The sequence below is a fragment of the Enterococcus devriesei genome, assembly GCF_001885905.1.
Lineage (GTDB): Bacteria > Bacillota > Bacilli > Lactobacillales > Enterococcaceae > Enterococcus_A > Enterococcus_A devriesei.
Map to the genome: position 1 here is coordinate 1 of NZ_JXKM01000002.1, position 57,671 is coordinate 57,671.

The 57,671-nt window shown below is 40.5% G+C and carries 61 protein-coding genes and 1 other annotated feature (1 of these 62 running past the window's edge); of the genes, 51 read left to right on the top strand and 10 right to left on the bottom strand.

The genetic code is table 11. The features are described 5' to 3' along the window. Positions 1 to 243 precede the first annotated feature (243 nt). A complete protein-coding gene (locus RV00_RS02545; protein WP_071861046.1) occupies positions 244 to 588 on the top strand; it encodes a DUF1648 domain-containing protein in 345 nt (114 codons plus the stop codon). Between the two features lie 21 nt (positions 589 to 609). On the opposite strand, the gene RV00_RS02550 is transcribed toward RV00_RS02545, so the two are convergent. After that, on the bottom strand, positions 610 to 1,302 hold the full coding sequence (locus RV00_RS02550; RefSeq protein ID WP_071861047.1) for a CPBP family intramembrane glutamic endopeptidase: 693 nt from the start codon (positions 1,300 to 1,302) through the stop codon (positions 610 to 612). Positions 1,303 to 1,457: 155 nt separating this feature from the next. On the opposite strand from RV00_RS02550, the gene RV00_RS02555 reads away from it, so the two are divergent. The 4 genes from RV00_RS02555 (at position 1,458) to RV00_RS02570 (ending at position 3,990) form a co-directional block, all read left to right on the top strand. Further along, entirely contained in the window at positions 1,458 to 1,688 is a 231-nt protein-coding gene (locus tag RV00_RS02555) for a hypothetical protein (RefSeq protein ID WP_249024048.1), read from the top strand. Further along, a complete protein-coding gene (locus tag RV00_RS02560; protein ID WP_071861439.1) occupies positions 1,675 to 2,619 on the top strand; it encodes an SPFH domain-containing protein in 945 nt (314 codons plus the stop codon). The genes RV00_RS02555 and RV00_RS02560 overlap by 14 nt, the downstream gene beginning before the upstream one ends. Before the next feature lie 134 nt (positions 2,620 to 2,753). Further along, a complete protein-coding gene (locus RV00_RS02565) occupies positions 2,754 to 3,410 on the top strand; it encodes a DNA/RNA non-specific endonuclease (RefSeq protein WP_211272364.1) in 657 nt (218 codons plus the stop codon). Then, the gene (locus RV00_RS02570; protein ID WP_249024049.1) at positions 3,376 to 3,990 is read left to right on the top strand and encodes a DUF3788 domain-containing protein; all 615 of its coding nucleotides are present in this window, start codon (positions 3,376 to 3,378) and stop codon (positions 3,988 to 3,990) included. Before RV00_RS02565 ends, RV00_RS02570 begins: the two co-directional genes overlap by 35 nt. A 58-nt stretch (positions 3,991 to 4,048) precedes the next feature. Here RV00_RS02570 and clpP read toward each other — a convergent pair whose 3' ends face one another. After that, positions 4,049 to 4,642, bottom strand: a complete 594-nt coding sequence (gene clpP / locus RV00_RS02575) for an ATP-dependent Clp endopeptidase proteolytic subunit ClpP (RefSeq protein ID WP_071861049.1) — start codon at positions 4,640 to 4,642, stop codon at positions 4,049 to 4,051. 307 nt (positions 4,643 to 4,949) lie between these two features. Here clpP and RV00_RS02580 point away from each other — a divergent pair, with 307 nt between their 5' ends. The 5 genes from RV00_RS02580 (at position 4,950) to RV00_RS02600 (ending at position 9,672) form a co-directional block, all read left to right on the top strand. After that, a complete protein-coding gene (locus RV00_RS02580) occupies positions 4,950 to 5,465 on the top strand; it encodes a hypothetical protein (protein WP_071861050.1) in 516 nt (171 codons plus the stop codon). Between the two features lie 74 nt (positions 5,466 to 5,539). Further along, on the top strand, positions 5,540 to 6,274 hold the full coding sequence (locus RV00_RS02585; RefSeq protein ID WP_071861051.1) for a glycerophosphodiester phosphodiesterase: 735 nt from the start codon (positions 5,540 to 5,542) through the stop codon (positions 6,272 to 6,274). Continuing rightward, a complete protein-coding gene (miaA, locus tag RV00_RS02590) occupies positions 6,271 to 7,194 on the top strand; it encodes a tRNA (adenosine(37)-N6)-dimethylallyltransferase MiaA (protein ID WP_071861052.1) in 924 nt (307 codons plus the stop codon). Before RV00_RS02585 ends, miaA begins: the two co-directional genes overlap by 4 nt. Then, the gene (gene hflX / locus RV00_RS02595; RefSeq protein ID WP_084133212.1) at positions 7,191 to 8,447 is read left to right on the top strand and encodes a GTPase HflX; all 1,257 of its coding nucleotides are present in this window, start codon (positions 7,191 to 7,193) and stop codon (positions 8,445 to 8,447) included. The genes miaA and hflX overlap by 4 nt, the downstream gene beginning before the upstream one ends. After that, positions 8,419 to 9,672 carry a methionine gamma-lyase family protein gene (locus RV00_RS02600; RefSeq protein WP_071861054.1) on the top strand — a complete coding sequence of 418 codons (1,254 nt, stop codon included), beginning with the start codon at positions 8,419 to 8,421 and terminating at the stop codon, positions 9,670 to 9,672. Before hflX ends, RV00_RS02600 begins: the two co-directional genes overlap by 29 nt. Before the next feature lie 122 nt (positions 9,673 to 9,794). On the opposite strand, the gene RV00_RS16350 is transcribed toward RV00_RS02600, so the two are convergent. Continuing rightward, on the bottom strand, positions 9,795 to 9,968 hold the full coding sequence (locus tag RV00_RS16350) for a hypothetical protein (RefSeq protein ID WP_169818924.1): 174 nt from the start codon (positions 9,966 to 9,968) through the stop codon (positions 9,795 to 9,797). Between the two features lie 192 nt (positions 9,969 to 10,160). Between RV00_RS16350 and RV00_RS02605 the strand changes: the two genes are divergently transcribed. Together RV00_RS02605 and glnA are read left to right on the top strand one after the other, a co-directional pair. Then, positions 10,161 to 10,541, top strand: coding sequence for a MerR family transcriptional regulator (locus RV00_RS02605; RefSeq protein ID WP_071861055.1), 381 nt, complete (start codon positions 10,161 to 10,163; stop codon positions 10,539 to 10,541). A gap of 47 nt (positions 10,542 to 10,588) precedes the next feature. Continuing rightward, the gene (glnA, locus tag RV00_RS02610) at positions 10,589 to 11,929 is read left to right on the top strand and encodes a type I glutamate--ammonia ligase (RefSeq protein ID WP_071861056.1); all 1,341 of its coding nucleotides are present in this window, start codon (positions 10,589 to 10,591) and stop codon (positions 11,927 to 11,929) included. Between the two features lie 51 nt (positions 11,930 to 11,980). Here glnA and RV00_RS02615 read toward each other — a convergent pair whose 3' ends face one another. Further along, positions 11,981 to 12,448 (bottom strand): TspO/MBR family protein, encoded by a 468-nt coding sequence (locus RV00_RS02615; RefSeq protein ID WP_071861057.1) that lies wholly within the window; start codon positions 12,446 to 12,448, stop codon positions 11,981 to 11,983. Between the two features lie 213 nt (positions 12,449 to 12,661). On the opposite strand from RV00_RS02615, the gene RV00_RS02620 reads away from it, so the two are divergent. The 6 genes from RV00_RS02620 to RV00_RS02645 all read left to right on the top strand — a co-directional run bounded on the left by RV00_RS02620 (position 12,662) and on the right by RV00_RS02645 (position 16,666). Further along, positions 12,662 to 12,931 (top strand): IreB family regulatory phosphoprotein, encoded by a 270-nt coding sequence (locus RV00_RS02620; RefSeq protein ID WP_010739601.1) that lies wholly within the window; start codon positions 12,662 to 12,664, stop codon positions 12,929 to 12,931. Then, on the top strand, positions 12,928 to 13,356 hold the full coding sequence (ruvX, locus tag RV00_RS02625) for a Holliday junction resolvase RuvX (RefSeq protein WP_071861058.1): 429 nt from the start codon (positions 12,928 to 12,930) through the stop codon (positions 13,354 to 13,356). Before RV00_RS02620 ends, ruvX begins: the two co-directional genes overlap by 4 nt. Positions 13,357 to 13,371: 15 nt before the next feature. After that, the gene (locus RV00_RS02630) at positions 13,372 to 13,686 is read left to right on the top strand and encodes a DUF1292 domain-containing protein (protein ID WP_071861059.1); all 315 of its coding nucleotides are present in this window, start codon (positions 13,372 to 13,374) and stop codon (positions 13,684 to 13,686) included. Positions 13,687 to 13,851: 165 nt separating this feature from the next. Next, positions 13,852 to 14,955 (top strand): lactate oxidase, encoded by a 1,104-nt coding sequence (locus tag RV00_RS02635; RefSeq protein WP_071861060.1) that lies wholly within the window; start codon positions 13,852 to 13,854, stop codon positions 14,953 to 14,955. 215 nt (positions 14,956 to 15,170) lie between these two features. After that, a complete protein-coding gene (locus RV00_RS02640; protein ID WP_071861061.1) occupies positions 15,171 to 16,007 on the top strand; it encodes a transporter substrate-binding domain-containing protein in 837 nt (278 codons plus the stop codon). Continuing rightward, the gene (locus RV00_RS02645) at positions 16,007 to 16,666 is read left to right on the top strand and encodes an amino acid ABC transporter permease (RefSeq protein WP_071861062.1); all 660 of its coding nucleotides are present in this window, start codon (positions 16,007 to 16,009) and stop codon (positions 16,664 to 16,666) included. The genes RV00_RS02640 and RV00_RS02645 overlap by 1 nt, the downstream gene beginning before the upstream one ends. 14 nt (positions 16,667 to 16,680) lie before the next feature. Here RV00_RS02645 and RV00_RS02650 read toward each other — a convergent pair whose 3' ends face one another. After that, positions 16,681 to 17,259, bottom strand: coding sequence for a TetR/AcrR family transcriptional regulator (locus tag RV00_RS02650; RefSeq protein WP_071861063.1), 579 nt, complete (start codon positions 17,257 to 17,259; stop codon positions 16,681 to 16,683). 116 nt (positions 17,260 to 17,375) lie between these two features. Here RV00_RS02650 and RV00_RS02655 point away from each other — a divergent pair, with 116 nt between their 5' ends. The 4 genes from RV00_RS02655 to RV00_RS02670 all read left to right on the top strand — a co-directional run bounded on the left by RV00_RS02655 (position 17,376) and on the right by RV00_RS02670 (position 21,488). After that, a complete protein-coding gene (locus RV00_RS02655) occupies positions 17,376 to 18,296 on the top strand; it encodes an SDR family oxidoreductase (RefSeq protein ID WP_071861064.1) in 921 nt (306 codons plus the stop codon). Between the two features lie 112 nt (positions 18,297 to 18,408). Further along, complete coding sequence (locus RV00_RS02660) at positions 18,409 to 18,612, top strand: hypothetical protein (RefSeq protein ID WP_071861065.1); 204 nt, start codon at positions 18,409 to 18,411, stop codon at positions 18,610 to 18,612. A gap of 118 nt (positions 18,613 to 18,730) precedes the next feature. Next, positions 18,731 to 20,194 (top strand): amidase, encoded by a 1,464-nt coding sequence (locus RV00_RS02665; RefSeq protein ID WP_071861066.1) that lies wholly within the window; start codon positions 18,731 to 18,733, stop codon positions 20,192 to 20,194. Positions 20,195 to 20,345: 151 nt separating this feature from the next. Further along, on the top strand, positions 20,346 to 21,488 hold the full coding sequence (locus tag RV00_RS02670) for a metal-dependent hydrolase family protein (RefSeq protein WP_071861442.1): 1,143 nt from the start codon (positions 20,346 to 20,348) through the stop codon (positions 21,486 to 21,488). A 41-nt stretch (positions 21,489 to 21,529) separates the two neighbouring features. Here the strand turns inward: RV00_RS02670 and rnhC are convergent, their stop codons facing one another. Next, complete coding sequence (gene rnhC / locus RV00_RS02675; protein WP_071861067.1) at positions 21,530 to 22,432, bottom strand: ribonuclease HIII; 903 nt, start codon at positions 22,430 to 22,432, stop codon at positions 21,530 to 21,532. 138 nt (positions 22,433 to 22,570) lie between these two features. On the opposite strand from rnhC, the gene zapA reads away from it, so the two are divergent. The 11 genes from zapA to RV00_RS02730 all read left to right on the top strand — a co-directional run bounded on the left by zapA (position 22,571) and on the right by RV00_RS02730 (position 33,991). Then, positions 22,571 to 23,005, top strand: a complete 435-nt coding sequence (gene zapA / locus RV00_RS02680; protein WP_071861068.1) for a cell division protein ZapA — start codon at positions 22,571 to 22,573, stop codon at positions 23,003 to 23,005. 12 nt (positions 23,006 to 23,017) lie between these two features. Beyond that, positions 23,018 to 23,566 carry a CvpA family protein gene (locus RV00_RS02685; protein WP_071861069.1) on the top strand — a complete coding sequence of 183 codons (549 nt, stop codon included), beginning with the start codon at positions 23,018 to 23,020 and terminating at the stop codon, positions 23,564 to 23,566. 169 nt (positions 23,567 to 23,735) lie between these two features. Further along, positions 23,736 to 26,096 carry an endonuclease MutS2 gene (locus tag RV00_RS02690; protein WP_071861070.1) on the top strand — a complete coding sequence of 787 codons (2,361 nt, stop codon included), beginning with the start codon at positions 23,736 to 23,738 and terminating at the stop codon, positions 26,094 to 26,096. Positions 26,097 to 26,207: 111 nt separating this feature from the next. Further along, positions 26,208 to 26,522: a thioredoxin gene (trxA, locus tag RV00_RS02695; protein ID WP_071861071.1), complete on the top strand. Its 315-nt coding sequence runs from the start codon at positions 26,208 to 26,210 to the stop codon at positions 26,520 to 26,522. Between the two features lie 206 nt (positions 26,523 to 26,728). After that, the gene (gene uvrC / locus RV00_RS02700) at positions 26,729 to 28,504 is read left to right on the top strand and encodes an excinuclease ABC subunit UvrC (RefSeq protein WP_071861072.1); all 1,776 of its coding nucleotides are present in this window, start codon (positions 26,729 to 26,731) and stop codon (positions 28,502 to 28,504) included. 86 nt (positions 28,505 to 28,590) lie between these two features. Further along, positions 28,591 to 28,797 carry a helix-turn-helix transcriptional regulator gene (locus RV00_RS02705; RefSeq protein WP_071861073.1) on the top strand — a complete coding sequence of 69 codons (207 nt, stop codon included), beginning with the start codon at positions 28,591 to 28,593 and terminating at the stop codon, positions 28,795 to 28,797. Next, on the top strand, positions 28,797 to 29,261 hold the full coding sequence (locus RV00_RS02710; protein WP_071861443.1) for a DUF2178 domain-containing protein: 465 nt from the start codon (positions 28,797 to 28,799) through the stop codon (positions 29,259 to 29,261). The genes RV00_RS02705 and RV00_RS02710 overlap by 1 nt, the downstream gene beginning before the upstream one ends. Before the next feature lie 11 nt (positions 29,262 to 29,272). Further along, entirely contained in the window at positions 29,273 to 30,172 is a 900-nt protein-coding gene (locus tag RV00_RS02715) for an ABC transporter ATP-binding protein (RefSeq protein WP_071861074.1), read from the top strand. Further along, complete coding sequence (locus RV00_RS02720; RefSeq protein WP_071861075.1) at positions 30,165 to 31,424, top strand: ABC transporter permease; 1,260 nt, start codon at positions 30,165 to 30,167, stop codon at positions 31,422 to 31,424. Before RV00_RS02715 ends, RV00_RS02720 begins: the two co-directional genes overlap by 8 nt. A gap of 83 nt (positions 31,425 to 31,507) precedes the next feature. Further along, positions 31,508 to 32,323, top strand: a complete 816-nt coding sequence (locus tag RV00_RS02725; RefSeq protein ID WP_071861076.1) for an aldo/keto reductase — start codon at positions 31,508 to 31,510, stop codon at positions 32,321 to 32,323. A 219-nt stretch (positions 32,324 to 32,542) separates the two neighbouring features. Next, entirely contained in the window at positions 32,543 to 33,991 is a 1,449-nt protein-coding gene (locus RV00_RS02730; RefSeq protein ID WP_071861077.1) for an alanine/glycine:cation symporter family protein, read from the top strand. Positions 33,992 to 34,134: 143 nt separating this feature from the next. Here the strand turns inward: RV00_RS02730 and RV00_RS02735 are convergent, their stop codons facing one another. Continuing rightward, positions 34,135 to 34,860 (bottom strand): gamma-glutamyl-gamma-aminobutyrate hydrolase family protein, encoded by a 726-nt coding sequence (locus tag RV00_RS02735; protein WP_071861078.1) that lies wholly within the window; start codon positions 34,858 to 34,860, stop codon positions 34,135 to 34,137. Positions 34,861 to 35,212: 352 nt separating this feature from the next. Next, positions 35,213 to 35,260, top strand: a sequence feature (sodium ion sensor (DUF1646 type); this cis-regulatory element may regulate processes involved in with the transportation of sodium ions). A gap of 47 nt (positions 35,261 to 35,307) precedes the next feature. On the opposite strand from RV00_RS02735, the gene RV00_RS02740 reads away from it, so the two are divergent. The 10 genes from RV00_RS02740 (at position 35,308) to RV00_RS02785 (ending at position 46,030) form a co-directional block, all read left to right on the top strand. Then, the gene (locus RV00_RS02740) at positions 35,308 to 35,631 is read left to right on the top strand and encodes a hypothetical protein (RefSeq protein ID WP_071861079.1); all 324 of its coding nucleotides are present in this window, start codon (positions 35,308 to 35,310) and stop codon (positions 35,629 to 35,631) included. Continuing rightward, entirely contained in the window at positions 35,618 to 37,579 is a 1,962-nt protein-coding gene (locus tag RV00_RS02745) for a V-type ATP synthase subunit I (protein WP_071861080.1), read from the top strand. Before RV00_RS02740 ends, RV00_RS02745 begins: the two co-directional genes overlap by 14 nt. Positions 37,580 to 37,597: 18 nt before the next feature. After that, the gene (locus RV00_RS02750) at positions 37,598 to 38,068 is read left to right on the top strand and encodes a V-type ATP synthase subunit K (protein WP_071861081.1); all 471 of its coding nucleotides are present in this window, start codon (positions 37,598 to 37,600) and stop codon (positions 38,066 to 38,068) included. 320 nt (positions 38,069 to 38,388) lie between these two features. Beyond that, entirely contained in the window at positions 38,389 to 38,973 is a 585-nt protein-coding gene (locus tag RV00_RS02755; RefSeq protein ID WP_071861082.1) for a hypothetical protein, read from the top strand. A gap of 263 nt (positions 38,974 to 39,236) precedes the next feature. After that, complete coding sequence (locus RV00_RS02760) at positions 39,237 to 40,232, top strand: V-type ATPase subunit (protein WP_071861083.1); 996 nt, start codon at positions 39,237 to 39,239, stop codon at positions 40,230 to 40,232. After that, entirely contained in the window at positions 40,222 to 40,533 is a 312-nt protein-coding gene (locus tag RV00_RS02765; RefSeq protein ID WP_071861084.1) for a V-type ATP synthase subunit F, read from the top strand. Before RV00_RS02760 ends, RV00_RS02765 begins: the two co-directional genes overlap by 11 nt. 318 nt (positions 40,534 to 40,851) lie before the next feature. Next, entirely contained in the window at positions 40,852 to 42,633 is a 1,782-nt protein-coding gene (locus RV00_RS02770) for a V-type ATP synthase subunit A (RefSeq protein WP_071861085.1), read from the top strand. Further along, the gene (locus tag RV00_RS02775) at positions 42,626 to 44,002 is read left to right on the top strand and encodes a V-type ATP synthase subunit B (RefSeq protein ID WP_071861086.1); all 1,377 of its coding nucleotides are present in this window, start codon (positions 42,626 to 42,628) and stop codon (positions 44,000 to 44,002) included. Before RV00_RS02770 ends, RV00_RS02775 begins: the two co-directional genes overlap by 8 nt. A 4-nt stretch (positions 44,003 to 44,006) precedes the next feature. Next, positions 44,007 to 44,639: a V-type ATP synthase subunit D gene (locus RV00_RS02780; protein ID WP_071861087.1), complete on the top strand. Its 633-nt coding sequence runs from the start codon at positions 44,007 to 44,009 to the stop codon at positions 44,637 to 44,639. Positions 44,640 to 44,671: 32 nt separating this feature from the next. Further along, positions 44,672 to 46,030: a TrkH family potassium uptake protein gene (locus RV00_RS02785; protein ID WP_071861088.1), complete on the top strand. Its 1,359-nt coding sequence runs from the start codon at positions 44,672 to 44,674 to the stop codon at positions 46,028 to 46,030. Between the two features lie 107 nt (positions 46,031 to 46,137). Here the strand turns inward: RV00_RS02785 and gloA are convergent, their stop codons facing one another. Further along, positions 46,138 to 46,506, bottom strand: coding sequence for a lactoylglutathione lyase (gloA, locus tag RV00_RS02790; RefSeq protein ID WP_071861089.1), 369 nt, complete (start codon positions 46,504 to 46,506; stop codon positions 46,138 to 46,140). Between the two features lie 136 nt (positions 46,507 to 46,642). On the opposite strand from gloA, the gene RV00_RS02795 reads away from it, so the two are divergent. Beyond that, a complete protein-coding gene (locus RV00_RS02795) occupies positions 46,643 to 47,086 on the top strand; it encodes an NUDIX hydrolase (RefSeq protein ID WP_071861090.1) in 444 nt (147 codons plus the stop codon). Positions 47,087 to 47,119: 33 nt separating this feature from the next. On the opposite strand, the gene RV00_RS02800 is transcribed toward RV00_RS02795, so the two are convergent. Next, on the bottom strand, positions 47,120 to 48,469 hold the full coding sequence (locus tag RV00_RS02800; RefSeq protein WP_071861091.1) for an HD domain-containing protein: 1,350 nt from the start codon (positions 48,467 to 48,469) through the stop codon (positions 47,120 to 47,122). Beyond that, a complete protein-coding gene (locus RV00_RS02805; RefSeq protein ID WP_071861444.1) occupies positions 48,459 to 49,265 on the bottom strand; it encodes a lipoate--protein ligase family protein in 807 nt (268 codons plus the stop codon). The genes RV00_RS02800 and RV00_RS02805 overlap by 11 nt, the downstream gene beginning before the upstream one ends. A 229-nt stretch (positions 49,266 to 49,494) precedes the next feature. Between RV00_RS02805 and RV00_RS02810 the strand changes: the two genes are divergently transcribed. The 7 genes from RV00_RS02810 to RV00_RS02840 form a co-directional block, all read left to right on the top strand. Beyond that, complete coding sequence (locus RV00_RS02810) at positions 49,495 to 49,929, top strand: YwiB family protein (RefSeq protein ID WP_071861092.1); 435 nt, start codon at positions 49,495 to 49,497, stop codon at positions 49,927 to 49,929. 73 nt (positions 49,930 to 50,002) lie between these two features. After that, positions 50,003 to 50,611 (top strand): DNA-directed RNA polymerase subunit delta, encoded by a 609-nt coding sequence (gene rpoE, locus RV00_RS02815; protein ID WP_071861093.1) that lies wholly within the window; start codon positions 50,003 to 50,005, stop codon positions 50,609 to 50,611. A 262-nt stretch (positions 50,612 to 50,873) separates the two neighbouring features. Continuing rightward, complete coding sequence (locus RV00_RS02820) at positions 50,874 to 52,133, top strand: cytochrome P450 (protein ID WP_071861094.1); 1,260 nt, start codon at positions 50,874 to 50,876, stop codon at positions 52,131 to 52,133. A 385-nt stretch (positions 52,134 to 52,518) separates the two neighbouring features. Then, positions 52,519 to 54,219, top strand: coding sequence for a sensor histidine kinase (locus RV00_RS02825; protein WP_084133213.1), 1,701 nt, complete (start codon positions 52,519 to 52,521; stop codon positions 54,217 to 54,219). A gap of 172 nt (positions 54,220 to 54,391) precedes the next feature. After that, positions 54,392 to 55,339, top strand: a complete 948-nt coding sequence (locus tag RV00_RS02830; protein WP_071861096.1) for an ABC transporter permease — start codon at positions 54,392 to 54,394, stop codon at positions 55,337 to 55,339. Between the two features lie 13 nt (positions 55,340 to 55,352). Further along, positions 55,353 to 56,312: a carbohydrate ABC transporter permease gene (locus tag RV00_RS02835; protein WP_084133214.1), complete on the top strand. Its 960-nt coding sequence runs from the start codon at positions 55,353 to 55,355 to the stop codon at positions 56,310 to 56,312. A gap of 42 nt (positions 56,313 to 56,354) precedes the next feature. Next, positions 56,355 to 57,671, top strand: the 5' portion of a protein-coding gene (locus RV00_RS02840) for an extracellular solute-binding protein (RefSeq protein ID WP_071861097.1). It continues 396 nt past the right edge of the window; the window shows 1,317 of its 1,713 coding nt (coding positions 1-1,317); the start codon lies at positions 56,355 to 56,357; the stop codon falls past the right edge of the window.

Consider the following 57,671-nt stretch of genomic DNA (forward strand, 5'->3'; position numbering starts at 1 on the left):
CGTCACCCGCTTAGGTTATAAAACCTGATCAAACCAACGTTTGTGGCTGAGCGTTGGTTTTTTTGTGTCCAAAAAAGAAATTATGCGAAAAAGAATATTTTAAAATCAGAGATAAAGAAAAAGTATGTTTACTTTAATGAAGGAACTTATCCTATAAACTATTTTGACTTTAGGGACTTGAAATCTTCTGGAGTTCTATTTGTGTGAGGAATATACTATGGGCTAAATACAGGAGGTGAGAAAGTGTTAGGAAGAACATATCAGTGGTCGATTCGCTTGGGCTTCGGGGTTGCGTTAACTTTTTTTGCTTTGGCAAGTCTTTTTTATACTCGTTTGCCTGAACGAATTCCGATACAATTCGCGTTTGACTGGACCGTGAGTAATTGGGGAAATAAAATCATGATTTTTACCTTGCCTGCGATCGCGCTGATACTTGCAGGAGCTGGGTACGGCAAGAATAAGGAGTGGGAAGTGTCCGCAACTGCTGGGCAAAAACGAATTAATCAAGTGGCGTTGATCGCTTGTCAGCTATTCGTTTGGTGCATGGGCGCCTACATTTTTTTCTTGTATGCTCGTTTGTTGGAATAAAAAAATCCTCACAATGGAGGATTAAGTTTGAATGCCGAATAGACTAAGAATAAATAGAAGTAGTGCTGGTAGCATAGAATTCATCGTATTCAGCATCCAGTGGACCATAATGGAGCCCCAAATATTTTTGAAGAACCAGTAAATCAAGCCTAAATAAATTCCAAGTACCATGTAAGGAATCATGGCATAAATGTTACCGTTAAAATTGTTCCAATGGACCAAGCCAAATAGAATTCCTTGACCAAACAGCATCACAAAACGCAAAGCCTTATTGGCAATCTTGCCGAAAAGCAAATAACGGAAGGTCAGTTCTTCAGCAAAAGGCGCAATAAATGGCATTACGGCGGCTAAAACAGCCCAACTAGCATTTAACGATGGGGCTGCATCAGTAGCGGAAGTATTTCGTTGCTGCAATAGATTGCTAGGAATTAAGCCGCGAACGATGCTGAGAATCAAAAAAGCACCTACGACTAGGACAATGCTGATTAATAAATGCCGGAAAAGTTTTTGCCGATAGACTTGCCATTGGGCTTTTAGAAAATCGTGAAATAAATAAAGCATGACAAGAAAGCCTATAACAAATAACATTGTTGAAGCAATTAGACTTACTTTAGGATTTTGATCGATCTTAAGAAGTGGAAAGAGCAGATCACCGATCATTAATTCAAGTGGGACGACCAAAAGTCCCCACCATTGTTTTTTGGTTGTTTCCATAAAAAGGCCTCCAGTCTATTGTTATCTTAAAAAAAATCTATAAAACTGTAAAGTAATAAGAAATTTGAAAAAAGCCAAATCTCTCGTGGAGGGTTTGCTATACTAAACTGTATAGACTATTTAAGTATTTTTGACTAGGACAAGGAGTTGAGTGGGTGGCAGATTATCAAATGCAGAAAACGATGGGAAAATGTTTTCGCAGCAAAAGTTCAGCAATTACTGGACTGGTTCGGATTTTTGGCAGTTGGTATGATTATAAAGTGTTAAACGGGCCTCCCGAGCCTGAAGACATGCTGGAAGTGGTTGATTTTACTAGCCGGGAACTGTTAGTCGTTATTAATAATAATCGAGATGAAAGTGATGTGAATTATGTTGGTAGTATTTAATATTATTTTATTAGTGATTGTGATTATCGTTGCGCTGTTTATTTTAAGTCAATTAGTGGTGATCGTACAGCAAGGGGAAGTCAAGGTTGTAGAAAGTTTTGGTAAATATGTCAAAACGATCGATCCAGGGCTGCATTTTCTGATTCCGATTCTTTACGTCGTGCGTCGTCGGGTATCGCTAAAACAAACGCCGATCCAAATCGAGCCGCAAAGTGTGATTACTCGGGACAACGTAATCGTTGAGATCGATGAAGCCATCAAGTACCACGTAACCGATGCTCGTGCTTTTGTATATGACAATGAAAATTCTGTTACTTCGATGATCCAAGATTGTCAATCCAATCTACGAGGCATCATTGGTAAGATGGAATTGAATGAAGTGTTAAATGGAACAGAGGAAATCAATGTCAACCTGTATGAAAGTGTGAAAGATATTACAGCCGGTTATGGTTTATCGATTGACCGGATCAATATCGGGGAGATTTCGGTCTCAGATGAAATCGTCAACTCAATGAATAAGCTGATTACTGCTAGTCGTGACAAAGAATCACTGATCACGATTTCTGAAGGGAAGAAACAATCCGTTATTTTAGAATCGGAAGCCAAATCTTCTGAAATGCAAATCGACGCAGAAGCGCGGGCAAGACAAACCAAGATCGATGCCGATGCTCGAGCTGAAAGAACGCGGATCGACGCTGCCGCCGAAGCTGAGAAAATTAGAAAGTTGACGGAGGCGGAAACGGCGCGGATCAAAGAAATCAACCAAGCGATTGCCGAAAGTAATTTGACCGATGAAATGATCGCTTATCTAGGGATCGAAGCCTTCAAGCATGTCGTTGAAAACAATGGTAACACCGTCATTATGCCAAGTAATTTGACGGAGCTGGGCAATGTGCCAGCAATCAAAGAAATTTGGCAACAAACGAAATAAGATTATCCGCAGTAAAAGTTGTGGTAAAATACCAAGACGGATAAATGGACCAACTATTTTTACGAGCTAGGAGTTGAAGCAACATCGCAGCAAAGAAACAAACCCCGAAAATTATTTCAGCAATTGTTGTGCTATTGGCGGGGATTTATGGCGTTTACTCGCAAGTAAAGCCTAATAACGAAACAAATCAGGCGGCTAAAGAAGTAGCTGTTAGTCAGCTGTCAGAAATACCGGATTATGATGGAACCCACCAAACGATTGAGTTGAATCGTAATCAACCGGCATTTTCCAAAAGTGATCTTTCGTTGGATAATGGAACGTGGACGCGTTTTTCCGATCTGGATCACTTGAACCGCGTAGGTACTGCTAATGGTATGTTAGGCAAAGACCTGATGCCGCACCAAGAGCGGGAGCGTTTGTATGTGAAGCCTACGGGTTGGCGTCAGAAGTTTTACAATGACGAGCCTTTGTATAATCGGGCGCATTTGATCGCTTATCAGTTTTCTGGTGAGAACAATAATCTCAAGAATCTAATGACCGGCACGGCCTCGCTGAATGATCCCGGGATGAATGATCACGAAATCGAGATTGGAAATTATATTCGAAAAACCAATCATCATGTCCGTTATCGTGTGACACCTTATTTTAAAGGGGATGAATTAGTCGCTCGCGGCGTACAGATGGAAGCCCAAAGCATTGAAGACGACCAGATTTCGTTTAACCTCTTCATTTACAATGTGCAGGATGGCATTAAGAATGATTATCAAAATGGCTATTCGCAAAAAGAATAGAACAAAAGCTGGAGTAAATAATGCTTCAGCTTTTTTTGACTTTAGTAAAAAAGCACTGGGAGACAAGCGGAAAAATGATTTATCAAGTAAAATAATACCTATAGAAATTGTCGAGAAAGTTGGTGTTAAGATGGAATGGGATCAAAGATTTAACGAGGACCAACAACCTTTGGATCAAGAAGTCAGCACATTTATTGCGAATCCTTTATGGGAAAAGCTGATTAATAGCCTTCAAACCACCTATCAGGTTGAGCCTAAACTAGCTTATAGTAGTTGTTCGATGGGAAATGGGTATTGGAAGGGCTGGAATCTCAAGTTTAAGAAAGGCGGGAAATCATTGTGTACGGTATATCCAAAAGCGGGTTATTTTACAGTATTGATTTCATTAAACTCGCAGGAATTGGCTGATGCGGAAGTTTTACTTCAATTCTGTGACGACTATACCAAAAGACTTTATCAAACTGTTGCAGCTAGTAAGTTGGGAAAAGCATTATCCTTTGAAGTAACAAATGAAAAAATTCTACAGGACGTCTTAGCTTTTGCAGATTTAAGGGCGGGAATGGCTAAGAAAAAGAATTAAATAATTGAAAAAGAATCAAAAAAAAGAAGCCGAAGAAAATTTTCTTCGGCTTTTTAAATTAGCTTAATGAGCTACTGTTTTCCATTACTTCATCAATCAAGCCGTAAGCTTTTGCTTCTTCGGCGGTCATGAAGTTATCACGTTCGGTATCTCTTTCGATGATTTCAAGAGGTTGACCAGTACGTTCAGCTAAAATGTTGTTCAAGCGCTCGCGCGTCTTCAAAATATGACGTGCTGCGATTTCAATTTCAGTTGCTTGTCCTTGGGCGCCACCAAGAGGTTGATGGATCATGATTTCAGCATTCGGCAAAGCAAAGCGTTTGCCTTTGGTACCAGCTGTTAATAGGAAGCTGCCCATTGAAGCAGCCATTCCAAGAACGATTGTTTGTACATCTGCTTTTACAAAGTTCATTGTATCAAAAATCGCCATACCAGCAGTAACGCTACCACCAGGAGAGTTAACGTAAAGATAGATATCTTTTTCAGAGTCTTGGGCATCCAAGAAGAGTAATTGAGCGATGATGGTATTGGCCATATCGTCGTTTACTTCACCGCTTAACATAATGATGCGGTCTTTCAATAGACGTGAATAAATGTCGTAAGCTCGTTCACCACGAGATGATTGTTCAATGACTGTAGGAACTAAGTTCATAGTGAGTCCTCCTTAAAAATATTGATCATATTTATTTTAGCACAAACAGGGTTTGATTGCTAAAACCTAAAAAAAGTATACAACTTTGGTCAGTCTTGGTCAAATAGAATGATTCGTGTTTTTTGCTTGGCTCGAACTATCCTAGAAACGGGAAAATATGGTACTATTAATAACGCAGAGATAAGAATTATCGTTCCTTTTTTTGCTGTGATGCAGACCCAAATGACTTGGCGAAATGAACAGTGTGTTGAATCGCAGTCTTATTTTTGAAAAAAATATTTTTATCAACGAATTAGGAGGGGAAAATGTGGAAATCGCACTTATTGGACTTATTGGTGTATTAATCGGCGCGTGTATTACCGGTATCGCAGTCTTTTCAATTTTAAAGTATATTGATTTACAGCATCATCGTGAAAGAGAACTGGAGCATAAGGTCAAAGAAATCGAAACAATTAATTTATTGAACAAGAAAATTAATGAGATTTTATCAAAGCGTAACGTTTTGATGCAAGATTATGTATCTTTTAACTCCTTTGATGATTGCTATATTACTATTGATGATTTCATTTATTTGAACTCATTCACGGCACAAAATAATTTTTATTTACCTAATTACATGATTGAAGAATTTTTTAAAAATATTTCTCATCGAAAAGTTATTTTATCACCTGAAGAGACAGTTAAAATCGGCGGCTACACATACAAAGGCGGCCGGGTGGTCATGGAGACCTTCTCAGAACAGTTATTAGAAATTTTAGACGAAAAAAGACAGCAGTTGGCTCGTTCAACGAAGCAGCCTTTGCATTATTTCAAGGCGTCTTAATAAAAATAAGCGGTCACCGCTTTTCAACCAAGGATTCATAAGTTAATTTTGTGATTACAACGAGGTGAGGATAGATGACAGTAATTATAGCCCATCGCGGTAGTGCAGGAACGCATCCTGAAAATACATTACCGGCGTTTATGGAAGCTGTTAGAAGCGGAGCAGATGGCATCGAGCTGGATGTTCATTTGACGGCCGATCAACAGCTGGTAGTCATTCATGATGAAAGCGTCGATCGAACGACTGACGGTAAAGGGTTGGTTCGTGAATTGACATTAGAAGAAATTAAAGAACTAGATGCCGGCAGCTGGTTTGATAAAAAATATCAAGCGACAAAAATTTCGACGTTGCAGGAAGTCTTGAATTTATTGCTGCAAATGCGTTTTCGTGGCTTTTTATGTATTGAAATCAAAACGAATAAATTTCATTATCCGGGAATTGAAGAAAAAATATCAGCGGTAATGACTAGCAAAGAATGGCCTTTTACTTATTGGTACGCGAGTTTTAATCTTGATTCCTTAGAAATCATGCATGAATACGAACCAGACGCACAATATGATTTGATTCAAAAAAATGCTCTTGATAAGTATCAGCTAGTTTTGGATTCGCCTTTTATTGAAGGTCTGCATCCAAGCTACGATTGGATCAAACAAAACCCTGAAATCGTTAAAACTTTTGAAAAGTCGCTTCGTCCGTGGACGCCTAATTTGTACGAAACGATGATGAGTTGTTTTGAAAAAAAATTTGCCGGGATCATTACCGATTTTCCAGAAAAAGCGATTCGTGCTAGAAGTAGGTTCAAGCAATGAAGATCATCGCAATCGTCGGTCCAACCGCTGTCGGAAAAACGAGTTTGAGTATCGATTTAGCCCAGCACTTCAATGGCGAGATCATCAGTGGTGATTCCTTGCAAGTTTATCGCGGTTTGGATATTGGGACAGCGAAAGTTACCACAGAAGAAATGGCCGGGATTCCTCATCATCTAATTGATGTCCGTGGGATTCATGACAGTTATTCGGCCGCGGATTTTCAGCACGAAGCCCGTCTTGCGATTGAAGATATCAGTCGACGTGGGAAATTACCGATTGTAGTTGGCGGCACCGGACTTTATATCCAATCGTTATTGTGGGATTACAAGTTGGGACGTGAAGGAGAAGTAGAAAATACTGGGCTGCGAGAAAAGCATGAAGCCTTCGCAGAAAAAAATGGCAATCTAGCGTTGTGGCAGCAATTGCAAGCAATCGACCCATTAGCCGCAGAAAAAATTCATTTCAATAATCGTAAAAAAGTGATTCGTGCTATGGAAGTCTTTGAATTGACGGGACACTCCATCTTAGCACCGAAAGAGCAGCCACAAAAGCTTTATGATAGCTTCTTGATTGGTCTAAATACGGATCGAAAAATACTTTATCAACGAATTAATCAACGTGTGGACATTATGGTGGAGCAAGGCTTACTAGCTGAAGCGGAAAAATTAGCCGATACGCCAGAGGTTCAAGCCGCTCAAGGGATTGGCTATAAGGAATTATTTCCTTATTTTGCGGGTAACGTTACCCTAGAGTCTGCTCTTGAAGAAATAAAATTACATTCCAGACGCTATGCTAAGCGGCAATTAACATGGTTTCGCAATCGGATGTCGGTAAATTGGTATGATCTGGTCCAACAGCCGGAAAGACTTCATGAAATTGAAGACACGATTGAAAAATGGTTAGAGGAGGAAACGAATTGACAGAAAGAGTCATCCTAGTCGGCGTTGAGACAGATGAAAGTAAACACAATTATTTAGAATCGATGCATGAGCTGGCTGGACTAACCAAAACAGCCCATGGTGAAATCGTTCATTCATTAACGCAAAAACGTCCAAAAATTGATCGACAAACGATTATCGGAAAGGGCAAAGTGCAGGAATTAGCGGAGTTGGTAGACGCTCATGAAGCGGAGCTGGTCATTTTTAACCATGCCTTATCACCGCGGCAAAGCCAAACGATCGAAGCAATGATCGGCGTACCGGTTATTGACCGGATTCAATTGATCTTAGATATTTTCGCGCAACGAGCTCGTTCAAAAGAGGGCAAGTTGCAAGTTGAGTTGGCCCAATTAGACTATTTATTGCCTCGTCTGATGGGACAGGGTCAGAGTCTTTCTCGTTTAGGCGGGGGAATCGGCACGCGTGGCCCTGGTGAGACAAAACTAGAGACGGATCGTCGCCACATTCGTCGCCGTGTTTCAGCCATCAAAAAAGAGTTGAAAGAAGTCGAGGCTCATCGTGAAAGAAGTCGACAGAAGCGCCAGCAATCAAGTGTCTTTCAAATGGGGCTGATTGGATATACAAATGCTGGGAAATCCACGATCTTAAATCTATTAACCAATGCGGATACGTATTCAGAAGATCAGCTATTTGCCACATTAGATCCTTTGACCAAGCGTTGGCACTTGCCTCAAGGAATGGAGACGACGATCACTGATACGGTGGGATTTATTCAAGATCTGCCGACGCAATTAGTTGATGCTTTTCATTCGACTTTAGAAGAAAGTAAAGGGATGGATCTGCTATTGCACATTGTTGATGCCAGCTCAGAAGATCGACAACAACAAGAAAAGACAGTCATAGAGCTTTTGAAAGAGCTTGAAATGGACGATATTCCAATCTTGACGATTTATAATAAAGCTGATCGGATCGACGAGTTTTCATTTGCGCCGACTTTGTTTCCTAGTGTTTTGATCTCAGCTAAATCCCTTAAAGGAAAAGATCTGCTGGCTGACGCTATCAAACAGGAGATTATGAATTTGCTTGAGCCTTATTTGATTACATTAGGGGCCGATGAAGGGCAAGCGTTAAGTGAAATGAAACGAGAGACCCTCGTTTTAAGCGAGGACTTTGACGAAGAGCAGGAAAAATATATCGTGCGGGGCTTCGCTAAGAAAAAGTCTCTTTGGATTAGGAGAATGGAAGATGAATTGGACAACGAAACTGGCGCCTGAGCTAGTAGTAAAGATCGATCAAGTCGATCAACAAATCGGAGAACGACTGCAAGAGGTTCGTGAGGTCGCATTATCAAATCAAGCGAAGGTCTTAACGGCTTTCCGAGAAAATCATGTTTCAGAAACACATTTTTTACCGTCAACCGGGTATGGCAATGATGATCAAGGTCGGGATGTTTTAGAAGCCGTTTACGCCCAAACTTTTGGCGCAGAAGCGGCGCTGGTCCGTCCGCAAATCGTTTCGGGGACCCATGCGATTGCAACCTCACTTTTTGGGGTGCTGCGTCCGGGTGATGACCTCCTGTATATTACAGGTACCCCTTATGATACCTTGTTAGAAGTGATCGGTGTTCAGGGAAACGGAATCGGTTCTTTTAAGGAATACCAAATTGGTTACGATGAAGTCGATTTATTAGCCGATGGGAACGTCGATTTTACTGGAATTAAGGAAAAAATTACCACTAAGACGAAGGTCGTAGCGATCCAGCGTTCACGAGGCTATGCTTCAAGACCCTCATTTACGATCGAAAAGATCAAAGAGATGTGTGACTATGTCAAAAGTATCGCACCCAATGTTGTAATCTTTGTCGATAATTGTTACGGCGAATTCGCCGAATTAATGGAGCCAACCCAAGTAGGCGCGGATCTAATGGCCGGCTCATTGATCAAAAACCCCGGCGGCGGCATTGCCAAAACCGGCGGCTATATTGTCGGCAAGCAAGCATTGATCGAACGTTGTGCTTATCGCTTAACAACCCCGGGTGTCGGTGCGGAAGGCGGCGCAATGCTAGGTAGCGTCTTTGACATGCTACAAGGCTTTTTCTTAGCGCCTCATGTGGTCAGCCAAGCGATTCAAGGCGCGATTTTTTCAGCGGCGCTATTAGCTAAATATGATTTAGAATCCACACCAAAATGGGATCAGCCGCGAACGGATTTGATCCAGCTGATTGATTTTGGCGATCGTGAGAAAATGATTCAATTTTGCCAAGCGATTCAAAAATATTCGCCGATCGATGCGTATGTTGCGCCTGTGCCTTCTTACATGGCTGGCTATGAAGATGATATCATCATGGCAGCTGGAACCTTTATTCAAGGTGCAAGTATTGAATTAAGCGCAGATGGCCCACTTAGAGAGCCGTATTCGTTGTACTTGCAAGGCGGATTGACTTTTGAACATGTTAAGGTTGCGGTAGCGAATGCCGTCAATGAAGTGTATCACCAATAGATAAAGACCTTGCGACGATGTTTTTGGCTTAAGAAAATTAACGATCTTTTCAAAAGAAGCGACAATTGAGATACTGATTGCCTAAAAAAGACCTGTGCCATTTTACTGTCACAGATCCTTTTTTAGGCCTTTTTTGATTCCAATTCTGATTCGGTGAAATAGCTTTTTTGATCGGGGCTAAATTGGACTAAATATTTTTGTGTGTCTGCTTGATAGTGAATGATTTGACCAATAAACCCAGCCAAAGGATTTTTTTTATTTTTTAATTCCACGAGTTCGCCACGTTCAAAAAACATCTTTTTCTCCTCTTTTCATTTATTCTTAGTATAGCAAGTTTGCGATCATTAACGAAATGTTGATCTGACACGGGTGAACACTAAAAAACGAACATTAAAAGCCTTATGTAAGAAAATCTGACATTAACCCTTGACAATTGGTCTAACGCTTGGTATCCTTTTTTCAACATCAAAAAACAAGGAGGAAATGTTATGCGGGAAAAAGAATTGCGTCGTTCGCTTGCTGTTTTTCCAATTGGTACAGTTATGAAGTTGACAGATTTAACTGCGCGACAAATCCGGTACTATGAGGAACAGGAATTGATTCATCCAGAGCGCAGTGAAGGAAACCGTAGGATGTATTCTCTTAATGATATTGATGTACTGTTAGAAATTAAAGATTATTTATCCGATGGTTTGAACATGGCGGGCATCAAGCACGTTTATCAAATGCGTCAAGAAGAAGTGAAAGCCGCTAAAGAAAAGCCACCGTTAACGGATAAAGATGTTCGACGTATTTTTTATGACGAAATGCTAACACAAGGCGGGTTACATCAACAAAATCCATACCAAGCGCAAGGGCCGAAACTCTAGCGATTGTGGAATATAAAAAATGAAGAGCGAAGAAGGGATTAGATATTATGCCGAAAAAAGATCTAAGTAAAGAGGATATTAAGCGAATTGTCGAAGAAGAGAACGTCCGTTTTCTACGTCTAATGTTTACCGATATTATGGGAACAATCAAGAACGTTGAAGTACCCGTTAGTCAAATGGACAAAGTTTTAGATGACAAAATGATGTTTGATGGTTCATCAATCGAAGGTTTCGTCCGGATTGAAGAAAGTGATATGTATTTGTACCCTGATTTGTCTACTTGGATGATCTTCCCGTGGGAAAGTGATCATGGCAAAGTAGGACGTTTAATCTGTGACATCTACAGCCCAGACGGAACACCATTTCCTGGAGACCCCCGTGGAAACTTAAAACGTGTGTTAAAAGGGATGGACGAATTTGGCTTCACTTCATTTAACTTAGGGCCTGAACCAGAATTCTTCTTATTCAAAATGGATGAAAATGGCGATCCAACCTTAGATTTAAATGACAAAGGTGGCTATTTCGATTTCGCTCCAACTGATTTAGGAGAAAATTGTCGTCGTGACATCGTATTGGAACTTGAAAGCTTAGGCTTTGAAGTAGAGGCTTCACACCATGAAGTGGCCCCTGGTCAACACGAGATCGACTTCAAATACGCAGACGCGATTGAAGCTTGCGATAATATCCAAACGTTCAAATTGGTTGTTAAAACAATTGCTCGCAAACATGGTCTACACGCTACTTTCATGCCAAAACCGCTTTATGGAATCAACGGTTCTGGTATGCATTGCAACATGTCTTTATTTAATGAAGAAGGCAATGTTTTCTACGATGAAGATGGTCCAATGAAATTAAGTAAAACAGCATACCAATTCTTAGCGGGTCTTTTGAAGCACGCGCGTGCATATACGGCAGTATGTAACCCCATCGTTAACTCTTATAAACGCTTAGTTCCTGGTTTTGAAGCGCCTGTTTATGTGGCTTGGAGCGGACGCAACCGTTCACCATTGATTCGGATTCCAGAATCTCGTGGCTTATCCACTCGTTTAGAATTACGTTCAGTCGATCCAGCAGCAAATCCATATCTAACAATGGCTGTTTTATTAGAAGCCGGTTTAGATGGTATCCGCAATGAATTGACACCGCCAGCAGCAGTCGATCGCAACATTTACGTGATGACTGAAGAAGAACGAAAAGAAGCAGAAATCTATGACTTGCCTTCTACGATCCATAATGCCATTAAAGCATTACGTAAAGACCAAATCATGGTTGACGCATTAGGCAATCATATCTATTCCAACTTCAATGAAGCGAAGCGGATGGAGTGGGCAGCCTTCCGTCAAACTGTTTCAGAGTGGGAACGCGATCAATACTTAGAGCTTTACTAATCCAAACACAAAAAGCGCTTGAGGAGCTCCTCAAGCGCTTTTTTAATCCAATTAATTTAAGATAGCTAATCCAAAAGATAAATAGGTCGCAAAGATGATCCACAACAGATAAGGAATAAAACAAATCACTGCTGTATTAGAAAAGAAGCGAAATTCACGAATACTAAGAACGATAGAGATCAGAAGGAATAAACTAATAAACGAGGCAATCCAAAAATAGGTGCCGCCGAAAAAGATAATACTCCAAATGAAGTTTAAGACTAATTGAATTCCGAAGAGACTATAGGCGATTGTTTTTTTCCGTCTTTCTTTGCTGTCGATAATTAAAAATAAGGCTAAACCAATTAATGCATATAGAACCGTCCAAACGATTCCTACAATACTGCCAGGAGGAGCGAAGGGCGGCTTATTTAATTGAGCATAGACTGCTGGAATATCACCTGCGAAAAAGCCGGAAAGCGAGCCGACCAATTCAACTCCAATAATACAGGCCAATAACTTGAAAAATCTATTTAACATATTTTTTTCCTCCTTTTTAACTAGTATACCGAGCCTTTAGTCCAAAAGAAAAAAAGATGCTTAAGAAAAAAGCACCTGTTCAAGTTTAAACCGTGTTATAATAATTCGGAAGATTTTCTAAAGCCAAGAGATTGGCAGCTTGCAAAATTTGTAAGTTTTGTCTTCTTTTAGTAAAATATAGTTGTTGATAATACCAAGGAGAGGTGTGAGAAAATGGGATACACAGATGAAACAGTCCGTTTTGATTTTGATGATAATCGTAAGAAAGAAATTAGCGAGACATTGACGATTGTTTACAATGCTTTAGCTGAAAAAGGCTACAACCCGATTAACCAAATCGTCGGCTATTTACTATCAGGCGATCCTGCGTATATTCCTCGTTATCAAGATGCACGGAACTTGATTCGTCGTCATGAACGCGATGAAGTCATGGAAGTGTTAGTTAAATATTACTTGAAAGATCACGGTATAGATATTCGATGAGAGTAATGGGCCTAGATGTTGGCTCAAAGACTGTTGGAATCGCGGTAAGCGATCCATTTGGTTGGACGGCTCAAGGTGTCGAGATTATTCGGATCGACGAAGAAAAAGGGAAGTTTGGCTTTGAACGTTTAAGTGAATTAGTCAAAGAATACAAAGTCACGAAATTTGTTGTCGGGCTTCCTAAAAATATGAACAATACAATCGGACCGCGTGCAGAAGCTTCGATGGCTTATGCGGACAAGATCAAAGAGCTCTTTGATTTACCGGTAGAGTTTCAAGATGAACGACTAACGACCGTTCAAGCGGAACGGATGTTAGTTGAACAAGCGGACGTCTCACGTTCGAAACGAAAAAAAGTTATTGATAAACTTGCAGCTGTCATGATCTTACAGAATTATCTGGATCGGGCGGGCAACAAACTTTAGAAAAGAGGAATGACAATGGCACACGAACACACACACGATCACAATCACGATCATGATCACGAACATGAAATGATTACTTTAGTGGATGATGAAGGAAATGAAACCTTATACGAAATTCTTTTGACGATCGATGGTCAAGAAGAATTCAATCGCAATTATGTCTTATTATATCCAGCTGGGGCACCTGAGGATGAAGACGTTGAATTACAAGCGTACGCTTACGTTGAAAACGAAGACGGCAGCGAAGGCGAATTGGAACAAATCGAAACAGACGCTGAATGGGATATGATTGAAGAAGTCTTCAATACATTCATGGCTGAAGAAGAATAAGTAAATTAGAAAGCTGAACCTTTTATAGGTTCGGTTTTTTTATTTTACTGAATTATTTTTACGCGTACTAACAAAAAAATGACTGTAAACAAATCATTTGTCACTACTTCGTAGGTAGCGTAACATCAACAATGTAAACGTTATTATTTTGAAGGTGGGATTCAGATGGAAAAAATTTATCAAGCAAGTACAGCAGAGGGAGCAATTGATTTTATTAATATGACTGATCTAGAAGAGGGTGCTAAAGAGGTCATTCCTAAAGGTGGTTACGGCTACATTAGCAGCGGGGCCGGAGATGTTTTTACTTATCAAGAAAATGAAAGGGCTTTTAATCATAAGCTGATTATTCCCCATGTACTAGAAGATATTGAATTACCAGATACGAAAATAGAATTTGCGGGAGAAAAATTGTCAGTGCCGATTATCATGGCACCTGTTGCGGCTCATGGGTTAGCCAATGTAGCGGCTGAAAAGGCTTCGGCTAAAGGCGTTTCACGTTTTGGAACAATTTATACAGCAAGTTCCTATGCGTCTTGTACGTTGGAAGAAATTCGTGAAGCTGGTGGGGCAGATGCGCCCCAATGGTTCCAGTTCTATATGAGTAAAGATGATAGCATCAATCGCGATATTTTAGCGATGGCAAAGCGAAATGGTGCGAAGGCGATCGTGTTGACTGCCGATGCGACAGTTGGCGGTAATCGTGAAACGGATCGCCGGAATGGTTTTACCTTTCCGTTAGCAATGCCAATTGTGCAAGCTTATCAATCTGGGATCGGTCAGACGATGGATGCGGTCTATGGCTCCTCAAAGCAAAAGTTGAGTCCGAAAGATGTTGAATTTATCGCTAGCAACTCTGATCTTCCAGTTTATGTTAAAGGTGTTCAATCAGAGGAAGATGTAGAACGGGCAATTGGTTCAGGTGCATCAGGAGTTTGGGTTTCAAATCACGGCGGGCGTCAATTAGATGGGGGACCCGCTTCTTTTGATTCTTTGCAATATGTCGCCGAAGCTGTTGCTGGGAGAGTGCCGATCGTTTTTGACAGCGGCATACGTCGCGGGCAGCATGTTTTTAAGGCATTGGCTTCGGGAGCGGATTTAGTGGCGATTGGCCGGCCGGTTATTTATGGGCTGGCGCTTGGAGGAGTAACTGGCGTCCAACAAGTCTTTGAGTTTTTCAAAAAGGAATTAGAGATGGTGATGCAACTGGCTGGGACTCAGACGGTGGCGGATATCAAAAAAACAGTTTTAAGAGAGAATCGCTATTTATAATCAAATATCAAAACAGGAGCATCGGCTTAGCGGATGCTCTTTTTATCTGCGCAAAATAATTGTAGTTATTAAATAATTGTATTATCACACAAAGAAGTAATTGGAATACTGTGTTAGCGCTGTTTTTCATAGGCAACTTTCTATAGCTGATTTTTTTTATGTGTTATAACTATAGCAAGATTTAAAGTCTCAATAATTGAATGGAGTCGATAGCGATGAAAAAATGGTGGATAGGTTTAACGTTGTTAATGGCAAGTTTGATTTTTACCGCTTGTGGTAGTAGTCAAGCTAGCAAGGATGAGAGTTGGAAAAAGGTTGCGGATAAAGAAACGTTGACAGTTGCTACATCAGGGACATTATTTCCGTCTTCTTACTATAATGATGAGAATAAATTAGTGGGCTATGATGTAGATGTCGCTAAAGCAGTCGCCAAAAAGTTGAAGCTAAAAATCAACTTTAAAGAATACAATGTAGATGGTCAAGTGACGGCCGTCAATCGCGGAGAAGCTGATTTTGCTGCCAATGATTTTGGGATGTCAAAAGGGCGGGAGAAGAAATTTTCATTGTCTTCGCCAATCAAGTATTCCTTTGATAGCATGATCGTCAGAAAAAGTGACGATTCAGGGATCCATTCCTTAAAGGACTTAAAGGATAAAAAAGCAGCCGGGGAACCGAATACGAGTTATATGAAGATTGCAGAAAAATATGGGGCTAAAGCGGTAACGTACGACAATGCCACCAACGATCAATATTTGACCGATGTAGCGAATGGACGTACCGATGTGATCTTGAATGACTATTATTTACAAAAAATGTCGGTAGCTGCTTTACCAGACATTCCAGTAAAAATTTTAGAAGATGTCTATTTTAATGCCAATTCTTCCGGCTTTCTGTTCGATAAAAAACAAAAAGCTTTAAAAGAAAAAATCGATGAAGCACTGGCAGACTTAAAAGCCGATGGGACCTTAGCAAAAATTTCCCAGCAGTATTTCGGGACCGATGTCTCCGTTAAACCGAAACAGACAGTGACTGAGCAGGTTTCAGCAGACTAATGTATATCCCAACAATTGATTTTAAGCTGATGGTTGATTCATTGCCCTTTCTTTTAAGCGGGATTGGATACACTTTAGGAATCAGTCTCGCTGCTTTTTTCTTTGGCAATGTATTAGGGCTTGTGATGACCGTGCTGAACTTTGTTTCGTTTCAACCAGCAAAAGTATTTGTCCGTTTCTATTTATCCTTTTTGCGTGGGACGCCGGCACTGGTTCTATTATTCTTGCTGTATTTTGGTTTGCCTTATCAGTTAAATGCGGTGGTAGCGGCGATTATTTGTTTTAGTTTGACTAGCAGCGCCTTTATCGGTGAAATCTATCGTGGTTCGATCGCGGGGATTAATGAAGGACAGTGGGATGCGGCCTATGCATTAGGCAATCGGTTTTTGCCAACGATGCGTTATATTGTTTTGCCTCAAGCGCTCCGTATTTCAATTCCAGCTTTGAGTAATGTGGCGATGGATTTGGTTAAGGGCACTTCTTTAGCGGCGATGATCACAGTGCCAGATATTTTCCAAAAGGCTAAGATCGTTGGTGGACGAACGTTTGATTATTTATCAATGTATCTTTTAGTTGCATTGATTTATTGGATCTTGTGTATTGGGATTGGTCATCTGCAACGTCGCTTGGAGTTTTATTTTCAAAAGAAATATACGTAAAAGCCACGAAACGATTATCGTTTCGTGGCTTTTATCGCATCTAAGACCATTTGCGAAATCTCTTTGTAGGAATACTGATCCTTGCTATAGAGGTTTTCTTTTAGGTTTAAGGCATGCCGATGCATAATATTAAAAACCGTTACCATGTGTAAATTAACCGGTAAGTTTTTCAAATAGCCTTGTTGGATCGCTTCCGTTATTAAGTCGATAACGACAGTATCCGTGTTAAAGAGATCCATTTCAGAAAGATTAAGCATTTTGATTTGCTCGATCAGCGTCAAACTGTCGGGATGCTCAATCGCATAGTCATAAATAGAATGGACGTAGCTTTCCACTCGTTGTTCAATCGGTAAAGCAGCATCGTTAAAGTACTGAAAGGTATCTCCGGCTGACCGAATGCGACTCAGTTCTCGCTGATAGGTGTTTAACAGCAAGTCATTTTTATTTTTAAAATAGAGATAGACGTTGGACTGAGCGACGCCCACTGCTTTTGCGACTTTAATTGTTGAAATCGCCGCCGCACCTTCCTGTAAAATAATTTCCGCTGCAGCATCTAACATTTTTGTGCGTTTCGTATCATCTTTTCTTTTCATAAAATCAGTATAAAACGAATGTCTTAAGATTTCAAGATTGACAAAGATAACTCTATCTTTTATAATCGTTTTTGAAAGATAAAGCTATCTTTTAAGAAAAGGGAGAAGGTTTTTTTATGAAAATTGCACTGCTTGGATCGCTTGGGAATATCAATCGTTTCGTCGTACCAGAATTGGTCAAGCAAGGTCATGAGGTCACTGTTGTCACCTCAAGTGAAGCACGCGTACCGCAAATTGAGGCCCTAGGAGCGAAGGCGGCTGTCGGAACGATGACGGATGTATCGTTTTTAACAAAGACATTTACAAATAAGGAAGTCGTCTACTTGATGGTCTCAGGAGCCAGCCAAGGTGGTGACCTGAATCAAGAATTATTGGAACAAGGAAAAATTTTCCGTCAAGCCATCAGCGAAGCGAATGTTCATAAACTCGTTCAATTAAGCAGTGTTGGTGCAGATGCCGGACCCGAAGCAGGTTCAGTTCACGCATATCACTATTTAGAAGCAGAGTTGAAAAAAATGACTGATGTTGACATCGCAATTGTTCGTCCAGTGGGCTTTTATAATAATTTATACGGCGATTTGTCGACGATCAAAGAACAGCACGCAATCTATTCCAACATACCAGCAAATGTGGTCAGAAAATACGTAGCACCGCAAGACATTGCCGCGGTAGTATTGCCATTGATTCTGGCAGTACCAAAGGGGGTTACGGTTCGTTACGTCGTTAGCGATACGTTTACGATCGATGAATTTATCGAATCGTTAGCCAAAGAAGCAAACTTGCCGGATTTGCATTTTGTCCCAATCAGCGATGAAGCATTTGCCCAAAGCTTGTTAGAAAGAAAAGTACCTAAAGCAATCGTGAAAGCTTTTGTTACCAGCAGCCAATACCAAAAAGATCCTAAGCAGATCTATGGTGATCTAACGGAGCGCAATACAAAAATAGGTACCTTTAAATTAACAGATTTTGTCGCGCAATATGCGCAAGCAATCAAAGCTCCAAAGACACACCATCGTTCTTCAACGATTGTTGATTAGCCCGTGCTAATAATTCTTTTTTCTTGCTTTCATGTCAAATTTCGGTAAAATATAAAATTAACTCAAAAAGTTGTTAGACTAAAAGAAAGAAAAAAGATTGGATGTGTGAGCCATGGGACAGATACCGCCTTCGAAGTATGCGCTGAAGGATATTGTACAATTTAGAGTCGCAAACGATATTTTAACTGGTGTCATTGAGCTTGCTGATTTTCCACGATCTTCCCGAATAAACTACCGTTCCTATGATATTTTCGTTGAAGAACGTGGATGTTCCTTTAAACATGTCCCAGAGTCTGATGTTTTGAAAAAATTTTAGTCGAGATAGTGTAAAAGACCTGTCGAGTAAAGCTGTCATGCTGCTCGTCAGGTCTTTTGCTAGTATTCACGAAAAAAATTTGTGATAATGAAGTTAACTTAAAAAGGCGGTGTTATGGGTGAAGGATGCTACTTATTGGGCAGAAAAGCTGCGGGGAAAGGAAGTCAGCTTTACTGAATTACTAGGAGTTTTTACAGAACAGGCGCGTTTAAAAAATTCTGTTTTAAATGCGTTTGTCTCTACAATGGAACAAGATGCGCTGCAAGAATATCAAAATCAGGCAAACATTCTCGAACGGCCCTTCGCCGGTTTGCCGATTCCATTAAAAATGTTAGGACAAGAAAAAAAAGGCTGGTTAAATACCTCGGGATCAAAATTATTGAGAGAACATCGATCAAGCCAGACGAGTTACTTTACTAAGCGATTAATAAAGAACGGGCTGATTCCTTTTGCCCAAACCAATGTTCCAGAGTTTGGCTTTAAAAATATTACAGATGCGGAGATTTATGGTCTGGTAAAAAATCCATGGAAGTTGGATCACTACTCAGGAGGGTCCAGTGGCGGCGCGGCAAGTGCTGTAGCGGAGGGAATCGTTCCGTTGGCGGCGGCTAGTGACGGCGGCGGCTCGATACGGATTCCCGCTTCTTTTTGCGGCTTGATCGGTTTAAAGCCTTCACGAGGAACGATGCCGGTGGGGCCTTCTGGTTGGCGAGGTTGGCAGGGAGCGGCGATCGATTTCGCTTTGACTGTCTCCATGCGAGATACTGAACGGCTTTTTTACGGAATGCGTGGGGTTGCCAGTGCAGCGCCTTATCAGGCTTCCAAAATAGAATGGCAACAAGACGCCGCAGCTCAAAAGAAAGAATTGAGAATCGCGGTTATCATCGATTCTCCCATAGACTCAGAGGTTTCTTCCGAAGCGGTGAAGGCCGTTGAAGCGGCTAGAGATTTTTTGGTTAAGCAAAATCATCAAGTAGAGATGATTTCTTATCCAGTAAATGGGCGTCAGTTAATCAATAGCTATTATTTAATGAATGGCGGAGAAACAGCGGCGATGTTTGTGGGAATCGAAAAAAACTTGGCTCGCCCCCTTGAGATAAATGACATGGAACTGATGACTTGGGGAATCTATCAATATGGTCGCAAAATTTCGGCAGCCCATTACATCCAAACGTTGAATGAATGGGATCAAGCAGCTTATCAAATGGAAGAATTGTTTACCCGTTATGATTTATTACTGACACCAACCACTGCCTCGACTGCGCCGAAACTGACAGAAGATCTGCAAAGTCCAGAAATACGAGATGGATTGACAGTATCATCTAGTTTATCCGAAAATGAATTGGCAAAATTGATTGAGAGAATGTTTGAAAAAAGTTTGCGAATCACTCCTTATACGCAGCTCGCTAATTTGACAGGTCAACCAGCGATCAGTTTACCTACCGTTATGACGGAAAACGGTTTGCCTTTAGGAATCCAATTTACCGCCGCTCGTGGAAGAGAAGATTTATTATTTCAAATCGGAAAACTATTCGAAGACCAATATGGTTTTTGCTTACCTACCCACTATCAAAAAAACTAAAGATCAATGTTACTTTCATACCGCCAAAATTAGTTAACTATTTTTGGCGGTTCTTTGTTACACTAATACAGTAAGCGTTATCAAAAAGGAGGCGGGATTTTTGGTTTTTTTATTACTAGCTAAGAAAGTAATCATTGGTGACGGAAAAACAATGCTTGAAGAGGGTGGCGTCGTTTTTCAGGCGGATCAAATTTTAGCGGTAGGAAGGGCAGAAGAGCTGCGGCAGCAGTATCCTGAAGCTGAGGTAATCGATTATAAAAATGCGACGATCTTACCTGGCTTGATGGATGCCCATATTCACTTAGGTTACTATTGGACGCAGCCGGATTTACATCGATACAATGATTTTATGATCGCTTATTATGCTCAGCAGCAAGCGGCGACTTGTTTAAGAAAAGGGGTAACAACGATTCGTGATTGCTGTGGTCCGCAATTTCTTTTGGAGACATTACGTTTAGCGGCGGAAAAAGGCTTTGTCAAAGCGCCGAGAATCTTGCATACGGATCGAGGAATCTGCATTACCGGCGGACACGGACATGAAGATGGAATCGAAGAGGTGGACGGAGTTGAAAATATTCGCCATACGATTCGTCGTCAAAAGAAAGACGGCGCAGATTGGATCAAGTTGCTGACAACTAATCGTGATGATATTTGCGAGTTTTCTCAAGCAGAATTAGACGCTGGTGTAGCGGAAGCGCATCGTCTAGGGATGAAATGCGTCGTTCACGCGGGAACTCAACCGGGTGTCCAGATGTGTATTGATGCCGGTTTTGATACGATTGAACATGGTAATTTTTTAACCCTTGAACAAGGTCAACAAATGGCCGCCAATCAGCAAGCTTGGACGCCAACGATGTTCGCCTATCATTTTTTAGCAGATTACAATCAAAAAGTTCAAGAGGTCGGCGTGGATCATTCCAATCAATCCACCGAAACCTATTCCCATCATTTAGATTTTTTTGAAAGCTCGGTCGTCGCCTATGAGCAAAATTTTAAAGCAATCTATGATGAAGGCGTAAAAATTTTAGCTGGTACAGATATGGTGATGTTAGAGGCGCCAAGTGTGCCAATCGTTGAGGAGCTGGAATTAATGGTGCGTTATGGACTGACACCGGTTGAAGCGATTCAAACAGCCACTCAAAACCCAGCAGAGGTCTTTGATTTAGCTGATGTAACTGGCCAATTGAAGCCAGGGTTACAGGCTGATATTTTAGTTGTTGAGGGGGATGTTTCAAAAGACATCCAGCAATTACGGAATGTACGCCAAGTTTATCTAGGCGGCAAAGCAATCTAAAAAGAGAACCAGCCCGAATTTTTCACGGGTTGGTTCTCTTTTTAGACAAGTTTTTGAGCTTTTTCAGTATTGGCAAAATGGAGTTTCGCATATTTTTTTAATAGAGGTATTCCACCTTGACGCAATAGTTTCGCCGCTAATTCATCAGAAGGCTTACCAGCACCAGAGGGAACCTTAGCTCCTAGAGTGTGGGAGGCGGCATCTAGTTCCTCCAAGAAACTTGCTCGACTAATAATTGAGGCTGCGGCCACGGCAAGATGATACTGCTCGCCTTTAGTGACGAAATAAATTTTTTCTTTTACAGGCTGTGCCTCTTGTTTTACATATTTTTGATAGTTGGTTTCAGGGGTGAATTGGTCGATTAAAATCGCATCGGGCTTTGCCGGTGTAATTTGTTCTAATAATAACCGGATCGCTTGATTGTGTAAGGCCACTTTCATGCGAACCGCGTTGTATTTTGGCTGAATCTCGTTATATTTTTCTGGCTGAAGCACTAATAATTTATAGGGGATCAATTCTTTGATCGTTTCTGCCATGCTGCGAATCTGGTCATCCGTCAGCATCTTGGAATCTTTGACACCTAATTTTTTTAATGCTGCTAAATGCTCCTTATCCGCGTAAGCGGCACAAACACAGAGGGGCCCAAAATAGCTGCCGTTACCAACTTCGTCACTGCCTAAAACAGCCAATGAAGCAAAATTAGCCGGCAGACTCCCACTGGTCTTAGCTGCTGCTGTGGCTGGTTTTCCCCAGCGAGCCGCCTCGGTTTCAGCGTTGTTTCCTTGAAACAAAACTTTACCAGACGTGTAGGCGGTGATACTTACGCCATTTTTTTTGGCTGAGAACTCACTGTAGGGAACATTTTTGTGTAACAAATAGTCTGTGTAATAGTTTTTTAATTTTTGGATTTCTGATTTTGTTAATTTTAGGACAGTTGAGCTCATAAATTTTCTCTTTTCTTTAATTTAATTAGTAATTGATTGATGAAAGTTGTACATACGAATGGTTTTAGCATATAATATACTAGTATTTTTGTCATCATGCGATTTAAGTAAAATAAGTTTTTAGGAAGGTTGATCACTATGGCGCAAAACCGCTATAAGGCAGTCGTTGCCGGTCAGACTTATACTATCATTGGGCGAGAATCCAAGCAACATATGGATATGGTTACCGCGTTGGTCAATGAGCAGTTAAATGAGATTATGTCTTTATCTCCTGAGATCACACAAGAAAATGCTACGATGTTGTTAGCAATCAATGCGGTTTCGGATCAGTTAAAGAAGCAAGAAGAATTGATTAAAATGGAAAAGCAGCAGTTCACTTTAGATGGACAAGCGGCTCATAATCTTGAGCTGGAAAATCGCATCAAGAAAATCGAAGCGATCGAAGCTGAAGCTAAAGAAATCATGCGGAAAAATGGACAAGGCGATGTGCCAATCCGCAATCACGTAGAGGCACAACAAATTGTCAACGAAAACCGCAAGCGTGAGATCCAAAAAAGAGCGGCAAATAAATAAGTGAGGGATACTATGTTAACATTGGTAATTTTATTTGCAATCTTACTTTCTTTTTACTCAGGTTATCGGCGAGGGCTGGCGTATCAGTTAGTATTTGTTGTCGGCTACGCACTATCATTTGTCGTTGCCATGATGTTCTATCAGAGATTGGGATCGCATTTAGATTTATTCGTTCCTTATCCGTCAGTAACGAGCAATTCCAAAATGGTTTACTATTCCATCGAGCAGGCCTTTAATCTAGACAAAGCCTTTTACGCTGGGATTGCTTTTATCTTGATTTTAGTTATTGGCTGGTTATTGACCCATTTAATCGCGATCTTTTTTAAAGATTTGTTATTTCGGGTGATGATCCCGCAATATGATGGACTCATTGCTGGGATTTTGCAAGTGTTCATTGTGTACCTCGCGATTTTCTTACTATTGAAAGTCGTCAGCTTTGTACCAATGGCTTTGGTCCAAGATCTATTGGAAAAAAGTGGTTTGGCCCGTTTTATTATCGAACATTCGCTATTCTTGAGTCCGATGTTTGAAAATCTGTGGGTCACGAAAATTATTGGATAACTATTGCATAAAGTAAAGACCGAGACGCTGCTTGACAGGTTTCGGTTTATTTAATGAAAGAGCCGATTAGTGGAAAATCAAGGCGCTCAATTTCCGGCTTCACGAACGAATTGCGTAAAAGCGAAGGAAGTTCGCGAAGCCTTTCTAATTAGATATAGAAGGTGAAAAAATGAATGAACGCATTCTAAAAACATTAGAGTTCGAACAAGTAAAAAATAAGATCCAACAGTCTTTAACCACGGAACAAGGGGAAGAAGAAATTCGTCAGCTACAGCCTTCTAGTGATGAAGCTACCGTTCAGGCTTGGCTGGATGAAACCGAAGACGGCATGAAGGTCCAACGTTTACGAGGCGGGCTGCCGATTCCTAAATTGAACAATATCAAACCTCACATGAAGCGGATCGAGATTGGTGCTAACTTGAATGGGTTGGAATTAGCAGAAGTATCTCGGGTACTTTCAACGACTAGCGAGTTGGTTCGTTTTATTGAAGACTTAAAAGATAGCGAGCTAGAATTTTTGCGGCTTTATTTTTGGGAAGATCAGCTTACGACCTTACCTGAGCTAAGTGGAAAACTCCGTCGCTCAGTAGAAGAAGACGGACGTGTTAGGGATGAAGCATCCTCGGAATTACGGACGATCCGTGCCCAAATTCGGCGCAGTGAGCAGACGATTCGTGAACAGCTGGATGGATTGATTCGCGGAAAAAATGCGAAGTATTTGAGTGATAGTCTGATCACGATGCGAAATGATCGTTATGTCATTCCGGTAAAACAAGAATATCGCGGTATTTTTGGCGGCGTGGTTCACGACCAAAGTGCTTCTGGGCAGACATTATTTATGGAACCAAAACAAATCGTTGAATTAAACAATCGTTTACGTCAGCAGCAAATTGCGGAACGAACGGAAATCGAACGGATCTTAGCGGAGCTGTCAGCTGAATTAGTGGCCCCTCGAAAGGATATTTTACACAACGCCTATGTTTTGGGTCGCTTTGATTTAATGAATGCGAAAGCGCGGTTTGCCAAAGACTTAAAAGCAGTCGTACCAGCTATTAATCAAGCAAATCACGTCTATTTCAAACAAGCTCGTCATCCGCTATTGGATCAAGACAAAGCAGTGGCCAACGACATCATGATTGGTGAAGACTTCCAAGCGGTGGTAATTACCGGACCGAATACCGGTGGGAAAACGATCTCCTTAAAAACATTAGGACTCTTGCAACTAATGGGTCAAGCGGGGATGCCCTTACCAGTCGCTGAAGAAAGTGTGATGGGAATCTTTGATGAGGTTTTTGCGGATATCGGTGACGAACAGTCCATCGAGCAAAGCCTATCAACTTTTTCTTCCCACATGACGAACATCGTATCGATTTTAGATAAGATCGATGAACACAGTTTGGTTCTATTTGATGAGCTGGGAGCGGGAACTGACCCGCAAGAAGGTGCGGCTTTGGCGATCGCGATTTTGGATGCGGTCGGCGCGAAATCTGCCTACGTCATGGCGACGACCCATTACCCAGAACTAAAAATTTACGGCTACAACCGTTCGAATACGATCAATGCCAGTATGGAATTTGATGTCGATACGTTAAGCCCAACTTACCGATTGTTGATTGGCGTGCCTGGTCGTAGTAATGCTTTCGAGATTTCTCGTCGACTAGGTTTAGATGCGACGGTGATTGAGAGTGCAAAACAGATCATTGACGAGGAAAGCCAAGATTTGAACGAGATGATCTCTGATTTAGAAAACCAACGAAAAGCAACGGAAACCGAATACTTGGAGATTCGTCATTATGTCGATGAATCTGAAAAGTTGTATCGTGACTTGAAAAATGCTTATTCTTATTTCTTTGATGAACGCGAAAAAGAAATGGATAAGGCTCGTAAAGAAGCGAATAAAATTGTTAACGAAGCGCAAGAAAACGCGGAGAAAATCATCAAAGAAATCCGTCAAATGCAGCTGTCTGGACAAGGTAATGTGAAAGAACATCAGTTGATCGATGCTAAGAGCCAATTAGCCAATCTACAACAAGACGAGCACCTGACTAAAAATAAAGTGCTGAAAAAAGCGAAGGCAAAAAAACAATTTAAGCCAAACGATGAAGTCATCGTAGAAACTTATGGTCAACGAGGAACATTGATCAAAAAAGTGGGCGACGATCAGTGGCAAGTACAATTAGGTATCTTGAAGATGACTATTGCAGAAGCGGATATGACGTTAACAACTCCGATCGAAGAACCTAAACAACGAGTCGTTACCGGCGTTCAAAGAGGTGCGAGTGCTCGCGTGAAGCCTGAGCTAGATTTACGTGGCAAACGTTATGAAGAAGCGATGGCGGAAGTCGATCAATATATTGATGCGGCGTTACTTGCAAATTTTGCTCAAGTTCGGATCATTCACGGCAAAGGAACCGGTGCGCTACGAAAGGGAATCACTGATTATCTGAAAAATAATCGAAACGTCCAAAGCTTTGAATTTGCTCCCGCAAATCAAGGCGGCAACGGTGCAACGGTGGTAACGTTTAAATAGTTTACAAGTGTAAGCAGAAGAGTAGCGTAGAAAAAGCCAGCGTGCTATACTACTTTTAGTAAGAAAAAGGATACACAATTAGTATCCGAAGCTAATATAGGAGGAATTCAAATGTCACAAGTAGTTACTGATAAAACGTTTAGCGAAGAAACAGATAGCGGACTTGTCTTAATCGACTTTTGGGCAACCTGGTGTGGTCCTTGTCGCATGCAAGCACCGATCTTAGATCAATTATCCGAAGAATATGACGAAGATGAATTCAGAATCGTAAAAATGGATGTGGATGAAAATCCTGAAACGCCAGCATCATTTGGCATTATGAGCATCCCAACCCTTGTTTTGAAAAAAGATGGACAAGTCGTTGATAAAGTGATTGGTGTTCATACAAAGGATCAACTACAAGAGTTAATCAAGACTCATATGTAATTTAAGGATAAGGTTGTGGCAGAAGTTACTTTCGTCACACAATCTATTCGTGAATAGGGAGATATGACAGATTTTGTCGTATCTCTCTTTTTACGATTAAAATTTATTTCTACAAAAGAAGACCTGAAAGAATGACATCAGAAAGAGTGGTAGTATACTAACTATAGGCAGTTCAAAAGTCTTTTTGATGAGAAGGGAAACAACGCATGAACGAAAGAATCAAGAATAAATTAGCGATCCTGCCAGATCAACCGGGCTGCTATTTAATGAAAGATAAAAATGGAACGATTATTTATGTAGGGAAAGCCAAAATTTTAAAAAACCGTGTCCGTTCGTATTTCACCGGCAGTCATAATACCAAGACGGAGCGGTTAGTTAGCGAGATTGAAGATTTTGAATACATAGTGACCGAATCCAATATTGAAGCATTGCTGCTTGAGATCAATTTGATCAAGAAAAATGATCCTAAGTACAATATCATGCTGAAGGACGACAAGACCTATCCATTTTTAAAAATCACCAACGAAAAATATCCACGTTTGATGATTACTCGGAAAGTGTTGAAGGACAAGGCTCATTATTTTGGCCCGTATCCTGACGTCAACGCGGCGAATGAAACCAAAAAATTGTTGGATCGGCTGTTTCCATTGCGGAAATGCAAGCCGTCACAAAAAACACCGTGCCTGTACTATCATTTAGGTCAATGTCTCTGTCCCTATGCTTTCCATGTAGATCCACAAATTTATAAAGACATGGTGGAAGAAATTAAAAACTTTCTTAATGGCGGACACACCGAGATTCAAGACCAGTTGATCGAAAAAATGAATCAAGCGGCAGTCGATATGGAATTTGAAAAGGCGGCGGAATATCGTGATCAAATCAGAGCGATTGAGACCGTCATGACCAAACAAAAGATGACGAATACGGATCTAGTCGATCGGGATATTTTTGGCTACGCGACAGACAAAGGCTGGATGTGTGTGCAAGTTTTCTTCGTTCGTCAAGGAAAATTGATTGAACGAGATGTTTCAATGTTCCCCTTTTATAATGAAGCAGAGGAAGATTTCTTAACTTATATCGGACAATTCTATCAAGAAAATGAGCATTTTATTCCAAAAGAAGTCTTGATCCCGGATAGTATCGACAAGCCAAGTGTCGAAGTGATGCTGGATACGAAAGTATTGCAACCACAACGGGGAGAAAAGAAAAAATTGGTGAAATTGGCCGGTAAAAATGCGCAGGTCGCCTTGAATGAAAAATTTGATTTAATCGGCCGCAGTGAAGCCCGGACGATCGGAGCCGTGGAAAAATTAGGCGATGCGATGAATATTCCGGCTCCAATACGGATCGAAGCTTTTGATAACTCCAATATCATGGGAACCGATCCCGTTTCGGCGATGGTGGTTTTTATCGATGGAAAACCAGCCAAGAAGGAATATCGGAAATACAAAATCAAAACTGTCAAAGGCCCCGATGACTATGCCTCTATGCGAGAAGTCATTTATCGCCGCTATTCTCGTGTTTTAAAGGAGGGCTTACCGTTCCCAGATCTGATTGTGATCGATGGAGGGAAAGGCCAAGTAGAAGTTGCCAAAGACGTGCTAGCTAATCAACTAGGGATCGATATTCCAATCGCAGGTTTGGCGAAAGACGATAAGCACAAAACCAGTGAATTATTGTACGGACCAGAATTAACGGTCGTCCCATTAGAACGCAACTCGCAAGAATTTTTCTTGCTGCAGCGTATCCAAGATGAAGTCCATCGCTTTGCCATCACTTTCCATCGGCAATTGCGAAGTAAAAATAGTTTTGCTTCGAAACTGGATAATATTGATGGATTAGGACCGAAACGTAAAAAAATGCTGCTAAAGGAATTTAAATCATTAAAAAATATTCAAGCAGCCTCTATCGAAGAATTACAAAAAGTCGGATTGCCGAAAGCAGTCGCTGAGAAGACTCACCAACAACTACAGAAAAAATAATGTATAGCACCCTTTACATGAAAAGTAAAGGGTGCTATACTTTTTAAAATAAAAGTAAAGGACACTGTACATGAAGGGGTGATCGTTTGCAGAATCGTATTCAAAAGTTACGTAAAGAGCGCAAGCTGACCCAAAGTGATTTGGCTGACCAATTGGAAGTGACACGTCAAACGATTATTTCTTTGGAAAATGGTCGTTACAATGCTTCGTTGATTTTAGCCTATAAGATTGCTCGTTTTTTTGATTTGACGATTGAAGATATTTTTATTTTTGAAGAGGAGGAGGAAGAATGATGGAAAATTTATCCAAGGCTGACCGCGAATATCGTGAGAAATTGCGTAAGTTTAATATAGGCTATTTTATAGCGATCCTTTTCATGATTGTTTGTATGGTAATTCTTCTGATTGGGCCGCGAGTCTATCAGTTGGAGATCAGTGAATCCGCCGCGGGCTTTTTAATGGGCTTTTTTTCCTCTATCACAATTGTTTTTATTCTTTTCATCTTGCGGAATCGCCAGATTATGCAAGACCCAAAAAAATTGAGAACGCAGCGAATTGCTCGAACGGATGAACGGAACTTGCAAATCAACGGCAAAGCACTTCGTTTCACTAGCTTCGTAATGAGCTTCGTTTTAGTTATTCTGAGTATGATTGGCAGTTTTATTTCAAGGGAATTAATGTATACGGCAACTTGTTTATTATGGGTATTTCTAATCAGTTATCTGGTTGGCTATTTTTATTTCAAAAAGAAATTATAAGGAGTGAGAAAATGTTACAGGTTGAGCACTTGAGTAAAAGCTTCGGCACGTATAAGGCATTAGATAATATGGATTTTACGATTGAAGACGGCAAAATTTTAGGATTGATTGGACAAAACGGAGCCGGGAAAACAACGACCTTCCGTTTGATCTTAGATTTTCTATCGAAGGATTCTGGAAGTGTTTCTTGGAATGGACATCCACTATCTGGTAAAGACTACGACACGATTGGTTACTTGCCTGAAGAGCGCGGTTTGTATCCAAAAGTAACGATTGAAAATCAATTATTATTCTTTGCCTCGTTGCGGGGAAAGAGCAAACAGGAGATCGCGCCTAAAATTGATGAATGGATGGAAAAATTCCAAGTCAAAGGAAAGAAAACCGATAAAGTAAAATCCCTTTCTAAAGGGAATCAACAAAAGGTTCAATTGATCTCAACACTGATCCATGAGCCAAAGCTAGTTATTTTGGATGAACCATTTAGCGGATTAGACCCAGTCAATGCAGAACTATTAAAAAATGGCATCATCGAGTTGAAGGAAAAAGGCTCTTGTGTCATCTTCTCTAGTCACAACATGGACAATGTTGAAAAAATTTGTGACCACTTGATTATGTTGAATAACGGTAAAACTGTTTTGAATGGCAAGGTTCATGAAATCCGCGAATCCTTTGGTCGGAGTAAATTATATTTGGAATCACATTTGACGCAAGAACAACTAAACGCTTTTCCAGGTGTGCAGTCAGTGCTGTCAAAAGAGGATGGTAGCTTTGATATTACTTTAGATGATCCTAGCGCTGGCCAAGCGATCTTTACAGAAGCGACGAAGGATGGTTATATCCCAATGTTTAATCAGCAACCGCCAACCCTCGAAGAAATTTTTAAATGGAAAGCAGGTGCGTCAAATGAGTAAAATGGGCATTATCATTAAAGATGTTTACAAGAAAAACGTGAAATCCACGGCATTCGTTATTATGATTTTAGCGCCGTTTCTCGTTATGGGAATTTTCTATTTGTCTCAACATTTCTTCGGGGATGCCAATGATATCAGCAAGATCGGGATCGTGACTGACCAACCAGCGGTAGCGGAACAGTTGGCAAAGACGAAAAACAAAGATTATACGTTTAAAACAGTGGATGGCGATAAAAAAGCGCAACAGCAGCTAGAGGATAAAAAAATCGACGCCTATCTTGATTTAAAAATGGGTGAAGATCAAATATCCGGCAAACTTTATAGTAAGGCATCGCTAGGCACCTCAACGGAAACACAGTTGCAACAAATTTTAAGTTCGATGCAAGCAAGTATTCGCGCGAGTCAGTTGAATTTAACCACTGCCCAAGTGCAAAAGGTAATGGAACCGGCAAAATTTGATTCAACCAAGGTCTCTTTTGAGAATGGAAAAATGAAAAGTGACGATGGAGATTCCGGTATCCAATTTATTTTAAGCTTTTTAACGACGATCATAATGTTTATGTTCATCACGAGCTATTCATCGATTATCGCTCAAGAGATCGCTTCGGAAAAGGGTACACGGATCATGGAAGTTTTACTATCCAGCATGAAGGCCAAGAGTCATTACTATGGTAAGCTTTTAGGGGTTTTATTGGTGGCTTTGACGCAACTATTGATCTACGTGGTAGCGATTGTTGTCGCCTTCCGTCAATTTAAGGATCTACCGATATTGCAAGGTTTCATAAATAATGTATCTATCAAGAGTCTTTTAGGAGCGAACGTCGCCTTGATTATTGGCTTTATGTTGATCGGGATTTTCTTATATGCTGTTCTTTCGGCTTTATGTGGATCGTTAGTCAGTAAACCGGAGGATACCGCCAAGGCAGTACAGCCAGTGATGTATCTTTCAATGATCGGGTATATGCTGGGCTTAATCTTAGGCGCTTCTGATCCAACCAATATGATTATTAAAATTACGTCGTACATTCCATTCTTATCGTCTTACAGCATGCCGATCCGTTTAGCAACGGGGACAGCCGAAATGTCTAGTGCTTTCGTTTCTTTAGGGATCTTAATTGTCTTTACGATTTTCTTAACAGCTTTCTCTGCGCAATTATATAAATCCAATGTTTTGGTTTATAGTGAAGGCGGAGCGTGGACTGCGTTGAAGCAATCGATCTCTATTATGCAAAATGATCGCAAAGTCAAATAAACAAAGTAGTTGACCCAATGTCAAAAGACCCTCACAATAAAAAGATACGATAGCCTGTAGCACATAAATAAGGAGGAAAGCTGATGAAAAAAACGAAGCGATTATCAAATGGTAGTGAAATGCCGCGTTTAGGTTTAGGTGTTTGGCGTGTGGAGGAAAAGGACGCGACGAATTCTGTTCAATGGGCCATCGAAAGCGGCTATCATCTGATCGATACCGCTGCTGTTTATAAAAATGAAAAAGGTGTCGGCGAAGGTATCCGCGCAGCGGGGATCAAACGTGAAGAATTATTTGTCACTACAAAACTGTGGAATGCCGATCAAGGTTATGAATCCGCTCATAAGGCTTTTGATGAAAGCTTGGAACGCTTAGGTCTCGATTATGTTGATCTTTATTTGATTCATTGGCCGGTTGAAGGGAAATTTAATGACTCATGGCGGGCAATGGAAGAGATTTACGAGAGCGGCAGAGCAAAAGCTATCGGTGTTTCTAATTTCCATCAGCATCATATCGAAGAGCTGATGAAAACTGCCAAAATCAAGCCGATGGTGGATCAAATCGAGCTGCATCCAACTTTGACACAAGTAGCATTGCGGGAATATTTAATGCAAGCTGGGATCGCGGTTGAAGCGTGGTCACCTCTAGGACAAGGAAAAATCTTGCAAAATCCAACACTTGTCGCAATCGGTGAGAAACATCAAAAAACCGCTGCTCAAGTGATTATTCGCTGGCATTTGCAAAGTGATATCATCGTCATTCCAAAATCTGTTCATGAAGAACGGATTAAAGAGAACTTTGATGTGTTTGATTTTGAATTAAGCGACGCGGAAATGAAACAGATTGATGGGTTGAATATTAATGAACGCTTAGGGGCCGATCCGGATAATTTTGATTTTTAATTTATCATATGAAATATTTACGAGCATATGAGATGGTCAATGAACCATTTCGTATGCTTTTTTGCTCGTAAATGAAGTTATGTATTTCACATAATAAGGGTTGATAAATCCATAAAGGCTTTAAAATAGGTTATTAAGATTGTGAACTAAGTATTATTTTAATCAAATGAACGTTGGATTAAAAAATATGGTAAAATGACAAGAAAAGGGAGGGATACCATGGATGATTTTTTATCAAATCTTAATTCTTTAATTTGGGGAGCACCAATGATCCTATTGATTTTAGGAATCGGTGTTTTATTGACTGTCGGCTGTCGGATGATTCAGCTTCGTAAATTGCCACTCGCATTGAAGTACATGGTTAAAAATGAAGAAGGCGGCGCAGGGGATGTTACTAGTTTTCAAGCGCTGTGTACGGCGTTATCTGCAACAATCGGTACGGGAAATATCGTAGGTGTTGCTACTGCCATCGTAGCTGGGGGACCCGGCGCTTTGTTTTGGCTTGAATTAGCCGGGCTACTCGGAATGGCGACTAAGTACGCCGAAGGGTTATTGGCGGTGAAATATCGAACTTTTGATGATCACGGGAAAGCGTTAGGCGGTCCATTTTATTACATTGAAAATGGGTTAGGTCAAAAATGGAAATGGTTAGCTAAAATGTTTGCCTTTTTCGGAGCGATCGCCGGTGTGATTGGAATTGGAACGATTGCTCAAATCAACGGAATCACTTCAGCCGCGGAAACTTTTTTTGATCCTAACAAAGCGAATACGATCACTTTATTTGGCAATCAGTATTCATGGGCAGTAATTATTTCAGGAGCAGTGGTGACACTCCTAGTTGCAATTGTATTGATCGGAGGCGTGCAGCGAATCGCCCGCGTATCAGAAATTATTGTTCCATTGATGATCGTGATTTATGTCAGCTTATGCTTGTTCATGATTGTGGTGAATATTACAAAGTTGCCAGCGGTAATTGTTGAAATTGTTCAAAGTGCCTTTGGTTTACGGGCTGTTTCTGGTGGGGCAATGGGTGCCATGATGATCGCGATGCAAAAAGGAATCGCTCGTGGGATCTTCTCTAATGAATCTGGACTGGGAAGTGCGCCAATCGCAGCAGCAGCGGCGCAATCAAAAGAACCTGTACGTCAAGGTTTGGTATCAATGACCGGAACGTTCATTGATACATTAGTTGTTTGTAATATGACCGGAATGGCAATCATCTTGACTGGAGCATGGGAAACAGGGCTAGAAGGATCAGCGGTGACTATCTTTGCCTTTTCCGAAGCCTTGCCGATCTCGCAAACCATCGCTTCACTTTTATTGATGACTTGTTTAGCCTTTTTCGCCTTTACGACGATTTTAGGTTGGAATTATTATTCAGAACGTTGCTTAAGCTACTTAACAGGTGGGAATACTAAGTTCTCTACTGCTTTTCGCGGGCTATATATTTTCGCCGTCTTCATTGGACCCTATTTGACTGTGACAGCTGTTTGGACGATCGCAGATATTTTTAACGGCTTAATGGCCTTTCCAAATATTATCGCGTTGATTCTGCTAAGTCCGGTAGTATTTAAAGAAACAAAAGATTACTTTGAGCGACTAGCAAAGAATCCTGAAATGGATCTTGCCGGCAACTCATTCGGTGAAATCACTCCTGAAGATGATTAAAATAAGAGAGCGGGAACAATTTTTGTTCCCCGCTCTCTTTGTTTTTTTATAATGAAAGTATAAAGTTTTTACGTGAATAAATCGCTTTACAGCGAGCATATCTACGTCCGGCTTAACGAACTAGCCTTATTATTCTTTTAAAACTATTCGAATTCTTGGACAAAAAAATCAAAGAGACTTTGCTCTTTCGGATCATTTTGACGAGTTAATTCAGGATGCCACTGGACACCAAGAATTTTAGTGTTTCGTTCGCGACTCTCTACGGCTTCGACAATCCGGTCAGAAGACCATGCGATTGGGACGAGACTTTCGGCTAAATCTCTCAACGCTTGATGGTGGTAAGAATTTACTTGCGCACGTTCTCCAAATAAGGGAGCCAAGGTGGAATCGCCTTTAATCGTAATCGAATGTAGACCAAAGTCAGGAACCGTTGGAAACATATCGTGTTTGACTTCCCAATCAGGATATTCTGACAAGTCTTGATATAAAGTCCCACCTAACGTCACATTCAGTAGTTGTGTCCCACGGCAAACAGTCAGGATCGGTTTGTCTTGCTTGATTGCTTCTTTAATCAAAGCCATTTCAAAGCGATCTCGATCAACGCTTGTCGGACCAAGTTTTGGGTGCGGCTCTTCGTTATACAAGAAAGGAGTGACATCTTGACCACCAGCTAGTAATAGTTTATCGATTGTTTCGATATACTCACCGGCAAGCTCAGGATCACTGATAGGCAGCAAAACAGGAATGCCTCCGGCTTGGTGTACGCCATCAATGAAACCTTGAGGGCTGTAAGTAAATTGTTGATCAAAAAAATCTTGGTTATTTTGATAATGTTGATTCGCTGCGATACCGATGATTGGTTTTTTCAAAAAAAGACACTCCTTTATAAGTTAGGTTCGATATTTTTTAACAGAATAAAAAACATACTAATAATTAAGTATCACATCCCAAAAATGAAAGCAAGGGGAATGACCTCAAACTTATTTTTACTGATTTTCATTCATCCAACTGCTCAAAAGTATGATAAGTAAATAATCCATTCCAAATTTATGAAATCCTCAATAAACTGAAAGAAAACGGATAAGATGAAGGATCAAAACCGAAAACGAACCATTAGATTTCGATCGTTATCTTTCGTATCTGTCATTTTATTCATAAACTTACTTTTTTTTGCAAAATATTTTTGTTATACTGGTTAAAGTAAATTCCATAAAATACAACGGTTGGGCGTAAGCTTCAAGGATCGTGTTCTTCAAGGGGTGAGAAGAACGGCCTTCATAGCTTTGCGCCCTTTTTGTATAAAAAGGAGGGTTTGTGTGTTAGAAGCTTTAGAAAAAATCAAATCTGCTGAAGAGCAGAATGAACGAGTAAAAGAAAAATTATTAGCAGATTTAACTGACTATGAATCCGAAAAAAAAGCGTCTTTACAAAAGAAGCGCGAAACATTACGTTCAGAATTTTCCACCGCGCTTTCAGAGCGGGAACAGGTTTTGTCTCAAGAATTAGAGACTGAAGAACAAGAGCTTTCGCGAAATGCTGAGGACGCAATTACGTTAATGGAAGAAAACTATCATTCCAAGAAGCAACAAACGATTGATAAAATTATTGAAAGGGTGATCTCAGAATATGGCGGTCAGTAAAATGAGCAAGCTGACATTGATTGCCCAGGAAGGGTATAGCGAACAGATCTTATCTGCCATCCAAGGATTTCAAGGCGTTGAAATCCGTGATCTCTTTCAGCAAACAGTCAGCAACCAGTGGGTAGAGAATTATTTCAATGAGCTTGATCCACTGCCTAATCAAGATGCGCTTACGAAGCTGGATAATCAGCTTGAAGAGATCACACATGCGATTCAGTTTGTCGAACATCATGGCAGCAGCCGTGAAAAAGGACTGCATCTCAAACGGAAACGGCAAACGTTGCGAAAACTAGAGGAATCTTTTGATGAATCTGCACTATTTTCTGAGTTGGCGAGCATTCAAGACTTAGAACAGCGTTTTTCAGCAGCGAATGAGCGGCAGCGTAACTTGCATGAGCAAGAAGCGATTCTTTTAAAATGGCAGGCTTTAGATTTTTTGCCAAAAGAGTATGCCCTGCATTCAACGAAGTGTTTTTTAGGAACAGTAGACGCAAGTAATTGGGAATTGTTTGAACATGAGGTTAAGGAAAGACAGTTTCATTATGAAATTATTTACAGCGACGATCAGATCGTTAATTTCGTATTGCTATATTTACGTGGGGAACAAGCGGCGGTGCAAGAAGTCGTCCATCAGTTTAGCGTAGCCGCCTTTACCTATAATTATGCGCAGCTGCCTAAGCTTGAGTTAGCAAGGATCCAAACAGCGACTTTAGAGCTAGTTGAGGAGCAAAAAAAACTTACGCGCTTGATTGGACAGAAAAAAATCGTTATCGAAGCGTTGGAAACAGCTGAAGAAGTCTTATTGGCTCGAAAAAATCGCTGGCTAATCCATGATCGCTTTATCAAAGACGATAAGGTTTTTCTGATCCAGGGTTGGATCGAGAAAGACAGTTTCATTGATTTCGAGACATTCGTAGGAGAGTCGATTGGGAAAGAAAATCTTTACCTTGAGATTGAAGAGCCTACGGACATGGAAATTCAGGAAGAGATACCAACAAAATTAAAAAACCATGCGGTAGTCAGACCCTTTGAGATGCTGACAGAGATGTACAGTTTGCCAAAATATCATGAAGTTGACCCGACACCGTGGTTCATGCCTTTTTATTTTGTATTCTTCGGCATGATGGTAGCAGATGCCGGCTACGGCGCATTGATGTTAGTCGCGACGACTGTTGCATTGAGAACGATTTTGCCAAGAGGAATGGAACGCTTCATGCGCTTTTTCCAAATTCTAGCCATTCCTACTATTATATGGGGATTGATCTATAATTCCTTTTTCGGTTTTTCACTAGGTTATCCACCGATTCTTTCCACGAGTGACGATGTCATCAGTATTTTGATTTTGTCTATCGTTTTTGGTGTAATCCAAATATTTATCGGTTTGGGTCTGGCGGCGGCTGAAAATATCAAGGCTAAAAATTATTTAGGCGCGGTTTCAGACGGTTTTGCTTGGCAAGGGATTATGATCGGTGCAATTATCGGCGGGTTAGGAAAAATGTTGTTAAACAATCAATCACTCTTTATGATTGGCGTCGGGTTGGCTTGTTTAAGTGCTTTACTGATCGTTGTCACACCGATGTTGCAGTCAAAATCCAAAATCAAAGGATTGGCAAAGGGTGCTTATAATTTGTATGGCATTACTAGTTATATCGGCGATCTAGTGAGTTACACTCGTCTGATGGCGTTAGGAATCTCTGGCGGAAGTATCGCGGCGGCCTTTAATATGCTAGTGGGCTACATGCCGCCGATTGCACGTTTCAGTGTCGGTATCTTATTGATGTTCGCGTTACATGGTTTGAATATCTTTTTATCTTTACTGTCAGCCTATGTTCATGGAGCTCGGCTACAGTATGTAGAATTTTTTGGGAAATTCTACGAAGGCGGCGGACGTGCGTTCCGCCCGTTAAAAACGGAAGAAAAATATGTAAATATAGAACAAGAAAAATAATTGGAGGAATTTTAGACAATGATGGAGTATTTGATCAATAACAGTGGTGGTATTATTTTTGCGATTTTAGGTATGGCGACAGCGACGATCTTCTCAGGAATCGGTTCATCAAAAGGTGTAGGGATGACCGGGGAAGCGGCAGCGGCGTTAACCACGAGCCAACCAGAAAAATTTGGTCAGGCATTGATTTTACAGCTATTACCAGGGACTCAAGGGTTGTATGGCTTCGTTATCGCCTTCTTGATTTTTACGAATTTATCTAACGATTTAACAGTCGTTCAAGGGTTAGGCTATCTAGGCGCAGCATTACCGATCGCTTTCACTGGTTTATTCTCAGGGATCGCCCAAGGTAGAGTTGCAGCGGCTGGGATTCAAATCTTAGCAAAAAAACCAGAACATTCTACAAAAGGGATCATTTTTGCTGCCATGGTTGAAACCTATGCGATTTTAGGATTTGTTATCTCGTTCTTATTAGTCGGTCAAGTATAAGGATGCTACTTCTGCTTTTCACAGTATTCAAATCGAAAAGCGGCTTACGTGATTTTTAATGAGAAAGAATCAAGCTGATAGCAGAATGATACACGGCATGAAATCAACCTCATTTTTCAGATTTTTTGAAAAATGATTCATTAATATGAATAAGGATGCCAGTTCTGCTTTTTACAGAAACCCACTGAAGAAGCTGTAATTATCTTTAGCAGGATCAAAAAGAATGTGTTGGATAGCAGAATGGTATACGGCATGAAAATCAACCTCATTTTTCAGTATTTTTGAAAAATGATTCATTAATATGAATAAGGAGCTATTTGATGGAAGCAATCGAAAAGATAGTGGAACAACTGAATCAGCAAGCCGAGCAGGACCAACGTCAGTTAAAAGACAAAGAAACGGCTCGGATCGATCAAGAATTTCAGGCAGAATTAACTGAAATTGAGGCTGAACACACTATACGTCTGGAAAAAAGTATAAAAAATCTGGAAAATAATTATAAACAAGCCAAAAACCGCCAACAGGTGGCACAAAAGCAAATGATTTTAAATCAGAAACAAGCCATCTTGGAGCGGGTCTTCAGTGAGGCAGTTATTCAGATGGAATCCTGGTCGGAAAAAGAACAGCTTGCTTTTGCCCATGCAGCTTTGGAGAAACTATCGTTACAAGATGAACTGGTTTTTATTCCAGGTGAAAAGTCCCAGTCGATCTTTACGAAAAAATGGTTGGAAGAACAAAATGGCGTCCTTAGCTATCGTTTAGTGATGGGAGATACGCCTATTTCCAAACAGGCGGGCTTTATTTTAGACAAAGACGGCGTACAATATAATTTTCTCTATCAAAGTTTGGTGAGAGAAATTCAAGAGCGGGAAAGCTTCCAATTTGCTCAAACACTTTTTGAGTAAGCTGAAGTAATGGATTTTATTTTTCGCTTTTAGAAAAATGAATACAGTAATACGAATTAGGATGTCAGTTCCTCTTTTGCCAGTTCTACTTCTTGCTTGAACAAGATTAGTAGAATGGTATGAGTACGAAAAAAATTTCTAAAATACGAGCTAGCTCTTAACAAATTGACACAGTCTAGAGGAATGATATACGGCATGAGAATCAAACTCATTTTTCGTTTTTTTGAAAAATGAATACAGTAATACGAATTAGGAGGAATTGAATGAAACAATCTACGTATCATGAATTGAATCCGCTGGTTCGTTTGAAGGAATTAGAACTATTGCCCCCAGAATTGATGGCGCGCATGTTGAAGGCCGAGGATTTGGCTGAGGTGGAAACGCTGCTTAGAGGGACGATTTACGGGGATTATTTGCAGGACGATTTTTATGAGAGCTTTGAAGAGGCTTTAGGTCAAGCGAATGCGGATCTGCTAAGGGAATTAGTGAAACTGGTTCCTGATCCGGATGTTGTTTGGATATATACGATGCGATTTACTTTTCATAACCTCAAAGCTCTGATCAAAGCTGAATTATTAGATCAAGATTTTGATACGCTTTATATTTATGATGGTTTTTATTCGATCGAACAAATCAAGACGGCGATTCGTACGGGGCAAGCCAGCAGCTTGCCGGCGATTTTACTTGAGAGTATTCAAGAGGTGCGGGAGCACTTCGAGGAATCTAACAGCTTGCAAGGAATCGATATTATTTTGGACCGTAAATATTTGTATTGCCAACGAAAAGTCGCAGATAAGATTGGTGAACCAGAGCTGATTAAAGAAGTGATTGGCTTTATTGATTTTACGAACTTTTTAATGACCGCCCGCGGCATCAAGCAAAAACGCAGTCGTAACTTTATGTCAACGGTGTTATCTAGCCATGGTAGTGTCCCAAAAGAAGAATTGTTAACTTATGTGGAAGGTGATTTAGAGCAGTTGACTACCTATCTTAAGACGACTTCTTACGGAGAAATCATCGATCCAATCGTTGAAAATAATACGATTGATTTGAGTCAGCTAGAACGACTTTGCGATGATTATTTGACGAGCTATTATGAATCGGCGCAAACACAAGCCTTTGGACCATTGCCGGTCTTAGCGTTGTTAAACGCAAAATCGATTGAATCGAAAAATCTGCGTTTAATCATTACCGGTAAACGCGTAGGCTTAACCAATGAACAAATTAGAGAGAGGATGCGTGAGACTTATGGCTCATAAAATTGGCGCCATTGGCGATAAAGACTCGATCTTACCATTTAAACTCTTTGATTTTGATACCCGAACAACGAAAGATAAGCAGATGATTCGACGTCAAATCGACGAGATGGCTAAAAATGAGTATGGCATCATCTATATTACGGAAGAATTTGCACAGCTTGTACCAGATACGATTAAGCGCTATGAGGAGCAGATGATTCCTGCAATCGTACTGATCCCGAATCACGAAGGAACATTGGGAATCGGCAAAGCTATGATTCAAGGACAAGTCGAACGAGCAGTCGGACAGAATATTTTATAAAGGATTTCAGTTCCTCTTTTCGCAGTTAACAAGGTTCGTGAAACAAACTGGTTGAAACTAAATAAACGTGAAAACCATAGAGAAATGACATACGGATGAAAATAAACCTCATTTTTTCTGTATTTGGAAAAATGAATACTTTAATATGAAGAAGGATTTCAGTTCCTCTTTTCACAGTTAACAAGGTTCGTGAAACAAACTGGTTTGAACTAAATGAGTGTGAAAAAGCATAGAGGAATGACATACGGATGAAAATAGACCTCATTTTTCCAATATTTGGAAAAATGAATACTTTAATATGAAGAAGGAGCTAATGACTTGCAAGAAGGTAGAATAATAAAAGTTTCTGGTCCACTAGTAATGGCGGAAAAGATGGAGCAAGCAGCTATTCAAGATATTTGTTACGTCGGAGACCTGGGCGTCATCGGCGAAATTATCGAGATGCGAGGCGATGTCGCTTCTATCCAAGTATACGAAGAAACCGCTGGAATCGGACCAGGTGAACCAGTAAGAACAACCGGAGAAGCTCTTTCGGTAGAATTAGGACCGGGGATCGTTTCTCAAATGTTTGATGGTATCCAACGTCCGTTAGATACTTTTAAGGAACAAACAAATAGTAATTTTTTAAGCCGCGGATTACAGATCGCAGCTTTAGACCATGAAAAAAAATGGTGGTTTGAAGCAACGGCAGAAGAAGGGATGAACGTTTCTGCCGGTGATATCGTCGGAACGGTGAAAGAAACGAAATTGATCACTCACAAAATCATGGTGCCAAATGGTATTTCAGGGACTTTGAAGAAAATTTCAGCGGGTGAATTTACGATCGATGAAACAGTTTATGTGATTGAAACACAGAACGGCCCGCAAGAATTCACGATGATGCAAAAATGGCCAGTCCGTAAGGGGCGTCCGGTGTCTGAAAAATTAAATCCAGAAGCACCAATGATTACTGGTCAACGTGTAATTGATACCTTTTTTCCAGTCGTAAAAGGTGGGGCGGCAGCTGTGCCAGGACCTTTTGGGGCAGGGAAAACCGTTGTTCAGCATCAGATTGCTAAATGGGCTGATGTGGACATCGTTGTCTATGTTGGCTGTGGTGAACGTGGAAATGAAATGACCGATGTATTGAATGAGTTCCCAGAATTAATCGACCCGACAACCGGGGAGTCTTTGATGGAACGGACGATTTTAATTGCGAATACGTCAAATATGCCGGTAGCGGCACGTGAAGCTTCGATTTATACAGGGATTACGATTGCCGAATATTTCCGCGACATGGGTTACAACATCGCGATTATGGCGGACTCGACTTCGCGTTGGGCGGAAGCGTTGCGGGAAATGAGTGGTCGTCTGGAAGAAATGCCTGGGGATGAAGGCTATCCGGCTTATCTAGGAAGTCGTCTGGCTGAATATTATGAACGAGCAGGTCGAGTAATCGCTCTTGGAAGTGATCAACGGGAAGGCTCAATCACGGCAATCAGTGCGGTATCACCATCCGGTGGGGATACCTCAGAACCAGTTACACAAAATACGTTGCGAGTGGTAAAAGTTTTCTGGGGTTTAAGTGCGACTTTGGCGCAACAACGCCACTTTCCTTCGATTGATTGGTTGCAAAGTTATTCCTTATACTCTTCTGAAGTAGGCAAGTATTTAGACAATGACTTACAAGCGAATTGGTCTCAAATGGTCGGTGAAGGTATGCGGATGCTACAAAAGGAATCTGAATTAAATGAAATCGTTCGTTTAGTCGGGATTGATTCGCTTTCTGAACGTGATCGTTTAACCTTAGAAGTCACAAAATCATTACGAGAAGACTATTTGCAGCAAAATGCTTTTGATGATACGGATACTTTTTCATCAAGAGAGAAACAATTTAAAATGTTGAATAATATTTTGACCTTCAATAAGGAAGGCCAGCGGGCATTAGAATTAGGAACGTACTTGAAAGAAATTATCGACGGAACCGTTACTTTACGCGATCGGATCGCACGAAGTAAATACGTTCCAGAAACAGAATTAGAAAAATTAGATACGATCAATGCCGATATCGTGAAAGAAGTCCAAGCGATCATCGCTGAAGGGGGAATGACCAATGATTAAGGAATATCGTACGATCAATGAAGTGGTCGGCCCTTTGATGGCAATTGATAAAGTCGAAGGCATCAAATATGAAGAACTTTTAGAAATTCGTTTAAGTAATGGCGAGCTGCGTCGTGGACAAGTTCTGGAAATTCATGAAGATAAAGCGCTGGTCCAAATTTTTGAAGGAACGAGCGGAATCAATTTGAAAGAATCCACTGCGCGCTTTTTGGGACATCCGTTAGAGCTAGGTGTTTCGGAAGATATGGTCGGCCGGGTTTTTGACGGCTTGGGTCGCCCTAAAGATGGTGGACCGGAAATTTTAGCTGAAAAAAATGTCGACATCAACGGAGAAGTAATCAATCCGGTTTCCCGGGATTATCCGGATGAATTTATTCAAACCGGTATCTCAGCAATTGACCACTTAAATACCTTAGTGCGTGGTCAAAAGTTGCCAGTATTCTCAGGTTTCGGTCTTCCCCATAAGGAGTTGGCTGCACAAATCGCCAGACAAGCCACAGTACTGAACACCGAAGATGATTTTGCGGTGGTCTTTGCCGGAATTGGGATTACCTTTGAAGAAGCGGAATTTTTCATGGAAGATTTCCGTCAAACAGGGGCAATTGATCGCTCAGTGGTCTTTATGAATCTAGCAAATGATCCCGCCATTGAGCGGATCGCGACACCTCGAATGGCCTTGACAGCGGCGGAGTATTTGGCTTATGAAAAAGGCATGCACGTTTTAGTTATCATGACGGATATGACCAACTATTGTGAGGCTTTACGAGAAATTTCAGCCGCTCGTCGGGAAGTACCAGGACGTCGTGGTTACCCGGGGTATTTATATACCAACTTGGCAACCTTGTATGAACGTGCCGGCAGAATTCGCGGCTTGAAGGGATCAGTTACTCAGATTCCCATCTTGACGATGCCTGAAGATGATAAAACCCATCCAATCCCCGATTTGACCGGGTATATCACCGAAGGACAAATCATTTTGTCTCGTGAGTTAGATAAGAACGGAATTCAACCACCAATCGATGTGCTGCCTTCGCTTTCTCGTTTGAAGGATAAAGGTACCGGTGAAGGGAAGACGCGTAAAGATCATGCACCGACGATGAATCAGTTGTTTGCGGCCTATGCACAAGGAAAGCAAGCCAAGGAATTGGCTGTCGTGCTTGGGGATTCCGCTTTATCGGATGTTGATAAGATCTACGCGAAGTTTGCGGAAAGATTTGAAGAAGAATATGTCAACCAAGGTTTCTATGAAAATCGATCTATCGAAGAAACGTTAGACCTTGGCTGGGAGCTTTTGGCGATGCTGCCGCGGACAGAACTAAAACGGATTAAGGACGATATGCTGGACGAATATTTGACAGAAGGAGCCTGATCCTATGGTAAAATTAAATGTGAATCCGACACGGATGGAATTGACACGTTTAAAAAAACAATTGACGACTGCCAGCCGTGGACACAAGCTTCTGAAAGATAAGCAGGATGAATTGATGCGCCGCTTCATTTTATTGGTTCGAAAGACCAATGAGATGCGAGGGGAAGTCGAGGAAGAGCTGCAGCAGGCGATGAAGAATTTTTCGGTAGCCGATGCGCTATTGAATGATAAGTACATCGAAGAGCTGTTGGCTGTCCCGAAAGAACGTGTAACCCTTGATGTGATCGAAAAGGACGTTATGAGTGTGAAGGTCCCTGTGATGAATTTTCAACACGACAGTGATCTAGCCGATGGTCCGTTAGAATATGGTTTCTTGAATTCGAATGACGAGCTAGATCAAAGTATCAAACGATTCACAAAAGTTTTGCCAAAGCTTTTGGAATTGACTGAGATTGAAAAAACCTGTCAATTGATGGCGAAAGAAATCGAAAAAACACGTCGGCGAGTAAACGCGTTGGAGTATATGACGATTCCTCAGTTGGAAGAAACAATCTACTTTATCCAGATGAAGTTGGAAGAAAACGAACGTGCGGAAGTTACACGTATGATTAAAGTGAAAAATATGGGTACTACTTGAGAAAGTAGTACCTTTTTTTGAAGGTAGGAGCTATGAGTAAAGAAAAACGTTGGCCGTTTAAAATTTATCCGATTCAGTTTATTGCATTAGGCTTTGCTGCAATCATTTTGTTGGGAGGTCTGCTTTTGACATTGCCGGTCTTTTCTCAGTCTGGCAAAGCAACCCCCTTTATCGATGCGCTGTTTACAGCCACTTCGGCCACCTGTGTGACAGGACTTACAACGTTAACGACTAGTGAGCACTGGAATATGGGGGGGCAGCTGATCATAATGATCTTAATTGAGATCGGCGGCTTGGGCTTCATGATGACGCCAATTATTTTCTTCGCAATTTTAAGAAAAAAAGTCGGCTTGATGACCCGGATTATTTTGCAGGAATCCTTGAATTTAGATAGCTTGTCTGGTGTGATGAAGTTGATGTATTATATTTTACGTTTTGCAATCGGCTTCCAATTAGCAGGGGCTATTTTATTGGCGATTGATTTTGTCCCAACCTATGGGACAGCTAAAGGGATCTGGTATGCGATCTTTCATTCGATCTCGGCTTTTTGTAATGCGGGCTTTGATTTATTTGGCGATAGTTTGATTGGTTTTCAAGAAAATCCCTATGTTTTGTTTGTGATTTCAGGCTTGATTATTTCCGGCGGCTTGGGCTTTATGGTTTGGCAGGATTTAATGAATTATCATAAAACTAAAAAATTGTCGTTACACAGTAAGCTGGCATTGACGGTTTCGTTAAGCTTACTAGTGGTCGGAACAATCGTCTTTTATATCTCAGAATCTGGCGGACGTTTCATCGTTGATGACAGTCAGCCTCTTAGTCGCTTTGCGAATATGTTTTTCATGTCTGTGACGGCCAGAACGGCAGGCTATTTTTCGGTAGATTATGGAAACGTCAGTCAGGCGGGGATTCTTTTTACTATTGTGCTGATGTATATTGGGGGCTCACCGGGATCAACTGCTGGGGGATTGAAAACGACGACTTTTGGCGTTCTGCTTGTCCGAACGATTTCAATGCTGAAGGGGAGAGAGCACGCGGAGGTCTTTCGTCGGACGGTTCGCCCATCGGTGGTCTCTAAAGCGTTGACGTTGTTTTTCATTACTTTGAGTCTTTGTATTGCTGTGACGATGGTGATGTCTATAACTGAAATCCTTCCTCGTTTCCGAGGGATCGAATATGTATTGTTTGAGACTTTCTCAGCTTTCGGAACAGTCGGTTTAACGATGGGGCTGACCCCTACTTTAAGTGTAGTAGGAAAGCTATTGATTATTTCCTTAATGTATATCGGCAGAGTAGGTATTCTAACGGTGGGCTTTGCCTTGACGATGCGTTTAATGAAATCAAGAGGGGGAAATTACAAGCTCCCAGAAGAAAATGTAATGATTGGCTAATAAGGATAGAGATCGTATAAGAAATTACTGCTGAAACGCTATTTATTCGTAAAAACCCCCTGTGACAAGATTCTTGTCACAGGGGGTTTTTGTTTGCAATATTCAACTTAACGGATGACTTCGACTTTATACCCATCTGGATCAGTAATGAAATAATAAGAAGGCTCAGTTCCCGGTAAACCTTTCATGTCGGTTACATTGAAGCCTTTTGCTTTTTGTTCTTCGTGAAGTTTTTGAATATCTTCTGAAGCGATCGCGATGTGACCGTAGCCGTCGCCTAAATCATAAGCTGCGTGATCATAATTGTAGGTTAATTCTAATTCATAATCATCTCCAGGCAAAGTCAAGTAAACAAGGGTGAATTTTGACTCTGGGAAATCACGGCGCCGTGACTCTTCAAAGCCGAAAGCCTCTTGATAAAATTTTAACGACGCATCTAGATCTTTTACGCGAACGCAGGTGTGTGCCATCTTCATAAATAAACATCCTTTCCTATCTGATAGATTCATCATACCATAATTGAATTGTTTTCTCGGATTTACGGATCTTAGTTGTTTATGAGTTTTTTTTAATGTACACTAGCTTATAAATAGAGTTTGTAGGAGGGTACCAATGATCCCAGTATTTGGTCTGAAGGAAGCCGAAAAAAATTATCAAGCACGTTATGCTGCTTATGCGATTTTAATGAATGATAAAAAGGAAATTGCGCTAGTCCAAGCGCCAAATGGTGCCTATTTTTTACCTGGCGGAGAGATTGAAGGCAATGAAACAAAAGAAGAAGCGATTGATCGAGAGATGCTAGAGGAATTAGGCTTTGAGGTGGTATTAGCTGATTATTTAGGGCAAGCGGATGAGTATTTCTATTCCCGTCATCGAGGAACGTATTTTTATAATCCCGGTTACTTTTATGGAACCAAAAGCTGGAAGCAAGTTTCGGAACCTTTAGAGGCTGGAAATGGCAGCAGTTGGGAAGCGCCGGAAAAAGCAATCGAGTTATTAAAACGTGGCAGCCATAAGTGGGCCGTGGAAGAATGGCTAAAGAAAAAAACTTTCTGATGTGAACAGAAAGTTTTTTTCTTTGGGCTGTAATCAATTTATCAAAGCGCCATTATGAATATGACTGGCGAAGGCTTGATAATAATCATCAAACAAATCAGAGTTTTGCGCGTTCTGCTGGGTCATTTCTTTTGGATAATAAAAACGCACATCGCCTTGTCCTTGCCCAGTCAAAGCAGAAACCAACTGACTCGCTTTTGACAATTCAATTAGCGATCCGTCCTTTTGCATCAATTCAATTTGAGTCCGATGGCTGCCTTTTTCTGGACGATACAAATCATAAGGCAGATCGTAACTAGAATTGATCGCAGTGTAATAGCGGGGGTTGAAGCCGGCTTTTTCAACTAAGGATTTCATTTCAAGCAATAATGGATTTTCGCTGGAGTCAACAGTGATAGATTTCAATGGCTTGCGGTTTAAGAAACGGTAAGCCAAATCACTTAAGATCACGTCTTGCTCATCGATCCATTGGGCAAAATAGGTGTTTAATACGCCATCATCTAATTTCAAGTAATCTTCCAAAGAAAAGTCTTCTTTAAGAAAAGGAATTAAAAATTGCGAATGAAACGCAAAAATTTCGGCGTCCTCTTGAAATAATTCATGAGCACGATCCAGTAAATGTTCCAATAACACCTCCATTGCTCGGGAAACAGGGTGGAAATAAACTTGGACGTACATTTGATAGCGGCTGACGATATAATCTTCTACCGCATGCATGCCATTCATGGAAAAAGCAATCCCACCTTCATAAGGGCGGATCACTCGTAAGATCCGGGTCAAGTCGAAGGTGCCGTATTCCGTGCCTGTATAATAAGCATCCCGCAATAAATAATCCATTCGATCGGCGTCGATTTGACTTGAGATCATTTGAACGACTTGGGGATTGGGGTAAGTCTTAGTAATCACACTAGCTACTTTTTCTGGGAAGCCTTCTTCCACATTGTTCAAAATTTGAAAGACTTCTGTTTCAGGGGATGTAATGATGGCGACTGTTAACGCCTCATGATCCGTATGAAAAATATGTTCAAAGGTATGAGAATAAGGCCCGTGACCGACGTCGTGTAAAAGCGCCGCGCACAAAGCGACTAAGCGATGATCTTCATCCCAACCGTCTTTACCGAATTTTTCTTTTGAATAATTGCGTTTGAAAATATCGCAAATCCTGCGGGTGATCTCATAAACACCTAGTGAGTGAGAAAAGCGGCTGTGCTCAGCGCCGTGAAAGGTATAAGAAGTCGTGCCTAGTTGCTTAATCCGGCGCAAGCGCTGAACTTCTTTTGAATTGATCAAATCTAAAATCACTTGATGTTGAACGTGAATATAGTTATGCACAGGATCACGAAAAACTTTTTCCATTGGTAGCAGTTGATATTTATAAGTCATGAAGTACCTCCTGAATAGTGGTGTTGCGTTGCCGCATATTTTCGATGCGGCGTTGATACTCTTCCATTTGGAAAAATTTTGGTAGAAAAGCGGATTGATCTTGATGAGGCATAGCATGAAGCAGTTCTTTTTTGACCGATGCTAAAGAAACATCAAAGGGTGCTGTTTCTGCCAGTGTGGTCATGCTGCTGGGATCAACGGAGGGATAATCAATCCCAAATTGATCTTGTAAGCCACTTTGATAAAAGGAGCGGACGATTTCGCCCCGTAAATTTTGGTCACCGTCAACGCTTAGATACATCATAATCGCCACACCGTCTTTAATCCGACGTTGAGCGATCCCGGCGATTTTTTTTCCTTTGATAGAAAGATCAAATTTTCCGGGACAATAGGAATCAGCGACCTCACCAACCGTTAGGCCTAGGCTGCCGAATGGAGTATGCTGAAACCAATCCACCATCGCTTGATAGCCGTCATCGATTGAACCTGCAATGGTTTCTTTTGGCAGGATCAATGAAATGTTTAGAATACCAGTATCATTAATGACGCCTAAGCCACCGGAATTACGCAGTACTAAGCGATAATCTTGTTGGTGAACGGTTTTTAACGCGTCGTTAAGGTGGGGAACACGGCTATCCTTCATACCTAAGATCAAGGTTTTTGGTAATTGCCAAAAGTGGATGACAGGCTGCTGCTGTTCGCCGCTGAATTCCGTTAGTACATCGGTCAACGCGAATGGATTAAACAGCTCGCTCTCCGAAAGCATTCCTTGGTCAAACAGTAAAGCCTCTTTCATAAAATCTTCCTCTCGTTTCATCGTTTCTTTTCCTATTATAAACAAAAACACGCGAAGCATGTAATGAAGTCGCTTAAAAAGCAGAAGTAGTTGACAAAAGTGACAAAACCGACAAAAATAAATGTTGGAAGGATTTTAATCCGACTTAAGTAACAGATAATTATAATTTTAAATTCATTTATCAGATCGAAAATGAATTCACCGACAATGAAGAAAGGGTGGAAGCTCTGTGAATATCAAAGAAGGCATTCCCGCAAATATCAAAGTCCAAACAAAGGTGATGCAAAATAACGAAACAGAAGATTTTGTATTTGATCTTCCCGGTCAAGTCGTCAAAATGGGCGACACCTTATACATTCGTTACAAGGAAATCCAGCCAGATGGTCAAGAAATTCCGGTGACAGTCAAAGTGACACCAGATTCGCAAGTCCAATTGATTCGCTCCGGCGATGCTAGAATGCGGATGCGCTTTGCCTATCGGGAAAAAATGGAAACGAGTTATAAAACACCTTATGGCATGTTTATGATCACAACCTACGCGCAAAATCTCCATGTCAGCCTAAAGGATCGGCCTTTTTCTGGCATTATTACGATCGATTATTCCTTATATATGAAGGAAGAAAAAGTCGGCGACTATCACATGGTATTAGAATTTACTACCTAAGTATAAGAAAGGTTTGCTTTTTAGCTTTTGTTTTTGTATGATAAGGAGTAGACTTTGAAAGGACGTGTCATACTTGGAACTTAGTATTTTTGATGGTTTGAACAAAGATGAATTGTCAATGATTGAAGTGGCGCACGCAATTCTGGAAGATCGTGGAGAAGTAATGGATTTTTCTGATCTAGTCAATCAAATCCAAAACTATCTTGGCAAATCAGACAGTGAGATTCGTGATGCATTAGCTCAATTTTATACCGATTTGAATATTGATGGAAGTTTTATTTCTCTTGGTGATAATCGCTGGGGATTACGTTCATGGTACGCAATCGACTCGATCGATGAAGAAGTGAACCATGGCTTAGAAGATGAAGAAGAAGACAAACCGCGTCGTAAGAAACGTAAGAAAGTCAACGCCTTTATCAATGATGATGAAGATGCTATCGACTACAACGACGATGATCCTGAAGATACCGATCTGTTAGCAGACGATGATGAGGATGAAATCGACGATGACGATGATGACGACGATGATGAAATCGCAGCATACAACTCTGATTTACAAGAAATCGGAGCGGATGCAAACGAGGATGACGAAGAAGTTGTCCCTGGCGGAATCGAAGATGATCTAAGCGTGATTGATGATGACGACGATGATTTTGATGACGATGAGGATGAAGAAGAGTAGATCAATATGATCTACTCTTTTTTTGTTTTCCATCACATGAGTTAGCATAACAGTGGGAGTCGCATCTGTAATGAAGTTTCAATTTTTTTAAACTTAAAAGTAGATCCTTTATAGCAACTAGTTTTTAATAGCTAGCTGATAGATCGAAAAGACTTTTTTCGATAACATGACCCAGCCTGATCATTTTCAAGCGTTTAATTTTGTTCTTTTGAAAAAAACACGTTAGTATAATTTTAGAAAGAATAATTGAAGGGTGGTTACTATGGAAAAAGTACCTGAAATAAAAATCAAATTAACCGATGTCACAGAACGTTTAGATGAAGGATATCTGCTTCTTTCGAAACTTCGCGAAGAGGCTGGGGCACCGGTGGTAAAAGCGCGCCTATTGAATAAGGAAGTTATTGCCGTCTACGGGAAAGATGCGGCCAAAAAGTTTTATGATCCACGTAATTTTAAACGGGAAGGGGCAATGCCAAAACTTGTATTGAAAACATTATTTGGCGAGGATGGTGTACAAACATTAGATGGCAAATCCCATGAGAAACGCAAAACGATTTTTATGGACTTGATGACGCCAAAACGCATGGAGGATTATCATCGCATTTTGGATCGAACATTAACCAAACGAATGGATCAAGAACATGGCGAGTTTCAGTTATTCGATGTAGCCAAAGATGTTCTGTTCCGCTCAATTTGTGAATGGTCTGGAATTGATTTGACTCAGATGAGTCAAACAGAAATCGATCATTTGGCGGAATATCAAATTTCGATGATTAGCTCGGCAGTAACCAATCCGAAAACTCACGTCAAGGGAATCGAGAATCGCAAGAAATCTGAAAAATGGGCGCAGTCATTGATTGAAGAAGCGCGCACACATCCTGTTGCAGGCAAAGAAGAGGTCGCGTTGTATGCTTTCGCTTCGGCTACCGACGACGAAGGTGAATTGTTGCCAATCGATGTAGCGGCAGTCGAGTTGTTGAATGTGATTCGGCCAACGGTGGCTTTAACAGTGTGGATTGCATTAATGGGGCACGCGCTCTTTAGCCGCCCAGATATTTATCAACGTCTGCATGCGGAATTTGATCAACTGCAAGATTCCTTTATCCAAGAAATGCGCCGCTATTATCCTTTCTTTCCGATGCTGCCGGCCTTTGCTGTTCAAGACGTCGAAATCGATGGCTACTTGATTCCTAAAGACAGCTGGGTGGTCTTAGATCTCTATGGGACGAACCACGATGAGCGCACGATTGAAACACCAGAAGTATTTCGAATCTCCCGCTATTTAGGCAAAGAAAAGCATATCTCTTACGATGAAGAGTACGAAATGATTGCCCAAGGCGGCGGAAAATTCGAAGCGATGCATCGCTGTGCGGGTGAATGGATCACACTGCATGCATTACGAGTCTTTTCCGACCAACTAGTGAATAAATACCAGTTTACAGTCCCAGAGCAAGATTGGGAGATCCCACTGAATCAGTTTCCGACATTCCCAAAAAGCAAAGCAGTTTTAGTGAAAAAATAATTATTAAAAAAATACTTTTCACCATCTAAGTAATTGTTGATGGTGAAAAGTATTTTTGTTGGTTAAAGTAGAAAAAACAATAGACGATCAAATATTTTATTTGAGTTTAAAATTTTTAAAACCGAAAAGATAAGCAAGATTTATTAAGTCATTTTTACGAAAGGCTTCTTTTTGAGTGATATTTGTAATCGGGAAATAAACTAGAGCTTTACGAAATAAGAGTAATTCGGAAAAATGAAATATTATTTAACTAATTTCTCAAGGAAAGGATAACTCCGATCAGTTTAATGGTCTTTTCCAAGGTTTGATCTAGAAAAAATTCGACAGATAATGGCATGAAAATTGCTTTATTTTATTTAGGAAATAAAGCAGTTAGAGAAAGAGGATGAATATATTGCAAGAGCTGCTGAAGTGGTTAAAAAATCATTCTTTAAAATGGAAAACGCTTACTACGACGATTTTGTTGATTCTTTTGGTAATGATGTTCATCTTGATTTTTTTATACAACGACAGCAATCGTGCGTTACTGGATCAAGGAAAAATCATTCTTCAAAATGAGGCTGAAAAGAGTCGAGTGGATGCGGATTATAAACTGAATAGTGTCGAAGACCTAGGTTTTCGGATGATCCAAGACGAACAATTTGGAAGTTTTCTTTCTCGTTATTCCGCCGAAGAAAATTTTAGTCAAAATCCTAATACTGATTTTCAGATTACTATGGTTGCAGAAATTCGTGGCAGAATAGCTGAAAATAGCAGCATTGGATCGGTGGAAGTTTTTCTTGAACATGATCACTTTATAATTTCTAAGGAACATTATATACATAAAGAAAAAGTGGAAAAAGTACTTCCAAAATATCAATGGTTAAAAAAACAGAATCAATTATGTTTAATAATTCCTTTTAACATCTTTTTGGAAAAAAATGATAAGAGTGGTTGGTTGAAGGTTAATATTGATCCCCAAACGATTTTTCATATAACAAATGATCAGCCCGAAGGTAACCGAATCAGAGTTTTGGATAATAAAGATAGTTTACTTTATGAAAACATGCCTGATGCGGCGGCACCTAGTAAATTACCGAAGAGCTGCAGTGAAAGTATCATAGATCAAAATCTGATTGTCTGCACTGAGAAATTGAGTAACGGGTGGAAAGTTCTAAATTTTGTCAGTACGAAACAGTACGAATTAAAATTCATTAATGTTTTGCGACGACTATTACCAATCATGTTCGCTATTTTGCTGTTGGGGTCCTTATTTACATATCTAATTTCCTTATGGTTGGTAAATCCAATTGTGAAGCTCAGCAAGCATATAAAAGCTCAGAATAGACTAGAGCTACCGCAAAAAGCTTCAGTGTACAGCAATGATGAGGTTGGCGACTTAGCTAAAAGCTACAATCAACTGGTTGAAGATATGGATGAACTTTTTACGAAAAAGCAATTGGAAGAAAAAGGGCGGCACGAGGCGGAAATAAGTGCTTTTCAATCACAAATACAACCACACTTTCTATACAACACCCTCGCTATCATTCGTTGGTCTGCAAAAAAGCGCGATACCCCACAAGTCCTTAAATTAGTGACTGACTTGTCTCGTTATTATCGACTGGTTTTAGCAAAAGGAAAGAATTTCGCTTCATTGAAGGATGAGTTGGATCTTGTTTACTACTATTTAGAGATTCAAAAGGTTCGTTTTAGTGATCAATTGGAGGCAGAAATTGTTATTGATCCGGAGATCGAAAGTGAGAACTATTATGTATTGCATCGAATATTACAACCATTGGTAGAAAATTCTTTAGAACATGGAATCTTTCCTCAGGGAAAAGGAAAGATTTACGTAAAGGTGAATCAAGATGAAACGTACTTATATCTTTCTGTAATAGATGACGGTATCGGAGCCTCTCCCGAAATTGTGTCGGAAATTAATCAAGGGAGTTTTGAACCTAGAGAAGAAAGTGGATTTTCTTTAGTGTGTATCATTCAAACACTAAAATCCTATTATCAAGATCAGGTGAAAGTGACGTTTGAATCCATTCAAGGAGAAGGAACCATAATTGAGATACGATTAAAGAAAAGAATAATAAAAAGATGATGGGTTAAAATAATATTTCAATAACGATAGTGCATCGTTGGATTTTAATAAATACCATTGCATTTTGAATGAATCGTTGATTTTTATAAAAAATAACGCTTTCTAAAAAGGTAAGATTAATCCATCGGAAACGGTTACAAAGTTTCTTTGAATTAGTAAGGAGGAGTTAAAGATGGAAGCTTCTGTCACAAATACCAAGGTGAAGAAAAAAAGAAAGTTTCTGACGACGGGGAATAAACTACTATTTATTGTGCTACCGTTTATGCTTTTTGTATTTGTTTTTGCCTATTTACCGATTGCTGGATGGTACATCGCATTTGTTGATTACTCACCGGGGGCATCCATCATGGATATGCCATTTGTAGGTCTAAAGTGGTTCAAGATGCTGATTTCTTCACAAGAGCAAATAAATATTGTTATACGTGTAATAAAAAATACTTTAGGGATGAGTTTTTTAGGCTTAGCCACAAGTTGTTTGCCTATGTTTTTTGCCATCTTACTTTATGAACTTCGCAGTAGCAAAGTACGTCGAGTGGTTCAAACGCTAACTACAGCACCCCATTTCGTTTCATGGGTGCTCGTTTACTCATTAGTCTTCGCGTTTTTGTCAGTTGACAATGGTGTTGTGAATAATCTGTTAGTTGATTTTGATTTTATCAGTCAACCGATTAATTTTTTGTTGGACTCAGATCATATGTGGATCAAAATGTCTATGCTGGGATTATGGAAGGGTATCGGTTGGAGCGCTATTATGTATCTGGCAGCTATCAATGGTATCGATCAGGAGCTTTATGAAGCTGCTAGTATTGATGGAGCCAGCCGGTTCAAAAAGGTACTGCATATTACGATTCCCGGTCTCTTACCAACGTTTTTTGTTTTACTGATGATGAGTGTCGCCAATATGATCAATACTGGTATGGAACAATACTTTATCTTTTCAAATGCAATGAATAAAACTAGTTTGGAGGTATTAGATTTGTATACTTACAACATCGGTCTTGGAAATGGGAACTTCTCTTTAGCGACAGTTGTCAGTATTTTGAAAAGCTTTGTTAGTTTGATTCTGTTCTTTTCAGTTAATAAATTTTCAAAAGTCGTTCGCGGCGAATCGATCTTCTAAGGAGTGATGCACTATGGTGGATACAGTAAATCAAAAGAAAAAAATTAGTCTTCCTTTTAAAAAGAAGACTATCGCTAAGGAACAGCTTAGTCGTGGAGAGAAAATTTTTAACGCGGTTAACACTTTCTTCTTCCTGCTGTTCACTTTCGTATGCGCATATCCGTTTTATTATATTTTTATCAATACTATCTCAGATAACAAGCTGAGTGCTGCAGGAAAAATATTATTCCTACCAAAAGGAATCCATTTTGAAAACTACCTTAAAATCTTTGAGATACCAAATATTTCCAGTGCTTTTACCATTAGCATCGCTCGTACGCTAATTGGGACGGCGCTGACGGTATTATGTTGCGCCTTTCTTGGCTTCATGATGACTCAGACTAAGATGACTGGACGAAAATTTGTTTACCGTTTCTTCGTTACGACGATGTATGTTAGTGCTGGAACGATCCCCGTTTATATATTGTTCACGCAACTAGGATTACTAGATAATTTCCTAGTATATATTATTCCTGGAATGGTTTCAGCATACAACATGGTCTTAGTTAAGACATACTGTGAATCAAGTATTCCAGCGTCATTGCAAGAATCTGCTGAGATTGACGGTGCAGGTATACTGACGGTTTTTTTCAAAGTGGTCTTGCCATTGATGGTTCCGATTTTAGCAACATTAGCTATTTTTACCGCGGTGGGTCAATGGAATAACTTTATGGATACTGTGCTTTATGTTACGAGAGAAGACTTGCATACTCTGCAATACGTTCTTTATCGCTATTTAACACAGGCGACAGCGTTAGCGAATGAGGTCAATTCAGGAAATATGGCAGCCGATCAAATCGCAGCAAATGCTCAAACTGCTCAATCTGTGAAATTGACTGTAACAATGTGTGTGGTTTTACCGATCTTCGCAATTTACCCGTTTTTCCAAAGATTCTTTGTTAAAGGGATAACTATTGGTGCGGTGAAAGGCTAGGTCGTGAAATAAAAAGAGTAAAAGTATTTGGAGGGAATCTTTTTGAAAAAAAATATCTGGAAGAAACTAGGAATCACACTGATGGTTGGCGGAATACTAGCTTCAACAGCAGGCTGTAGTTCAGACAGCTCTGGCTCAGCAAAAGAAAAAAATAGTGATCCAAATGCGTTAACGATCTTTTCTGAATCTTCAACCTACGAAGGAAAAGTCGGCGGCTATGTAGGAAAGGCTATTAAAGAGGCAACCGGTGTATCTTTGTCAGTTGTTCCCAATACGGTAGGCGGCACTAGTCGCTTGGAAACGCGTTTGACTACCGGTGACTTAGGAGATTTAATGGTCTTTACAAATTCTGATGATTTCAACAAGGCTATCAAAGCTGGTGTTGTCGCGGATATATCAAAAGACATGAAAGATATGAAAAACATTAATCGATTCACTGATGCAGTAAACCGGATGGAAAAGGAATATGACGGTAAGCTTTATGGAATTCCTACTACTGTTTCAGCTGATGCAGAAGTAACGCGAACCAATCCACAAAATATTCCAGCAATGCGTTACGACTACTATAAAGAACTAGGCAGTCCACAAGTGAAAAATTATTGGGACTATCTAGATTTAGCTGAGCAAATGATGAAAACGCATCCCAAGACTGATAAAGGCGATAAAATGTATGGTATTTCATTGTTCAGTGAATGGGATGGAAAATCGATCAACTTATTGAGAGGCTTAGCAAATAATTTCGGATACACTGACAGAGATGGCCTAAATACTTATAACTTCTTAGAGGTTGGTGTAAAAGATGATTCGATGAAGGATATTTTAGCGGAGAATAGTATATATATGCAAGGCTTGTCTTGGCTGAATGACGCTCATCGTCGTGGTATCTTGGATCCCGATTCTGCATCTCAAACTTGGGAAGACTATTTGAAAAAAGCTGAAAAAGGACAATCAGCATTATTAATGTGGGGTTATATGGGGGAGTTGAATTACAACCCTACGAATCCTAATATGACAGCTCAATCTAAAGGATACAAAATGGTGCCCAATGACACTATGGTAGCCGTAGACGCGAAGACTTCCACTATTGGTAATAATTGGTTCTGGGCTATCAGTTCTAAATCTAAGAAAAAAGAGAAAGCGCTGAAATTCTTGGATTATATGTATTCAGATGAAGGAGCAATGATGTATGAGAACGGACCTCAAGGCGTTCTTTGGGATCTAAATAAAGAAGGAAAACCTGAATTGACAGAATTGGGTCAAAACTTCGGTAGTTCTGATACCAAAGCATCTAAAGATGTCGGTGGTGGCGCGATCGCTGATACCTTCAAAAAGTTGGTCAATGGTCCGACGATCGATCAG

Coding starts and splice junctions, on each gene's coding strand:
- RV00_RS02550 (WP_071861047.1), bottom strand. CDS start 1,302: ATGGAAACAACCAAAAAACAATGGTGGGGACTTTTGGTCGTCCCACTT.
- RV00_RS02570 (WP_249024049.1), top strand. CDS start 3,376: ATGATTATCAAAATGGCTATTCGCAAAAAGAATAGAACAAAAGCTGGA.
- clpP (WP_071861049.1), bottom strand. CDS start 4,642: ATGAACTTAGTTCCTACAGTCATTGAACAATCATCTCGTGGTGAACGA.
- RV00_RS02585 (WP_071861051.1), top strand. CDS start 5,540: ATGACAGTAATTATAGCCCATCGCGGTAGTGCAGGAACGCATCCTGAA.
- miaA (WP_071861052.1), top strand. CDS start 6,271: ATGAAGATCATCGCAATCGTCGGTCCAACCGCTGTCGGAAAAACGAGT.
- RV00_RS02600 (WP_071861054.1), top strand. CDS start 8,419: ATGAATTGGACAACGAAACTGGCGCCTGAGCTAGTAGTAAAGATCGAT.
- RV00_RS16350 (WP_169818924.1), bottom strand. CDS start 9,968: ATGTTTTTTGAACGTGGCGAACTCGTGGAATTAAAAAATAAAAAAAAT.
- RV00_RS02605 (WP_071861055.1), top strand. CDS start 10,161: ATGCGGGAAAAAGAATTGCGTCGTTCGCTTGCTGTTTTTCCAATTGGT.
- glnA (WP_071861056.1), top strand. CDS start 10,589: ATGCCGAAAAAAGATCTAAGTAAAGAGGATATTAAGCGAATTGTCGAA.
- RV00_RS02615 (WP_071861057.1), bottom strand. CDS start 12,448: ATGTTAAATAGATTTTTCAAGTTATTGGCCTGTATTATTGGAGTTGAA.
- RV00_RS02620 (WP_010739601.1), top strand. CDS start 12,662: ATGGGATACACAGATGAAACAGTCCGTTTTGATTTTGATGATAATCGT.
- ruvX (WP_071861058.1), top strand. CDS start 12,928: ATGAGAGTAATGGGCCTAGATGTTGGCTCAAAGACTGTTGGAATCGCG.
- RV00_RS02630 (WP_071861059.1), top strand. CDS start 13,372: ATGGCACACGAACACACACACGATCACAATCACGATCATGATCACGAA.
- RV00_RS02635 (WP_071861060.1), top strand. CDS start 13,852: ATGGAAAAAATTTATCAAGCAAGTACAGCAGAGGGAGCAATTGATTTT.
- RV00_RS02640 (WP_071861061.1), top strand. CDS start 15,171: ATGAAAAAATGGTGGATAGGTTTAACGTTGTTAATGGCAAGTTTGATT.
- RV00_RS02645 (WP_071861062.1), top strand. CDS start 16,007: ATGTATATCCCAACAATTGATTTTAAGCTGATGGTTGATTCATTGCCC.
- RV00_RS02650 (WP_071861063.1), bottom strand. CDS start 17,259: ATGAAAAGAAAAGATGATACGAAACGCACAAAAATGTTAGATGCTGCA.
- RV00_RS02655 (WP_071861064.1), top strand. CDS start 17,376: ATGAAAATTGCACTGCTTGGATCGCTTGGGAATATCAATCGTTTCGTC.
- RV00_RS02660 (WP_071861065.1), top strand. CDS start 18,409: ATGGGACAGATACCGCCTTCGAAGTATGCGCTGAAGGATATTGTACAA.
- RV00_RS02670 (WP_071861442.1), top strand. CDS start 20,346: ATGCTTGAAGAGGGTGGCGTCGTTTTTCAGGCGGATCAAATTTTAGCG.
- rnhC (WP_071861067.1), bottom strand. CDS start 22,432: ATGAGCTCAACTGTCCTAAAATTAACAAAATCAGAAATCCAAAAATTA.
- zapA (WP_071861068.1), top strand. CDS start 22,571: ATGGCGCAAAACCGCTATAAGGCAGTCGTTGCCGGTCAGACTTATACT.
- RV00_RS02685 (WP_071861069.1), top strand. CDS start 23,018: ATGTTAACATTGGTAATTTTATTTGCAATCTTACTTTCTTTTTACTCA.
- RV00_RS02690 (WP_071861070.1), top strand. CDS start 23,736: ATGAATGAACGCATTCTAAAAACATTAGAGTTCGAACAAGTAAAAAAT.
- trxA (WP_071861071.1), top strand. CDS start 26,208: ATGTCACAAGTAGTTACTGATAAAACGTTTAGCGAAGAAACAGATAGC.
- uvrC (WP_071861072.1), top strand. CDS start 26,729: ATGAACGAAAGAATCAAGAATAAATTAGCGATCCTGCCAGATCAACCG.
- RV00_RS02710 (WP_071861443.1), top strand. CDS start 28,797: ATGGAAAATTTATCCAAGGCTGACCGCGAATATCGTGAGAAATTGCGT.
- RV00_RS02715 (WP_071861074.1), top strand. CDS start 29,273: ATGTTACAGGTTGAGCACTTGAGTAAAAGCTTCGGCACGTATAAGGCA.
- RV00_RS02720 (WP_071861075.1), top strand. CDS start 30,165: ATGAGTAAAATGGGCATTATCATTAAAGATGTTTACAAGAAAAACGTG.
- RV00_RS02725 (WP_071861076.1), top strand. CDS start 31,508: ATGAAAAAAACGAAGCGATTATCAAATGGTAGTGAAATGCCGCGTTTA.
- RV00_RS02730 (WP_071861077.1), top strand. CDS start 32,543: ATGGATGATTTTTTATCAAATCTTAATTCTTTAATTTGGGGAGCACCA.
- RV00_RS02745 (WP_071861080.1), top strand. CDS start 35,618: ATGGCGGTCAGTAAAATGAGCAAGCTGACATTGATTGCCCAGGAAGGG.
- RV00_RS02750 (WP_071861081.1), top strand. CDS start 37,598: ATGATGGAGTATTTGATCAATAACAGTGGTGGTATTATTTTTGCGATT.
- RV00_RS02755 (WP_071861082.1), top strand. CDS start 38,389: ATGGAAGCAATCGAAAAGATAGTGGAACAACTGAATCAGCAAGCCGAG.
- RV00_RS02760 (WP_071861083.1), top strand. CDS start 39,237: ATGAAACAATCTACGTATCATGAATTGAATCCGCTGGTTCGTTTGAAG.
- RV00_RS02765 (WP_071861084.1), top strand. CDS start 40,222: ATGGCTCATAAAATTGGCGCCATTGGCGATAAAGACTCGATCTTACCA.
- RV00_RS02775 (WP_071861086.1), top strand. CDS start 42,626: ATGATTAAGGAATATCGTACGATCAATGAAGTGGTCGGCCCTTTGATG.
- RV00_RS02780 (WP_071861087.1), top strand. CDS start 44,007: ATGGTAAAATTAAATGTGAATCCGACACGGATGGAATTGACACGTTTA.
- RV00_RS02785 (WP_071861088.1), top strand. CDS start 44,672: ATGAGTAAAGAAAAACGTTGGCCGTTTAAAATTTATCCGATTCAGTTT.
- gloA (WP_071861089.1), bottom strand. CDS start 46,506: ATGAAGATGGCACACACCTGCGTTCGCGTAAAAGATCTAGATGCGTCG.
- RV00_RS02795 (WP_071861090.1), top strand. CDS start 46,643: ATGATCCCAGTATTTGGTCTGAAGGAAGCCGAAAAAAATTATCAAGCA.
- RV00_RS02800 (WP_071861091.1), bottom strand. CDS start 48,469: ATGACTTATAAATATCAACTGCTACCAATGGAAAAAGTTTTTCGTGAT.
- RV00_RS02805 (WP_071861444.1), bottom strand. CDS start 49,265: ATGAAAGAGGCTTTACTGTTTGACCAAGGAATGCTTTCGGAGAGCGAG.
- RV00_RS02820 (WP_071861094.1), top strand. CDS start 50,874: ATGGAAAAAGTACCTGAAATAAAAATCAAATTAACCGATGTCACAGAA.
- RV00_RS02825 (WP_084133213.1), top strand. CDS start 52,519: ATGAATATATTGCAAGAGCTGCTGAAGTGGTTAAAAAATCATTCTTTA.
- RV00_RS02830 (WP_071861096.1), top strand. CDS start 54,392: ATGGAAGCTTCTGTCACAAATACCAAGGTGAAGAAAAAAAGAAAGTTT.
- RV00_RS02835 (WP_084133214.1), top strand. CDS start 55,353: ATGGTGGATACAGTAAATCAAAAGAAAAAAATTAGTCTTCCTTTTAAA.